Source organism: Shimia aestuarii, from assembly GCF_022814865.1.
Classification (GTDB): Bacteria; Pseudomonadota; Alphaproteobacteria; order Rhodobacterales; family Rhodobacteraceae; genus Shimia; species Shimia aestuarii_A.
On sequence record NZ_JAKVRD010000006.1, the window covers coordinates 168,765 to 219,750 of the forward strand.

The 50,986-nt window shown below is 61.9% G+C and carries 43 protein-coding genes, 1 tRNA gene and 1 pseudogene (1 of these 45 running past the window's edge); 21 read left to right on the top strand and 24 right to left on the bottom strand.

From position 1 onward, the window contains the following. The 6 genes from MK745_RS08470 to typA form a co-directional block, all read left to right on the top strand. Positions 1–235, top strand: partial view of an alpha/beta hydrolase gene (locus MK745_RS08470; RefSeq protein WP_243612852.1) — the final stretch only. Its footprint begins 422 nt before the window's first position; 235 of the gene's 657 nt are visible here — the last part of the coding sequence; its start codon lies off the left edge, out of view; its stop codon occupies positions 233–235. Positions 236–244: 9 nt separating this feature from the next. Next, the gene (locus MK745_RS08475) at positions 245–475 is read left to right on the top strand and encodes a hypothetical protein (RefSeq protein WP_243612853.1); all 231 of its coding nucleotides are present in this window, start codon (positions 245–247) and stop codon (positions 473–475) included. After that, entirely contained in the window at positions 472–1,053 is a 582-nt protein-coding gene (locus tag MK745_RS08480) for an HD domain-containing protein (RefSeq protein ID WP_243612854.1), read from the top strand. Before MK745_RS08475 ends, MK745_RS08480 begins: the two co-directional genes overlap by 4 nt. Positions 1,054–1,169: 116 nt before the next feature. Then, on the top strand, positions 1,170–1,790 hold the full coding sequence (locus tag MK745_RS08485; RefSeq protein ID WP_243612855.1) for a YitT family protein: 621 nt from the start codon (positions 1,170–1,172) through the stop codon (positions 1,788–1,790). A gap of 66 nt (positions 1,791–1,856) precedes the next feature. Further along, entirely contained in the window at positions 1,857–2,192 is a 336-nt protein-coding gene (locus MK745_RS08490) for a DMT family transporter (protein ID WP_243612856.1), read from the top strand. 60 nt (positions 2,193–2,252) lie between these two features. Then, positions 2,253–4,073, top strand: a complete 1,821-nt coding sequence (gene typA / locus MK745_RS08495; protein ID WP_243612857.1) for a translational GTPase TypA — start codon at positions 2,253–2,255, stop codon at positions 4,071–4,073. A 111-nt stretch (positions 4,074–4,184) separates the two neighbouring features. On the opposite strand, the gene MK745_RS08500 is transcribed toward typA, so the two are convergent. The 3 genes from MK745_RS08500 to recA all read right to left on the bottom strand — a co-directional run bounded on the left by MK745_RS08500 (position 4,185) and on the right by recA (position 8,466). Next, positions 4,185–4,472 carry a DUF1330 domain-containing protein gene (locus MK745_RS08500; RefSeq protein ID WP_243612858.1) on the bottom strand — a complete coding sequence of 96 codons (288 nt, stop codon included), beginning with the start codon at positions 4,470–4,472 and terminating at the stop codon, positions 4,185–4,187. 78 nt (positions 4,473–4,550) lie between these two features. Beyond that, positions 4,551–7,223: an alanine--tRNA ligase gene (alaS, locus tag MK745_RS08505; RefSeq protein ID WP_243612859.1), complete on the bottom strand. Its 2,673-nt coding sequence runs from the start codon at positions 7,221–7,223 to the stop codon at positions 4,551–4,553. A gap of 160 nt (positions 7,224–7,383) precedes the next feature. Beyond that, complete coding sequence (gene recA / locus MK745_RS08510; protein WP_243612860.1) at positions 7,384–8,466, bottom strand: recombinase RecA; 1,083 nt, start codon at positions 8,464–8,466, stop codon at positions 7,384–7,386. Between the two features lie 194 nt (positions 8,467–8,660). Here recA and MK745_RS08515 point away from each other — a divergent pair, with 194 nt between their 5' ends. Further along, a complete protein-coding gene (locus tag MK745_RS08515) occupies positions 8,661–9,257 on the top strand; it encodes a gamma-glutamyl kinase (RefSeq protein ID WP_243612861.1) in 597 nt (198 codons plus the stop codon). On the opposite strand, the gene MK745_RS08520 is transcribed toward MK745_RS08515, so the two are convergent. The 3 genes from MK745_RS08520 to guaB form a co-directional block, all read right to left on the bottom strand. Then, positions 9,239–11,611, bottom strand: coding sequence for a hybrid sensor histidine kinase/response regulator (locus MK745_RS08520; RefSeq protein ID WP_243612862.1), 2,373 nt, complete (start codon positions 11,609–11,611; stop codon positions 9,239–9,241). The two genes, MK745_RS08515 and MK745_RS08520, sit on opposite strands and share 19 nt — an antisense overlap. 99 nt (positions 11,612–11,710) lie before the next feature. Continuing rightward, positions 11,711–12,871 (bottom strand): RsmB/NOP family class I SAM-dependent RNA methyltransferase, encoded by a 1,161-nt coding sequence (locus MK745_RS08525; RefSeq protein ID WP_243612863.1) that lies wholly within the window; start codon positions 12,869–12,871, stop codon positions 11,711–11,713. After that, positions 12,871–14,319 (bottom strand): IMP dehydrogenase, encoded by a 1,449-nt coding sequence (gene guaB / locus MK745_RS08530; RefSeq protein ID WP_243612864.1) that lies wholly within the window; start codon positions 14,317–14,319, stop codon positions 12,871–12,873. The genes MK745_RS08525 and guaB overlap by 1 nt, the downstream gene beginning before the upstream one ends. Positions 14,320–14,565: 246 nt before the next feature. Between guaB and MK745_RS08535 the strand changes: the two genes are divergently transcribed. Further along, positions 14,566–16,617, top strand: coding sequence for an ASKHA domain-containing protein (locus MK745_RS08535; RefSeq protein ID WP_243612898.1), 2,052 nt, complete (start codon positions 14,566–14,568; stop codon positions 16,615–16,617). Between the two features lie 106 nt (positions 16,618–16,723). Next, positions 16,724–16,797, top strand: a tRNA-Gly gene (locus MK745_RS08540). An 8-nt stretch (positions 16,798–16,805) separates the two neighbouring features. Here the strand turns inward: MK745_RS08540 and pgi are convergent. Genes pgi through zwf form a run of 3 tightly spaced genes read right to left on the bottom strand, consistent with a single transcriptional unit; the run spans position 16,806 to position 20,560 of the window. After that, entirely contained in the window at positions 16,806–18,428 is a 1,623-nt protein-coding gene (pgi, locus tag MK745_RS08545) for a glucose-6-phosphate isomerase (RefSeq protein WP_243612865.1), read from the bottom strand. 18 nt (positions 18,429–18,446) lie between these two features. Further along, positions 18,447–19,118, bottom strand: coding sequence for a 6-phosphogluconolactonase (gene pgl / locus MK745_RS08550; RefSeq protein ID WP_243612866.1), 672 nt, complete (start codon positions 19,116–19,118; stop codon positions 18,447–18,449). Next, positions 19,115–20,560, bottom strand: a complete 1,446-nt coding sequence (gene zwf / locus MK745_RS08555) for a glucose-6-phosphate dehydrogenase (RefSeq protein WP_243612867.1) — start codon at positions 20,558–20,560, stop codon at positions 19,115–19,117. Before zwf ends, pgl begins: the two co-directional genes overlap by 4 nt. Here zwf and MK745_RS08560 point away from each other — a divergent pair. The 4 genes from MK745_RS08560 to MK745_RS08575 all read left to right on the top strand — a co-directional run bounded on the left by MK745_RS08560 (position 20,559) and on the right by MK745_RS08575 (position 25,297). Next, entirely contained in the window at positions 20,559–20,711 is a 153-nt protein-coding gene (locus tag MK745_RS08560; RefSeq protein WP_243612868.1) for a hypothetical protein, read from the top strand. The two genes, zwf and MK745_RS08560, sit on opposite strands and share 2 nt — an antisense overlap. Before the next feature lie 19 nt (positions 20,712–20,730). Then, positions 20,731–21,672 (top strand): radical SAM protein, encoded by a 942-nt coding sequence (locus tag MK745_RS08565; protein WP_243612869.1) that lies wholly within the window; start codon positions 20,731–20,733, stop codon positions 21,670–21,672. A 99-nt stretch (positions 21,673–21,771) separates the two neighbouring features. Next, positions 21,772–24,504: a DNA gyrase subunit A gene (gyrA, locus tag MK745_RS08570; RefSeq protein ID WP_243612870.1), complete on the top strand. Its 2,733-nt coding sequence runs from the start codon at positions 21,772–21,774 to the stop codon at positions 24,502–24,504. A 259-nt stretch (positions 24,505–24,763) separates the two neighbouring features. Beyond that, positions 24,764–25,297: a hypothetical protein gene (locus MK745_RS08575; RefSeq protein WP_243612871.1), complete on the top strand. Its 534-nt coding sequence runs from the start codon at positions 24,764–24,766 to the stop codon at positions 25,295–25,297. A 5-nt stretch (positions 25,298–25,302) separates the two neighbouring features. Here the strand turns inward: MK745_RS08575 and MK745_RS08580 are convergent, their stop codons facing one another. The 3 genes from MK745_RS08580 to MK745_RS08590 all read right to left on the bottom strand — a co-directional run bounded on the left by MK745_RS08580 (position 25,303) and on the right by MK745_RS08590 (position 28,764). Further along, positions 25,303–26,778 (bottom strand): carboxypeptidase M32, encoded by a 1,476-nt coding sequence (locus MK745_RS08580; RefSeq protein ID WP_243612872.1) that lies wholly within the window; start codon positions 26,776–26,778, stop codon positions 25,303–25,305. A 3-nt stretch (positions 26,779–26,781) separates the two neighbouring features. Next, a complete protein-coding gene (ctaA, locus tag MK745_RS08585; RefSeq protein WP_243612873.1) occupies positions 26,782–27,930 on the bottom strand; it encodes a heme A synthase in 1,149 nt (382 codons plus the stop codon). Between the two features lie 87 nt (positions 27,931–28,017). Then, positions 28,018–28,764, bottom strand: a complete 747-nt coding sequence (locus tag MK745_RS08590; RefSeq protein WP_243612899.1) for an RNA methyltransferase — start codon at positions 28,762–28,764, stop codon at positions 28,018–28,020. A 204-nt stretch (positions 28,765–28,968) separates the two neighbouring features. On the opposite strand from MK745_RS08590, the gene MK745_RS08595 reads away from it, so the two are divergent. From MK745_RS08595 to MK745_RS08610, 4 genes are read left to right on the top strand one after another with little or no spacing between them, the layout of a single operon-like run. After that, positions 28,969–29,589 carry a thiamine phosphate synthase gene (locus tag MK745_RS08595; RefSeq protein ID WP_243612874.1) on the top strand — a complete coding sequence of 207 codons (621 nt, stop codon included), beginning with the start codon at positions 28,969–28,971 and terminating at the stop codon, positions 29,587–29,589. A 23-nt stretch (positions 29,590–29,612) separates the two neighbouring features. Further along, positions 29,613–30,506: a PfkB family carbohydrate kinase gene (locus MK745_RS08600; protein ID WP_243612875.1), complete on the top strand. Its 894-nt coding sequence runs from the start codon at positions 29,613–29,615 to the stop codon at positions 30,504–30,506. Further along, a complete protein-coding gene (locus tag MK745_RS08605; RefSeq protein WP_243612876.1) occupies positions 30,503–31,444 on the top strand; it encodes a pseudouridine-5'-phosphate glycosidase in 942 nt (313 codons plus the stop codon). Before MK745_RS08600 ends, MK745_RS08605 begins: the two co-directional genes overlap by 4 nt. Positions 31,445–31,496: 52 nt before the next feature. After that, positions 31,497–32,195, top strand: coding sequence for a DUF502 domain-containing protein (locus tag MK745_RS08610; RefSeq protein WP_243612877.1), 699 nt, complete (start codon positions 31,497–31,499; stop codon positions 32,193–32,195). On the opposite strand, the gene MK745_RS08615 is transcribed toward MK745_RS08610, so the two are convergent. Next, positions 32,188–33,228 carry a patatin-like phospholipase family protein gene (locus MK745_RS08615; protein ID WP_243612878.1) on the bottom strand — a complete coding sequence of 347 codons (1,041 nt, stop codon included), beginning with the start codon at positions 33,226–33,228 and terminating at the stop codon, positions 32,188–32,190. The two genes, MK745_RS08610 and MK745_RS08615, sit on opposite strands and share 8 nt — an antisense overlap. Positions 33,229–33,291: 63 nt before the next feature. Further along, positions 33,292–34,065: a 3-hydroxybutyrate dehydrogenase gene (locus MK745_RS08620; RefSeq protein WP_243612879.1), complete on the bottom strand. Its 774-nt coding sequence runs from the start codon at positions 34,063–34,065 to the stop codon at positions 33,292–33,294. 321 nt (positions 34,066–34,386) lie between these two features. On the opposite strand from MK745_RS08620, the gene MK745_RS08625 reads away from it, so the two are divergent. Beyond that, the gene (locus MK745_RS08625; RefSeq protein WP_431978964.1) at positions 34,387–36,201 is read left to right on the top strand and encodes an extracellular solute-binding protein; all 1,815 of its coding nucleotides are present in this window, start codon (positions 34,387–34,389) and stop codon (positions 36,199–36,201) included. Here the strand turns inward: MK745_RS08625 and MK745_RS08630 are convergent. The 3 genes from MK745_RS08630 to MK745_RS08640 form a co-directional block, all read right to left on the bottom strand. After that, positions 36,198–37,550, bottom strand: coding sequence for a cytochrome P450 (locus MK745_RS08630; RefSeq protein WP_243612881.1), 1,353 nt, complete (start codon positions 37,548–37,550; stop codon positions 36,198–36,200). The genes MK745_RS08625 and MK745_RS08630 overlap by 4 nt on opposite strands. Then, positions 37,547–38,764, bottom strand: coding sequence for a hypothetical protein (locus MK745_RS08635; RefSeq protein WP_243612882.1), 1,218 nt, complete (start codon positions 38,762–38,764; stop codon positions 37,547–37,549). Before MK745_RS08635 ends, MK745_RS08630 begins: the two co-directional genes overlap by 4 nt. Before the next feature lie 71 nt (positions 38,765–38,835). Next, a complete protein-coding gene (locus MK745_RS08640; RefSeq protein WP_243612883.1) occupies positions 38,836–39,591 on the bottom strand; it encodes a cytochrome c biogenesis CcdA family protein in 756 nt (251 codons plus the stop codon). Positions 39,592–39,684: 93 nt separating this feature from the next. Here MK745_RS08640 and MK745_RS08645 point away from each other — a divergent pair, with 93 nt between their 5' ends. Continuing rightward, a complete protein-coding gene (locus MK745_RS08645; protein WP_243612884.1) occupies positions 39,685–39,909 on the top strand; it encodes a sulfurtransferase TusA family protein in 225 nt (74 codons plus the stop codon). A 173-nt stretch (positions 39,910–40,082) separates the two neighbouring features. Here MK745_RS08645 and MK745_RS08650 read toward each other — a convergent pair whose 3' ends face one another. The 7 genes from MK745_RS08650 to purC all read right to left on the bottom strand — a co-directional run bounded on the left by MK745_RS08650 (position 40,083) and on the right by purC (position 49,448). Beyond that, positions 40,083–42,869, bottom strand: coding sequence for an Rne/Rng family ribonuclease (locus MK745_RS08650; protein ID WP_243612885.1), 2,787 nt, complete (start codon positions 42,867–42,869; stop codon positions 40,083–40,085). A 624-nt stretch (positions 42,870–43,493) separates the two neighbouring features. Next, positions 43,494–44,828, bottom strand: coding sequence for a sigma-54-dependent transcriptional regulator (locus MK745_RS08655; RefSeq protein WP_243612886.1), 1,335 nt, complete (start codon positions 44,826–44,828; stop codon positions 43,494–43,496). 8 nt (positions 44,829–44,836) lie between these two features. After that, on the bottom strand, positions 44,837–46,594 hold the full coding sequence (locus MK745_RS08660) for a sensor histidine kinase (RefSeq protein WP_411028143.1): 1,758 nt from the start codon (positions 46,592–46,594) through the stop codon (positions 44,837–44,839). Positions 46,595–46,631: 37 nt separating this feature from the next. After that, the gene (gene purQ / locus MK745_RS08665) at positions 46,632–47,300 is read right to left on the bottom strand and encodes a phosphoribosylformylglycinamidine synthase subunit PurQ (protein ID WP_243612888.1); all 669 of its coding nucleotides are present in this window, start codon (positions 47,298–47,300) and stop codon (positions 46,632–46,634) included. 12 nt (positions 47,301–47,312) lie between these two features. Continuing rightward, the gene (locus tag MK745_RS08670) at positions 47,313–48,356 is read right to left on the bottom strand and encodes an alcohol dehydrogenase catalytic domain-containing protein (protein WP_243612889.1); all 1,044 of its coding nucleotides are present in this window, start codon (positions 48,354–48,356) and stop codon (positions 47,313–47,315) included. A 3-nt stretch (positions 48,357–48,359) separates the two neighbouring features. Beyond that, positions 48,360–48,590 carry a phosphoribosylformylglycinamidine synthase subunit PurS gene (gene purS, locus MK745_RS08675; protein ID WP_243612890.1) on the bottom strand — a complete coding sequence of 77 codons (231 nt, stop codon included), beginning with the start codon at positions 48,588–48,590 and terminating at the stop codon, positions 48,360–48,362. 93 nt (positions 48,591–48,683) lie between these two features. Then, positions 48,684–49,448: a phosphoribosylaminoimidazolesuccinocarboxamide synthase gene (gene purC, locus MK745_RS08680; protein WP_243612891.1), complete on the bottom strand. Its 765-nt coding sequence runs from the start codon at positions 49,446–49,448 to the stop codon at positions 48,684–48,686. 159 nt (positions 49,449–49,607) lie between these two features. Between purC and MK745_RS08685 the strand changes: the two genes are divergently transcribed. Continuing rightward, the gene (locus MK745_RS08685; protein ID WP_243612892.1) at positions 49,608–49,922 is read left to right on the top strand and encodes a DUF1476 domain-containing protein; all 315 of its coding nucleotides are present in this window, start codon (positions 49,608–49,610) and stop codon (positions 49,920–49,922) included. 138 nt (positions 49,923–50,060) lie between these two features. Beyond that, positions 50,061–50,986, top strand: a pseudogene (locus MK745_RS08690) (YbhN family protein); the annotation flags it as partial.

Below are 50,986 nucleotides of genomic sequence, written 5' to 3' on the forward strand. Positions count from 1 at the left end.
CCTCGCGCCCTGCCCGTCCTCGGGCCTTATCATCAACGGCACCGCCGACCGCGTTGCGCCCCCGGCGGATACGGAATCTCTGGTGAGCAAGCTGCACGAGCAGAAAGGCATCACGATCACCCACGAACAGATCGACGGCGCCGGACATTTCTTTGAAACCGAAGACTACATGGACACGATGGTGGGCAATGTGACGGACTACGTCAAACGCCGCCTGACCGAAACCTCGCGCTAAGGGAGCGGCATGGCCTATTACGACGATATCGCCAACCGCCTTGCCCTCGACGTGATCGAAGCGCAGAAAGCCACAGGCGATCTGCAACTCATTCAGGACATCACCAATACCATCGAGGCCACGTCCTCGACCCTGCATGAGGCCTTCATGACGGCGGTGCGCGTCCACACCGCCGAGGAACGCGCCCGCAAACAGCTTGAGGACCGGCTCAAGGCCAAGGGATTCGAGCTCAAGCGATGAGCGACCGGCTCGACGCACAGCTTGCCTTCCTCGACGAGGCCGACCGACTGAAATCCGTGCTGCGCGCCTCAACGCTTCTGGACCGGTCGCGTAAGGAAAACTCTGCCGAGCATAGCTGGCATATCGCGCTCTATGCGATGATCCTTGCCGAACATGCCAACCGCCCCGTCAATATCGACCGGGTGATCCGCATGCTTCTTTTGCATGATCTGGTCGAGATCGACGCCGGCGACACCCCCATTCATGGCGCCCATGACGCGGCAGCGAAAGAGGCCGAGGAAATCGCCGCGGCGGACCGCCTCTTTGCGCTCTTGCCCGAGGATCAGGGCGCGGAGTTGCGCGCGCTCTGGAATGAGTTCGAGGCAGGCGAAAGCGACGACGCGATCTTTGCCCGTGCGATCGACCGGGCGCAGCCCTGCCATGGCAATCTGATGACCGGCGGCGGATCGTGGATCGAATATGACGTGACCGAAGAGCAACTCGAGGCCCGCGTCGGCACCAAGGTCAAGCGCGGCGCGCCTGCACTTTGGGATCATATCCAGCGCCGTGTGCGGGCATGGTTTGCGGACAAAAGGTAGAAATACCTCACCTTTTCAACTGCCTAATGATCACTCCTAAAGCGCGACACTTGGCAGCAGCCGTGTGACGCCGCGCCTTCTGGACAAACCTGGCCCGCGCGGTAAGAACCGGGCGCATGGCATTTCTTCTCGAAACACCCCCCGCCGATCGGCATTCGAAGTTCGAAGACCTTCAGGGCCTCGCCACCGGCACGCTTCTCATGGCGCTCTCGGTGCAGTTCCTGCAAGCCTCCGACCTCATCACCGGACAGGTCGCGGGCCTCTCGCTCCTCGTCTCTTATTGGGGCGGCTGGAGTTTCGGTGTGGTGTTCTTCCTCATCAACCTGCCCTTCTACGCGGTGGCGATTTACCGGATGGGCCTTGTCTTCACGCTCAAAACCTTTGCCGCGGTCGCGATCCTCACCGGCTGGACCTTCCTGTTGCCGCAGGGCATGAGCTTTGCCTTTCTGCATCCGCTGGCTGGTGCGGTCCTCGGTGGGGTGAGCGCGGGTGCAGGCCTTCTCATCCTGTTTCGCCACGGCGCCACGCTCGGCGGGGTCGGGATCGTTGCCGTCTGGCTTCAGGACACGCGCGGTATCAAGGCGGGCAAGGTGCAGCTTGGCTTTGACGTTTGCGTCTTTGCCCTCGCCCTTGCCCTCTTTCCGGTGGTGACGGTGTTCTATGCGCTCATCGGCGCCGCAGTCACCAATCTCGTGATCCTCACCAACCACCGCCGCGACCGCTATATCGCGCGCTAGAGCCTGCGGATTGCGCCAAAGGCCGCGACAGGCTAGGACCGTCTCAGCCCCGACAGGAGACGCGCCATGGCCAAGGTCTATGCCATTCTCATGCTCGCCGTTCTAAGCGAGACCATCGCCACCTCGGCGCTTCATGCAAGCCAGCAGTTTACCCGGCTTTGGCCCTCGGTGATCGTTGTCATCGGATACGCGATTTCCTTCTACCTCCTGAGCCTCACACTCAAGACACTGCCGGTCGGCATCATGTATGCGATCTGGTGCGGCCTCGGCATCGTCTTTGTCGCCATTATCGGCTATTTTGCCTTTCAACAACGACTCGACCTGCCCGCGATCCTCGGCATCGGGCTGATCCTGTGCGGCATTGTGGTCATTAACCTGTTTTCCGAAAGCGCAGGCCATTAAGGGGCTAGCCTTTTCCGTGTCCGCGCTATAGGCGAAGCTCGAACAGGAAAGGCATATCTGATGGACCTTCGTAATATTGCGATTATCGCGCACGTTGACCACGGCAAGACGACCCTTGTCGATGAGCTTCTGAAACAGTCCGGCGCGTTTCGCGAAAACCAGGAAGTGGCCGAACGGGCCATGGACAGCAATGATCTCGAGCGCGAACGCGGGATCACCATTTTCGCCAAGCCGACCTCGGTCGAGTGGAAAGACACGCGGATCAACATCGTCGACACCCCCGGCCACGCCGATTTCGGCGGCGAAGTCGAGCGCATCCTGTCGATGGTTGATGGCGTTGTCCTGCTCGTCGATGCCGCCGAAGGCCCGATGCCGCAGACCAAATTCGTGACCTCCAAGGCGCTGGCGCTTGGCCTGCGCCCGATTGTGGTCCTCAACAAGGTCGACAAACCCGACGCCGAACCCGACCGCGCGCTGGACGAGTGTTTTGACCTCTTCGCCTCGCTCGATGCCAACGAAGATCAGCTCGACTTCCCGCATATGTATGCCTCGGGCCGCAATGGCTGGGCCGATGCCGAGCTGGACGGGCCGCGCAAAGACCTGCACGCACTGTTCAACCTCATCGTGAACCACGTGCCCGCGCCGAAACAGGTCGCGCACCAAAAAGACGATTTCCGTATGCTGGCGACGACGCTTGGCTCGGATCCCTTCGTGGGCCGCATCCTGACCGGCCGCGTCGAGAGCGGCACGCTCAAGGTTGGCGCGACGGTGCAGGCGATCTCGCGCATTGGCCAGAAGATCGAGCAATTCCGCGTCACCAAGATCCAAGCCTTCCGTGGCCTTGCCCAACAAGACATCGAAGAAGCTCAGGCCGGCGACATCGTGTCCATCGCGGGCATGTCCAAGGCAACCGTGGCCGATACGATCTGTGCGCTGGCCGTTGATACGCCGCTTGAGGCACAGCCGATCGACCCGCCGACGATCACCGTCACCTTCGGCATCAACGACAGCCCCCTTGCGGGCCGTGATGGCAAAAAGGTTCAGAGCCGCGTGATCCGCGACCGCCTCTACAAAGAGGCCGAATCCAACGTCGCAATCAAGATCGCCGACACGCCGGGCGGCGAGGCTTTCGAGGTTTCGGGCCGTGGCGAACTCCAGATGGGCGTTCTGATCGAGAACATGCGCCGCGAAGGCTTTGAGCTTTCGATTTCGCGCCCGCAGGTCATCATGCGCGAAGAAGACGGCCAGAAGATGGAGCCGGTCGAAGAAGCCACCATCGACGTGGACGACGAATATTCCGGCGCAGTGATCGAAAAACTCACCGGCGCGCGCAAAGGCGAGCTTGTCGAGATGCGCCCTGCAGGCGCAGGCAAGACCCGCATCATCGCCCATGTGCCGTCGCGCGGGTTGATCGGCTATCACGGCGAATTCCTCACCGATACGCGCGGCACCGGTGTTCTCAACCGCGTGTTCCACGGCTGGACCCCCTATAAGGGCGCGATCCCGGGCCGTCGCGCTGGCGTGCTGATCTCGATGGAAGATGGCGAGGCCGTGGCCTACGCACTCTGGAACCTCGAAGATCGCGGCAAGATGATGATCGGCGCACAAGAGAAGGTCTATCAGGGCATGATCATCGGCGAACATAGCCGTGAAAATGACCTCGAGGTGAACCCGCTCAAGGGCAAGAAGCTCACCAACGTGCGCGCCTCTGGCACGGACGAAGCGGTGCGCCTGACGACGCCGATGACGCTTAGCCTCGAAGAGGCCATCGCCTATATCAACGATGACGAGCTTGTCGAAGTCACCCCAAATAGCATCCGCCTGCGCAAACGCTATCTCGACCCGCACGAGCGCAAGCGCATGTCGAAGGCGCAGGGATAAGAAAATCTTCTAGAAGAGTCTGCCTCTGGCCTCTTTTCTAGAAAAAGCGACACCATGAAAAAGCCCCGGATCATTGATCCGGGGCTTTATTTTTGCCGTGTAAGGCGTTGTTTATTCGTTTATTTCCACAACCATGAGCTCACGCTCAGAAGCATCGCGCGCATGGCTCAACGCTTGTTGGTAGTCGTCGCTATTGTAGCAGTCGACTGCCGCCTCGACGCTCGGGAACCGCGCCACAACATTGCGCGGCCGTTCCTGTCCCTCAAGCTGTACGAAACGGCCACCGCGGGCAATGAAATGCCCGCCATGTTTGGCAATCGCCGGTCCGGCCAATTCGGCATATTTGCCATAGGCCTCGGCGTCGGTCACGGTCACATGGGCGATCCAGAGTGCGGGCATCGGGTATCCTCCGAGTTAGAGATTTTCCGACAGTGTAAATCCCCTGCCGGAAAACCCAAGCCCTTATTGACCAAATGGTCAGCCAGCGATCACCGCTTCAGCAGCGGCAATGGCCGCGTCTGAATTGGTGGAATCCTTGGCGCCGCCCTGCGCCATGTCGGGACGGCCACCGCCGCCCTTGCCGCCAAGCGCCTCTACCGCCGCCTTGACGAGATCGACCGCCGAGACGGTATCGGTCAGATCATCGGTCACGCCCGCAGCCACGGCGACCTTGCCGCCATCATCGGCAATAAGCAGCACCGCGCCGCTCTCAAGGCGGGTCTTGTGCTCGTCGATGAGCGGGCGCAGGTCTTTGCCGGACACGCCGGTCAGAAGCTGTGCGAAATATTTGACGCCGTTCACGTCCTTCGCCTCTGCGCCGCCGCCCTGCCCCGCGCCACCGGCCATCGCCAGCTCGCGGCGCAACTGCGCGACCTCGTTTTGAAGCGACTTGCGTTCATCCAGAAGCGCCTTCAGTCGATCCGCGACATCCGCCGGCTGCGCCTTGAGCGTCGCCGCAACCTCGGCCATGCGGTTGGCCTGATCCTCAAGATAGGCAAAGGCCGCCTCGCCCGTCAGCGCCTCGATCCGGCGCACACCCGCCGAAGACGCGCTATCGCCCAGAAGGACAAACACGCCGATATCGCCGGTCTGTTTCACATGCGTGCCGCCGCAAAGCTCGATCGAATAAGTGTTGCCGTCAAAGCCCTTGCCGGTATTGGCGCGCCCCATGGACACGACCCGCACCTCGTCGCCGTATTTCTCGCCAAAGAGCGCCTGCGCCCCGATCTCGCGCGCGTCATCCGGCGTCATGATCCGGGTTTCCACCGCGCTGTTCTGGCGGATATAGGCGTTCACATCGGTCGCAACCTTGTGAATTTCCTCGGCCGAAAGCGCCTTGGCATGGCTGAAATCAAAGCGCAGGCGGTCGGCCGCATTGAGCGAGCCGCGCTGTGCCACGTGATCGCCAAGCGTCTCGCGCAGCGCCTCATGCAACAGGTGCGTCGCCGAGTGGTTCGCCCGGATCGCGCCACGGCGGCTATGGTCAACCTCCATCAGCACCGGATCGCCCTTGGAGATCGTGCCGCGCGCGACAGTGACCTTATGCGCCAGAAGCTTGCCATCCGCGAATTTCTGCGTGTCCGCAACATTGGCAACCTCGTCGCGGTTCTCAAGCCGACTCACGATGCCGGTATCGCCAACTTGGCCCCCGGATTCGCCATAAAACGGCGTCTGGTTCATCACCAGCCAGCCCTCGGCGCCCTCGGCAAGCGTATCCACCCGCGCGCCATCGGCGATGATCGCGACGACCTGCCCCTCGGCGCTCTCGGTGTCATACCCGAGGAATTCGCTCGAACCCTGCTCTTCGGCAATGTCGAACCAGATCGCATTGTCCGCCGCATCGCCCGATCCGGACCAGGCGGCGCGCGCCTTAGCCTTTTGCTCGGCCATGGCCGCGTCAAACCCGTCTGTATCGACCGCGCGGCCCTTTTCGCGGAGCGCGTCCTGCGTCAGGTCAAGCGGGAAGCCATACGTATCATAGAGCTTGAAGGCCGCCTCGCCCGGCAGCGGCGCATCTTCGGCCAGCCCGTCAAGCTCGTCATCCAGAAGCTTCAAACCGCGATCAAGCGTCTGCTTGAACCGGGTTTCTTCAAGTTTCAGCGTCTCTTCGATCAACGCCTGCGCACGACCAAGCTCCGGATAGGCTTGCCCCATCTGGCTTACGAGCGAGGGCACAAGCTGGTGCATGACCGGGTCTTTCGCACCAAGAAGATGCGCGTGTCGCATGGCGCGCCGCATGATCCGGCGCAGCACATAGCCACGGCCATCATTGGACGGCATCACGCCATCGGCAATCAGGAACGAGGTCGAACGCAGGTGATCCGCGATCACCCGGTGATGCACATTCTTGTCGCCAAACGGATCGGTCGAGGTCACGCCCGCCGACGCCTCGATCAGCGATTTAAACAGGTCGGTGTCATAGTTGTCATGGCTGCCTTGCAGAAGCGCGCCAATCCGTTCCAGCCCCATGCCGGTGTCGATCGACTGCATGTCGAGATCGACCATAGAGCCGTCCTCGAACTGTTCGTTCTGCATGAAAACGATGTTCCAGATTTCGATGAACCGGTCGCCGTCCTCTTCCGGGCTGCCCGGAGGGCCACCCCAGATATGGTCACCGTGGTCATAGAAAATCTCGGTGCAGGGACCGCAAGGACCGGTCGGGCCCATCTGCCAGAAGTTGTCGGAGGTCGCGATGCGGATGATCCGGTCTTCGGGCACACCGACCTTTTTCCAGATTTCAAACGCCTCGTCATCGGTATGGTAGACGGTCGTGTAGAGCTTCTCTTTCGGAATTTCGAATTCCTTGGTGATGAGCTCCCATGCAAACGGGATCGCCTCTTCCTTGAAATAATCACCAAAGGAAAAGTTGCCGAGCATCTCGAAGAACGTGTGGTGACGCGCGGTATAGCCGACATTGTCGAGGTCGTTGTGCTTGCCCCCGGCGCGCACGCATTTCTGCGCCGTGGTGGCGCGCACATAGTCGCGCTTGTCGACCCCGGTAAAGCAGTTCTTGAACTGCACCATGCCCGAGTTCACGAACATCAGCGTCGGGTCATTGCGCGGCACGAGCGGGCTCGACGGCACGACCTCGTGACCCTGCTTGGCAAAATAGTTGAGAAAGGTCGACCGGATGTCGTTCAGGCTTGGCATGTGCGGCGTCTCTCGCGTGTGTTTTCAAGGCGTTTCAAGGGGGTTTACTCCCCTCAAACGCCCCTGTCCACAGCACTTGCACCGCACCAGAGCGGTGCCGCCAAAGAAAAGGCCGCCCCGCTGAACGGGACGGCCCTTGTCAGTGTCGCAGGCGAGAGGCTCAGGCCTCGTCTTCCATCAACGAGTCATTGTCCTCAACCCCTTCGGGCATGTCGAAATCAAGCCCGTGCGCGGCGCGGATCTTGTCTTCGATCTCATAGGCTACTTTCTTGTTTTCCTTGAGGAAACCCTTGGCGTTCTCGCGGCCCTGGCCGATGCGTTCATCGCCATAGCTATACCACGAGCCGGATTTTTCGACGACGCCCGCCTTGACCCCAAGGTCCAAAAGCTCGCCCGTCTTGGAAATCCCTTCGCCATACATGATGTCAAATTCGACCTGCTTGAAAGGCGGTGCGACCTTGTTCTTGACGACCTTGACGCGGGTGGCGTTTCCGACAACCTCGTCGCGGTCCTTGATCGCGCCGATGCGGCGGATGTCGAGGCGCACGGAGGAATAGAACTTGAGCGCGTTGCCGCCCGTCGTGGTTTCCGGGCTGCCGAACATGACGCCGATCTTCATCCGGATCTGGTTGATGAAGATCACCATGCAGTTGGAGCGCGCGATGGAGCCGGTGAGCTTGCGCATGGCCTGGCTCATCAGACGGGCCTGAACCCCGACCGAGCTATCGCCCATATCGCCTTCGAGTTCCGATTTCGGGGTCAGCGCGGCGACCGAGTCGACCACTACCATGTTGACCGCGCCAGAGCGGACCAGCGTGTCGGTGATCTCGAGCGCCTGCTCGCCGGTGTCGGGCTGCGAAATCAGCAACTCGTCAAGATCAACGCCAAGCTTCTTGGCATATTGCGGATCGAGCGCGTGTTCGGCGTCGACAAAGGCGCAGACGCCGCCCTTTTTCTGTTCCTCAGCGATACAATGCAGCGTCAGCGTTGTCTTGCCCGAGCTTTCAGGACCATAAATCTCGATGATGCGGCCCTTGGGCAACCCGCCGATGCCGAGCGCGATATCAAGGCCAAGCGACCCGGTCGACGTTGCCTCGATTTCCTGCGCCGGATTGTCGGCGCCGAGCTTCATGATGGAGCCCTTGCCGAACTGGCGTTCGATCTGGGCCAGGGCGCTGTCGAGCGCCTTTTGTTTATCTGCGGATTTCTTGCTGCTCATCTCGAAAAGTTCTGCCGTTGCCATTGCGTCGCTTCCTTATTCCATAGACCGCCGAGGGCGGCAATGATCGCGTTTGTTCTCGCCTTGTTCTCACATTGTATGAGATCAAAAGGAGAACATTTCAATAGAAATTTATGCAAAACAACTTTTGCCGGAACCGGTTAAGGGGTAGTTTACAAGCAGAAAAAACGAATAATTGAGTGATTTGAGGCGTATAGATGCTTGTCTTTTGGAACGAGAAACTCGTCTTCCTGTCGGTTCCCAAGACGGGAACAACAGCGATTGAAAAGGCGCTTGCGCCGCGGGCGGCGATGGTGATCTCGAATCCCCCCGAACTCAAGCACGCGCCGGTCTATCGCTATAACCGGTTTTTCCGCCCCATGTTCGAGAAGGCCTGTCGCGAGGAAAACATGGAAACCATGGCGGTGATGCGCGAACCGATAAGCTGGCTCGGGAGCTGGTATCGTTATCGCCAACGCGATTTTCTCAAGGGGAAGGCCAATTCGACCTTCGGCAAGAGCTTTGACGAGTTCGTCGATGCCTATTGCAAGGGCGACAAGCCCCCTTTCGCCAATGTCGGCAGCCAGGCGAAATTCCTCGAACCGCGCCCCAATGGCACCAAGGTCACGCATCTGTTCCGCTACGAGGATCAGGACCGGATCATCGGGTTCCTCGAAGATCGCCTCAACACCAAGATCTCGCTCGGACAGGAAAACGTCTCGCCGCGCATGGCGCTTGAGATTTCGCCCAAGGTAGAGGCCAAGCTGCGCCGAAAATGCGCCGAGGAATTCGAACTTTACGAGAGTATTTCCTGAGTCTCCGGCATCGGCTCGGGCGGCGCGGGTCGTGGCAGGTCCGGTGGCGTGTCCGGCACCGGCTCGGGCAACTGCGCCAGCACCAGGCTCGTAAGGTCGGTGAGCGAGAACGGCTTGGGCAGAAAGACCGACTGCGAGATTCGCGCCTGCTTGTCGGCAAAGCTCTCCTCGGCATATCCCGACATGAAAACGACCTTCACGTGTGGCCGCGATTTGCGCGCCTTGGCGACCCAGCTTGGCCCGTCCATGCCCGGCATGACCACGTCCGACACAAACAGATCGATCACCAGATCGGGATCGTCGAGCAACTCCAGCGCCTCTTCGCCCGACCCGGCCTCGAGCACGGTAAGCCCGCGCAGGCGCAAGGCACGCGAGGCAAAGCTGCGCACCGGGGCCTCGTCCTCGACCAATAGCACAACCCCACCCTTCGGCGCTGCGATCCGGGTATCCTGCCCACTTGGTTTTTGCGGGATGGCAGCATCGTAGAGGTCATGTTTGGGGAAGATCAGGGTAAAGCACGTCCCCGCCCCCGCCTCGCTATCAACAAAGATGTAGCCGCCGGTCTGTTTCACGATGCCATAGGCCGTCGACAGACCAAGCCCAGTCCCCTCGCCCGTGCGCTTTGTGGTAAAGAAGGGTTCGAACACCTTCTGTAGCTTGTCGGGCGGGATGCCGACGCCCTCATCCTTGACCCGGACACAGACATAGTCCCCCGGCGGCACCGTGGCACGGTCGCGTTCGAGCGGATCGCGCAGGCGCAGCCGTTCGGTCTGGATCGTGACCTCGCCGCCGTCGGGCATGGCGTCGCGCGCGTTGACCACGAGGTTCATCAACACCTGCTCAAGCTGGCGCTTGTCGGCACGCACGGCTTCAAGCTTTGGGTCGTGAATGAGGCTAAGGCGGACCTTCTCGCCCACGAGCCGATTGAGCAGATGCGTCAGATCGGCCAGCGTGTCGCGCAGGTCAAGCACCTCGGGGCGCAGGTTCTGCTTTCTCGAAAAGGCCAGAAGCTGCCCGACGAGCGCCGCCGCACGGTTGGTGTTCTGGTTGATCTGCATAAGGTCGCCGTAGTCCGGGTCGCCCTGATCGTGTCGCAGCAAGAGAAGATCGCAATGCCCCGAAATCGCGGTCAGCAGATTGTTGAAATCATGCGCAACCCCCCCGGCAAGCTGTCCGATGGCCTGCATTTTCTGGCTCTGGACGAATTGCGCCTCGAGTGATTTCAGCTCGGTCGCGTCGCTTAGGACGGCGATGAGCACGATCTCCCCCTCTTCGACCGCGCGGCTCAGGTTGACCTGAACAAAGACCTCGCGGTCCTTGCGCGTCAGGCGCAGGAATTCCGAATGATGCTTGCCATGGCCCGCCGCCGCCTCGGCGAGCCAGTCCTGGATCGACCGACCAAGCCCCTCCATCAGGGTTGAAATCTCCGTGTCGCGACCGGCCGGAAGGTGCACCAAGTCGCGCGCCGCGCGGTTGGCGCTGCGCACCCGACCATCAACAGCGATCTTCAACAGCGCCACAGGAAGGCCCTCGAACTGCGCCTCGCCGCCCGCCGGGGTTGGCGCGTCGGTCGGCAAGAGATAGATCTCGCGACGTCCGGCCCCGATGGAGAATTCGGCCACGAGGCAATGCTGGCCGCCGCGTTCTGTCACCACGGTATTGATCTCGCCGACCCGCGGACCGTCGTCGCCAAAAACATCGCGCAGCGCGGTGCGCCGTCCGCCGATCACATCGCGCGCCGCGGCATTCATGAACAGGATCGCACCCTTGGCGCTTACGGTGAGCATCGGCAGGCGCGGCACCCCGGCGCTTTCCCGCTCGGCAAGCGATACCTCGCGCGCGATCTGCCATTGAAAATACCCCTTGGGAAGACGTGTGACATGAAGGTCAAGCCGCCCATCACGGCGCGGGATCGCCTCTTGCGCGCTGCCGTCCTGCGCGGCGCGTTGCAACAGTGTGGTGACAAGTGCCTCGGCATCGGCCACCTCACGCTCTAGGCAAGCCGCGAGCGTCCCGGCCCCATTGGCCGAGGTCGTACCAGCGCGGTTCGCGGCGAGGACTTCACCGCTGCGATTGCTTAGGTATTGTTGGTGCGGGCCAAGCGCCACCATCGCGCCAAGCGCCTCGGACAGAAGCCGCGCCGTGCGACGACGCCACCGCCCCACGACCCAACTCAGCCCACCAGCGCAAAGGATGACAAGACCACCGACCGCCAAGATCAACCGCAACTCGTCATGGACGAGGAGCGCTGCACAGAGAAACAGCGCCGCCGCCAGGCCCCAGAGCAATCCCGAACGCACTTCACGACGCACGACCTGCGTCTCGCAACCAGAGTCCAGTGCCGTAAGCGCCACCGCGGCCCTCCTATGCCAATCCTTGCCCAAGCATCAGGCGAAAAGATTAACACCGGATTAAGCTGAAAACTACTTAAAGTTGAAATTTATGATCGACAATCACGCCCGGCACAACTGCGCAACAAAGAAGCCATCACAGCCATCGGCCAGCGTCCAGTGTCGCGAGAGGTCAAGCTGCCAATCCGGGTGGTCCGCTAGGAAGGCATCGACCTGCGCGCTATTTTCTTCAGGCAAGAGCGAACAGGTCGCATAGACGAGCCGCCCCCCCTCGGACACCAGCCCCGCCGCCTCCCGAAGGATCGTCGCCTGCACCGGCAAAAGCGCCGCGAGATCGGCTTCGGAAAACCGCCATTTCGCATCCGGCGTACGTCGCCATGTGCCACTCCCGGAACACGGCACATCGCAGAACACGAGGTCATAAGGCGCCTTGGCCCGCACATCCGGCGCCTCAAGACAGGCCACAGTCACCCCGGCCCGTTTGGCGCGGTCCGGTAGGTCGCGCATCCGCCGCGGCTCAATATCATGGGCAAAGAACGTGCCCTGACAGCGCCCTGCCATGGCGAGCGTCTTGCCCCCGCCCCCGGCGCAATAGTCGAGCACGCGCGCACCATCCGACAGGGAAAGCGCGGCAATCGCCGCTTGGCTCGACGCGTCCTGCAATTCCACCAGACCGTCGCGATAGGCCGCGCTTTGCGCCACGCGCCGCGCGCCTTCCGTGACTTCGAGCGCGGTTTCGGCCAGCGGCGAGGTGACGGTCTCGATCCCGTCTTTCTGCAATGCTATGGCGGCTTTTTGCGGTGTCGTCTTGCGCAGGTTCACGCGCAGAAAGACCGGGGCACGATGGCGCATGGCCTCCGCATTGGCTGCGAAATCCTCTCCGAGCGCCGCTTCCAAGCGCGGGATGATCCAGTCCGGCAAATCGACCGCCACAGGCCGGGATGCAGCCAGCGCGGCACGCTCGTCCTCGCTTAGGGGGGCAGGCCCATAGGGGCGACCGTCAAACAGCGGTTCGAGATCGGCCCCGTCCTGCGCCAACAGCCCAAGCATCAAGGCCCGGCCTGTTTCGGCAAGGCCTTCAGGCATCACAGAGCGCCGCCGCCGCAACACGTCATAGACATGATCGCGCACCGCCGCCCGGTCCTTGGACCCGGCAAAGCGCGACGCGCGCGCCCAACGGGTCAGAACCTGCTCGGCAGGGGCCCCTGCGAGGATCTCGTCAAGGCACTCTGCCGCCGTCTGAACCCGTGCCGCCGGTGTCATCAGCCGATCCGGTAGTTCGGGCTCTCGCGGGTGATCTGCACGTCATGCACGTGGCTTTCCTTGAGGCCCGCGCCGGTGATCTTCACGAACTGAGCGTTCTTGCGCATGTCTTCCACGGTGGCGTTGCCGGTATAGCCCATCGCTGCGCGCAGACCGCCGACAAGTTGGTGGATGACCGCACCCGCCGCGCCTTTATAGGGCACCTGCCCTTCGATTCCTTCCGGCACAAGCTTGTCGCTCGCCGCGTCTTTCTGAAAGTAGCGATCCGCCGAGCCGCGCGCCATGGCGCCAAGGCTGCCCATGCCGCGATAGGATTTGAACGAGCGGCCCTGATAAAGGATGACCTCGCCCGGGCTTTCGTCGGTGCCCGCGATCATCGAGCCGACCATCGCACAGGACGCGCCCGCCGCGATGGCCTTGGCAAAATCGCCCGAGAACTTGATACCGCCGTCGGCGATCACCGGCGTGTCACCGGCCGCCCCGGCGCAATCCATGATCGCAGTCAGCTGTGGCACGCCAACGCCCGCCACCATCCGCGTGGTACAGATCGAGCCCGGCCCAATGCCGACCTTGACCGCATCCGCACCCGCATCAATGAGCGCCTTGGTGGCCTCTGCGGTCGCCACGTTGCCCGCGATCACCTGCACGGCATTCGATTGCGCCTTGATCCGTTTCACCGCTTCGATAACGCCCGCAGAATGGCCATGCGCCGTGTCGACGACAACGATATCCACGCCCGCATCGACGAGCTGCTCGGAGCGTGCGAACCCGCTATCGCCAACCGACGAGGCCGCGGCGACACGCAAGCGTCCAAGATCATCCTTACAGGCTGTGGGGTTCAGAACCGCCTGTTCCGTGTCCTTGAGCGTCAATAGCCCGGTGAGCTTGCCCTTGCCGTCGGTGACCAGGAGTTTCTCGATCCGACGCGCACGCATCAGGCTCTTAGCCTCTTCGCGGTCCGCCGGTTCCTGAAGCATGGCGAGGTTTTCGGAGGTCATCACCGCGCTGACCGGCATTTCATCCGACGTCGCAAACCGCATGTCGCGGTTGGTCACGATGCCGACCACATGGCCCTTTTCGTCGACCACCGGGAAACCGGTAAAGTTATACCGCTCCACCAAGGCCTTGGCGTCACCAATGGTCTGATCGCGGCGCAGGGTCACGGGGTTGTAGACGATGCCGGACTCAAACCGTTTGACCCGCCGCACTTCGCGCGCCTGCGTCTCGGCGTCGAGGTTCTTGTGGATCACCCCCATGCCGCCCGCCTGTGCCATGGCAATCGCCATGCGCGACTCGGTCACCGTATCCATGGCCGAACTCAGAAGCGGGATATTGAGCGCGATGCTCTTGGTTACGCGCGTCCGCGTATCCGCCGTCGTCGGCAGCACTTCGGACGCCGCCGGAACAAGAAGCACATCGTCAAAGGTAAGGGCCTCACGAATCTTCATCACACATCTCCTAGGATGACCTCGTTTGGCGCTTCCCTATTACATGGCTGGACCCCGTGCGAAACCCCCAATTTCACCACGCGCCGCAATCCAGCAGGTTCTGACGCCCCGCGCAGCTGCCACATTGTGCACCGAACAGGCAGACGTGCCGCAAGCGGACAAGATCATGCCGCACCTTGCCTTTCCCGTCGCGCCACGCCAGTTATTCTGACATGCGCGCGAACAAGGAAAACAGGTAGCATGACGATGAGCGACCAGAGCAGCGATCCCCTCGTGATCTTCACCCCCTCGGGCAAACGCGGACATTTCCCGGTCGGCACGCCCGTATTGACCGCTGCGCGACAGCTCGGGGTCGATCTCGATTCCGTGTGTGGCGGACGCGGCATCTGCTCCAAATGCCAGATCACCCCCTCCTATGGCGAGTTCTCCAAACATGGCGTGACCGTCAAGGACGATGCGCTTTCGGAATGGAACGCCGTCGAACAACGCTATGACGACAAACGCGGCCTCGCCAAGGGCCGGCGTCTGGGATGTCAGGCGACGGTGCAAGGCGACGTGGTGATTGACGTGCCCCCCGAAAGCCAGGTGCACCGCCAGGTCGTGCGCAAGGCCGCCTCTGCGCGCGAAATCATCATGGATCCCGCGACGCATCTCTATTTTGTCGAGGTTGATGAGCCCGACATGCACGAGCCCACCGGCGATTTCGAACGGCTCGAGCGTGCGCTGCGCGAACAATGGCAGATCGAAGAGATCTCCGCTGACCTCACCCTGCTCTCGCGTCTGCAAGAAGTGCTGCGCCGGGGCAAATGGTCGGCGACCGTCGCGCTGCATCAATCCCATAAGGACGAGATCCCGAAACTGGTCGAGATATGGCCCGGTCTGACCGAAGACCGTATCTATGGCCTCGCCATCGACCTCGGTTCGACCACCATCGCCGCGCATCTCTGTGATCTGCGCAACGGCGAGGTCAAGGTCTCCTCCGGCGTCATGAACCCGCAGATTCGCTTTGGCGAAGACCTGATGAGCCGGGTTTCCTACGCGATGATGAACCCCGGCGGCGAGGTCGAGATGACCACCGCCGTGCGCACCGCGATCAATGGCCTCACGGAATCCATCGCCACCGAGGCCGGTATCCGACCGTTCCAGATCCTTGAAACGGTCTTTGTCTGCAACCCGGTGATGCATCACCTTCTCATGGGGATGAACCCGGTCGAGCTTGGCCAGGCGCCCTTTGCGCTGGTGACCTCGGAATCGATGTCCCTGCCCGCCCGCGACCTTGACCTCACCGCGATGAACCCCAACGCACAGGTCTATGTCCTGCCCTGCATCGCGGGCCATGTCGGGGCCGACGCCGCCGCCGTGACGCTTGCCGAAGCGCCGGACAAATCCGAAGACCTCGTGCTTGTCGTCGATGTCGGCACCAACGCGGAAATTCAGCTTGGCAACAAGAGCCGCGTCCTTGCCTGCTCCTCGCCCACTGGCCCGGCTTTCGAGGGCGCACAAATCTCCTCAGGCCAGCGCGCCGCCCCCGGCGCCATCGAGCGGATTGAAATCAACCCCGAGACCAAGGAACCCCGCTTCCGCGTCATCGGCTCTGACCTCTGGTCGGACGAGGACGGCTTTGACCTCGCCATCGCCACCACCGGCATCACCGGAATCTGTGGCTCTGGCATCATCGAGGCCGTCGCGGAAATGCGTATGGCCGGGCTTCTCGACTCGCGCGGCCTCATCGGCTCTGCCGCGCAGACCGGCACCGAGCGATCCGTCCCCGAGGGGCGCACCCATGCCTACCTGATCCATGACGGCACCGCCGAAGGCGGCCCCAAGATCATGGTGACCCAAGGCGATATCCGCGCCATTCAACTTGCCAAATCCGCGCTTTACGCAGGTGCGCGCCTCCTGATGGACGAGATGGGCGTGGATAAGGTCGACCGCGTGGTCCTCGCCGGCGCGTTCGGCGCACATATCTCGACCAAACACGCCATGGTGCTTGGCATGATCCCCGATGCGCCGCTCGACAAGGTGACCTCGGCGGGCAACGCTGCGGGCACCGGCGCGCGGATCGCGCTCTGCAATGTCGGCGCGCGGCGCGAGATCGAGACCACGGTGCGCAAGATCACCAAGGTCGAGACCGCGATCGAGCCGAAATTCCAAGAGCATTTCGTCAACGCCAACGCCATCCCGCATGCCACCGATCCCTTCCCGGAGCTGGCCAAGGTGGTGACCCTCGCCGATCTCGACTTCAATACGGGCGGCGGCGGTGAAGGCGGCGGGCGTCGTCGGCGGCGCCGGGGCTAAGGCGCACCACCGCGATACGGACGCAATACCGACGTGATACCGACGTTGGTTTTTCGTCCATTTCGCTTGACGCGCCCCGGCGGTTTGACTACCTCAGCGGTCGAGCGCGGGTATGGTGAAAAGGTATCACGCGAGCTTCCCAAGCTTAAGTTACGGGTTCGATTCCCGTTACCCGCTCCATCGCCTCCCTAGCCCTTTCGACAGGTCCGGATATAGTCCAACAGCGCCGCTGTGGACCCGCTCGCCCCTTGCGGCAGCGCCCCACCTTCAACCGCCGGGATCAGCATGCCTGCAAGCTCTTTGCCAAGCTCGACACCCCATTGATCATAGGGGTTGAGACCAAGGATCACGCCCTCGACAAACACCCGATGCTCATAAAGCGCGATGATCTGGCCAAGGACAAACGGGGTCAGTTTCGGATAGAGCAACGTGGTCGAGGGACGGTTGCCTGAAAAGACCTTGTGCGGCGCGAGCTCATCCGCCTCACCTTCACTCTTTCCCTTATCCATCAACTGTTTGCGCGCCACTTCTAAACTCCGCCCCTGCAACAGGGCCTCGGACTGCGCAAGGCAATTTGCCACCAGCGCATCATGATGCGCCTGTAGCTCCGGTTCGTGCCCCTCGGCCCCAAGCAGGAACTCGCAAGGCACAATATCGCGGCCTTGATGGATCAATTGGAAAAAGGCGTGCTGTCCGTTCGTGCCCGGCTCACCCCAGACGACCGGCCCACCGCCATGCGGCAATGGGGTGCCATCCGTCCCGACGCTCTTGCCGTTCGATTCCATCTCAAGCTGTTGAAGATAGGCCGGAAGCCGCGCCAACCGTTGCTCATAGGGAATCACGGCCCGGGTCGCATAGCCACAGAATTTCTGATGCCAAAGCCCCACCAGCGCGAGCAGGACCGGCAGGTTCTCCGCCAAGGGCGCAGAGGCGAAATGCGCATCCATCGCAGCCCCCCCCTTGAGGAATGCCTCCCAATCCTCTTCCCCCACCGCCAACATCACAGCAAGCCCGATCGGGCTCCAGACCGAATAGCGCCCACCGATGTATTCGCCAAAGCCAAAGACGTTTTCATCTTTGATTCCAAAGCGTTTCGTCTCGTCCAATGCAGTCGAAAGCGCCACGAACCGATCCAGCGGCGCGTCACAGCCAGCCGCCATCCAGCGCAGCGCCGTACGCGCATTCATCATCGTCTCGAGCGTCGTAAAGGTCTTGGAGGCGACAATCACAAGGGTTGTTTCGGGATCAAGCGGTTGCAATGTGTCATGGATATCGGCGCCATCCACGTTCGACACGAAATGACACCGCGGCCCATCTGCATAGGGCGCAAGCGCCTGCGCCACCATGGCCGGGCCAAGGTCTGAGCCACCGATACCGATATTGACCACATCGGTGATCCGCCTGCCTCCTCCGGGCCACTCCCCGCTCCGCACGGCGTTCACGAACCGGACAAGCCGGTCATGCGTAGCCCGCGCCTCGGCGATGACATCGTGATCCTCAAGCAGGATCGCGCCGTCCGGTGCACCTGTCGCCATGGCCCGCAACGCGGTGTGCAACACTGCCCGATCCTCCGTGCGGTTGATGCGGACACCGCTCATCATCGCCTCACGCCGCGCCACCACACCTGCCTCTTCCGCGAGCTTCAGGAGCGTTGCAAGACATTCTACATCAAGGTTCGTCTTGGAGAAATCAAAGTGCAGCCCGTCCACATCAAGGGAGAACGCCTCTGCCCGCGTCGGGTCTGCGAACAACACTTCAGAGATCGAGCGTGTCTTGACCTTGCCGTGCAATGCTTGAAGTTTTGCCCACATATCTTTGTTTTACAAACCTTATTCTGACCAGTGTATCTTCGCATCCTGCAAGATGACCCGGATCGGGGCCTCTTGCGGCGGCAAATGCCGTGCCGCCTCGATCGCGTTGCGTTTTTGTGCCCCGGTGATCAAGACATGTTTGGAAAGCGCCCCATCAAGAATCCGCGCCGAAAGCGACAAGCGCGTTTCCTCAAGGTCTGCGCGCCGGATCGGCACAAGGATCGGCGCCTTGGCCGCAAGCGCCTCTTCCAGCCCGTCCGCGCCGGGAAAAAGCGATGCCGTATGCATATCATCCCCCATCCCCAGAATGGCGACGGCAAGCGGCAGTTCCGGCGCGATCATTGATTCCAACTCGGCCAGAACCTCTTCTGGTTCATGCGCCGGGGTATAGAGCGGCAGGAACCGGGCCTTCGCCGCACGATCCACAAGAAGCCGATCCTTGATCAGCCGCGCATTGGAGCGCGGGCTGTCTTCCTCCACCCAACGCTCATCCGTCGGCACCACGTCGACCCGCGCCCAGTCGATATCCGCCGCACAGAGCGCATCAAAAACAGGCCCCGGCGTCGTCCCGCCCGGCACAGCAAGGCAGACCCGCTTTTCATGGTGAAGCGCCTCGGCAAGTTCATCTGCGATCTGGTTGGCAACGTCGATCGCCATCATATCGCGGTCGGAATAGGGTGTGATCTTCATGGATGGATCCCCCGCCATTCGCGCCGGTCCCGCCGCGTGAGTTGCACCGCGCCATCCGGCCCTGTGGTAAAGGCGTCATAGGGTTTCGGCACGTCGCCGCGCGATTCCCAGCCGCGGATGATCGGATCGGTCCAGGCCCAAGCCGCTTCAACCTCGTCATTGCGCATGAAGAGCGTCTGATTGCCCCGGATCACATCAAGGATCAGCCGTTCATAGGCATCCGGCGCATCGGCCCCATCTCCAAGCGCCTCGGCAAAGCTCATGTCGAGCGGTACGTCAATCAGGCGCATGCCCCCCGGCCCCGGCTCTTTGATGGTCACATCAAGGGTGATACCCTCATTCGGCTGAAGCTGGATCGTAAGCTCGTTATTGTGCCGCCCGGCATCGGGGCCAAATATCGAATGCGGCGCGTCTTTGAACACCACGGTGATTTCGGAAGAGCGCGTCTTGAGGCGCTTGCCCGTGCGCAGGTAGAACGGCGTCCCCGCCCATCGCCAATTGCTCACATGGCATTTCAGGGCGATGAAACTCTCGGTCTTGGAGCGTTCATTCTCAACATCTTCGCGGTAGCCCGGCACGCCATCGGCAGCCGTATACTGCCCGCGCACGATATGGTGTGGCTCTACCGGGTCGAGCGCGCGGATCACCTTGAGCTTTTCGTCGCGCACGGCGTCGGGGTCGAATTTCGCAGGCGGCTCCATCGCGATGAGACAGAGAAGCTGCATCATGTGGTTCTGCATCATATCGCGCATCGCGCCCGCGTTCTCGTAATAGGCCGCGCGGCCACCAACCCCGACCGTCTCGGCCACGGTGATCTGGATATGGTCGATATATTGCGCGTTCCAAAGCGGCTCGAAAAGCATATTGCCAAATCGCACCGCCATCAGGTTCTGGACCGTTTCCTTACCGAGGTAGTGGTCGATCCGGTAGATCTGGCTTTCGCCGAAATGCCGGGTCAGCACCGCGTTGAGCGCCCGCGCTGTCTCGAGGTCATGGCCAAAGGGCTTCTCGACCACGATCCGTGAATGCTCATCCGCAAGCCCATGCGTCTTGAGATTGGCGGCGAGGTCGGCAAAAAGGCTCGGCCCCACCGAGAAATAAAAGGCCCGCACACGCCCCGGCACCATCTTTTCCTTAAGTGGCTGCCAGCCTGTCTCTCCGCGCGCATCAAGCGCGACATAGTCGATCCGATCAAGGAACCCCTCGAGCGTTCGACCGCCGCGCGCAACGCCCGCCTCCTTGAGTGCGACGCGCACCACCTCGAGATACTCCTCGCGGCTCAACGCGCTCCGCGACGCACCAATCAGGCGCGATTCGCCCGGCATCTGCCCGGCACAAAAGCGTTTGAACAGCGCCGGAAGGATCTTGCGCCGCGCCAAATCGCCTGTGCCACCAAAGATGACAAGGTCGAAAACCTCTACCGGGACAGTGCGTGGGGCCATGAATCCATTTCATCCTGTGCAGTCCGCAGCAACGCTCAGGCGCGGCTTTGGCGTGTTCTTCAACTCTAACAGCCTTATGCTGCATCACAACTATGTCACCGATGGGGAAACCTGTTTCAACGCCAATGCTTGGTTGCTAGCACTATTGTGAGTGAGGAAAGGTAGGCACGATGAAAGACCAAGCAAACCTCGGAAAATTCGCGGATCCCCATGTCACGGCGGATGGAGACACCCGCGCACATGTCCCCCTAAGCCGCCCCGAGACGCTCTGGTTCAATACCGGCACGCTCTGCAATATCGAATGCGAGAACTGCTATATTCTCTCGTCACCGACCAATGACGCGCTGGTGTATCTGCGCAGCGACGAGATGCGCCCCTATCTTGACGAACTGGAAGAGCGCGACTGGAAAGTGCGCGAAATCGGGTTTACGGGCGGCGAGCCCTTCATGAACCCCGACATGATCGACATGGCGCGCATGGCGCTCGAACGAGGCTATGAGGTGTTGATCCTGACCAATGCCATGCTGCCGATGATGCGCCCGCATGTGAAAGCGGGCCTTCTCGAGCTGCACAAAGATTTCGGCGACAAGCTCACGCTGCGAATTTCGCTGGATCACTGGAGCGAGGAAAACCACGACGCGGTGCGCGGCGTTGGCGGGTTCAAGCGCACGCTTGAGGGCATGTACTGGCTGCGCGACAACGGGCTGCGCATGACCGTGGCGGGCCGCACGATCTGGGAAGAAAGTGAGGCCGAGTCGCGGGCTGCCTATGGCCGTCTTTTTGCAGAGCACGGTTTCGCAATTGACGCGATGCACCCCGGTGAAACGGTGCTTTTCCCGGAAATGGATGAAAGCGTCGAGGTGCCCGAGATTACCACAGCCTGCTGGGACATCCTTGGCAAAGCGCCGGAAGACGTCATGTGCGCCTCGTCACGTATGGTCGTCAAACGCAAGGGCGCGGCGTCCCCTGCGGTCATTGCCTGCACGCTCCTGCCTTATGAGCCAGAGTTCGAAATGGGACGGACGCTTGAAGAGGCCGAAGCACCCGTGCAACTCAACCACCCCCATTGCGCCAAATTCTGCGTCCTTGGCGGCGCCAGCTGTTCCGCCTGACGCTGCGCTGTTTGTCCGGCTGTCGCTTGCCCCGAAATCTGGTGGCTGCTATAAGCATGACAACAATATGAAGAGCGCCAGACAGAAGCGAGCCGTTACGTGAGCGATACACCGGAAACCCCTGAAAACGAAGAAGAAACCGGCCACGCGTATATGCCGCATGATGGCCCCTCGATCACGATCGAGGAGGAAATGCGCAGTTCGTATCTCGACTACGCCATGAGCGTGATCGTGAGCCGTGCGATTCCCGACCTCCGCGACGGTCTGAAACCGGTGCACCGGCGCATCCTTTACGCCATGCACGAGACCAATAACGCGCATGACAAACCCTATCGCAAATCGGCCCGCCCGGTCGGCGATGTCATGGGTAAATACCACCCCCATGGCGACAGCGCGATCTACGACGCCCTTGTGCGCATGGCGCAGGATTTCTCCATGTCGCTGCCGCTTCTCGACGGTCAGGGCAACTTCGGCTCCATGGACGGCGATAACGCCGCTGCCATGCGCTATACCGAGGTCCGCATGGACAAGCCCTCGGCCTTTCTACTGGCCGATATCGACAAGGACACCGTCGATTTTCAGGACAACTATGACGGCAAGGACCGTGAACCGACGGTCCTTCCGGCGCGTTTCCCCAATATGCTCGTCAATGGCGCGGGCGGTATCGCCGTCGGCATGGCAACGAATATCCCGCCGCATAACCTTGGCGAAGTCTGTGACGCAACGCTGGCCCTGATCGAAGAGCCGGACCTGACGAGCGAAGACCTGATCGAGTATATTCCGGGGCCAGATTTCCCAACCGGAGGGATTCTCCTTGGCCGCTCCGGTGCGCGTAAGGCGTACCTCGAGGGGCGCGGAAGCGTCATCATCCGCTCCAAGACCCATGTCGAGGAAATCCGCAAGGATCGCTACGCCATCGTCATCGACGAGATCCCCTATCAGGTCAACAAGGCCGCGATGATCGAAAAGATCGCCGAACAGGTGCGCGACAAAAAGATCGAGGGCGTCGCCCATGTGCAGGATGAATCCGACCGTGTCGGCGTGCGCGTGGTGGTCGAACTCAAACGCGATGCCACGCCGGATGTGGTCCTGAACCAGTTGTTCCGCTTCACGCCGATGCAGACCTCCTTTGGCTGCAACATGCTGGCGCTCAACGGTGGCCGCCCGGAACAGCTCACGCTGCGCCGATTCCTTACCTCCTTCATCGACTTCCGCGAGGATGTCGTCGCCCGGCGCACCGCCTATGACCTGCGCAAGGCGCGCGAACGCAGCCATGTGCTCTGTGGTCTCGCCGTCGCGGTTTCCAATGTCGACGAGGTCGTTGCCACGATCCGTTCTTCGGCGGACGCCGCAGAAGCGCGCCAAAAGCTGATGACCCGGCGCTGGCCGGCGGCAGATATCGCCGCCTATATCCGTCTCATCGACGATCCGACCCATACGATGAACGACGACGGCACCTATAACCTCTCCGAGACGCAGGCCCGCGCGATCCTCGAACTGCGCCTGCAACGCCTGACCCAGATCGGCGTCAAGGAAGTCACGGACGAACTTGAAGAACTGGCAGGTAAGATCAAGGAATACCTTGAGATTCTCGGTTCTCGCGAACGTATCATGGGGCTGATTGCCGATGAACTTCGTGAGGTGAAAACTCAATTCGCCGTGCCGCGTCGCACCGAGATCGTCGACTGGTCTGGCGACATGGAAGACGAAGACCTGATCGAGCGCGAGGATATGGTCGTGACCGTGACCTCCGGCGGCTATATCAAGCGCACCCCGCTCGCCGATTTCCGCGCCCAGAAACGCGGCGGCAAGGGTCTCTCGGGCGGCACGCTCAAGGATGATGATGTTGTAACGACGCTTTTCGTCGCCAACACCCATACCCAGCTCCTCTTCTTCACCACCGAGGGCATGGTCTACAAGCTCAAGACCTGGCGCCTGCCGCTCGGCGGGCGAACCTCCAAGGGCAAGGCGATCGTCAATATCCTGCCGATCCCACAGGGCGTCTCCATCGCGGCGATCATGCCCGTGGATGTTCCGGAAGAAGACTGGTCTGACCTGCAAATCGTGTTCGCCACCTCGGCGGGCAACGTGCGCCGAAACGCACTGTCGGATTTCACCAACGTCATGCGCAACGGCAAGATCGCGATGAAGCTCCCCGAGGGGATCGAGCTCGTGAACGCGCGTATCTGTAGCGAAGACGATGATGTGATGCTGGTGACGCAATCGGGCCGCGCAATCCGCTTCCCGACAACCGAAGTGCGCGTCTTCAAGGGCCGCGATTCGACCGGTGTACGCGGGATTCGCCTTGCCGAAGAGGATCGCGTGGTTTCCATGTCGGTGATCCGTCACTTCGAGGCGAGCGCGGATGAACGCGCCGCCTACCTCAAGATGCGCCGCGCCGTGGCCGGTGTGACAGAGGACGAAGGCGACGAGGATGATATCTCCGTCGAGGGCGCGATCAGCCCGGAACGCTATGCCGAAATGTCTGCCGCAGAGAACCTGATCCTGACCATCACATCCGGCGGCGCGGGCAAGCTCTCGTCGAGCCATGACTACCCGGTTCGCGGCCGTGGTGGCCAAGGTGTGGCGGCGATGGATAAGGCGATGCGCGGCGGCGTCCTCGTGGCGTCCTTCCCGGTCGAGCTTGTCGACCAGATCATGCTTGCAACCTCCACCGGCCAATCGATCCGCGTTCCTGTCGAAGGCATCTCCTTCCGCTCGCGCTCGGCTGGCGGCGTGCGCGTCTTCAACACCAGCAAGGGCGAAGAAGTCGTCTCGGTGGCTTGGATCGCGGAACAGGGCGACGATGAGGACGGCGACGCAGAAGGCTGATCGTCGCATCCGACCGACAGAGACATTGGAGAAAGCGGGCACATCGTTGTGGCCGCTTTTTTCGTTTTCCGGAGAATTTACAGAGATCTTTTCGCATTTTGGCCCCATTCCGCCCACATTTGCGTGATGGAACAGAGGGTGGAGTTCCACGCCCTCTCGCACCGGGGCTTGTCTCGCACCAAAGGATCGGCCGGAAAGACAGACTATGCACATGCGCGCCCAGGCGAATAAACCCTCGTTTCAGATCAAGGATCGCTTGATGCGTGTGCTGGTGGCCTCTTATCTGATGGCGGCGAGCGTCGGCATTGCCCCCGGCCCCGACCTTGTGCCGATCTTTGCGCAATTCATGCCCCTCACATGGGCGACGATGGCCGGCACGGCGATGCTGTTCCTTCTCGCCTATGCGATGATGGCGGGGATATGGCTCCGGATCACCATTCTGGCACTTGCGATCATCCATGTCGGCTCAAGCTTCATGGAGAATTTCATCTTCGCCCAATCCCCCGATCTCGGCACCATGTGGCAGGATGTGGTGGTGCTCTGCGCATTGATGCAAAGTCTGATCCACCTCACCAACCGGGAGTTGCGCGCCTCTTCCATTGTGCGCCGCAAGAAACATGTGCGCCGACTCGAGGCGGGCGATCCGCTTGGCCGGCTGCGGCCCGATGGTCTGCCTGAACGTGTGCAGACCCCACCTTTGACCACGCCGCCCAAGCCGAAACCCGAGAAAGCCAAGACACCCGCGCCGCAGAAGACGGCGCAGGACGACGATATCGTCAATATCTTCGCCTGATCCGGTCAGAGGCCGTATAGCGCGGTGAATTTCGTCTCAAGATAAGACAAGAGCGGCTCTGGCGACGGGACCATACCGCTGGCGTCTTCGATGGTTTGCGCCGGGGTCTTCAGCCCACCGTGCCGCTGTACATTCTCGCGCAGCCACGCCGTCGCAGCCAATGTATTCCCCTTGGCCAGACGCGCATCAAGGTCCGGCACGTCCCGCCGCAGCGCCTCATGCAGGCAGCCCGCGTAGACATTGCCAAGGCTGTAGGTCGGGAAATACCCGAAAAGGCCCACCGACCAATGCACATCCTGCAAGACCCCGTTTGAGGGCTTGTCGACGCGATAGCCGAAATCCGCTTCAAACCGGTCATTCCACGCCGCTTCGAGATCGTCCACCTCAAGATCGCCACCCATCAGCGCGCGCTCAAGATCGAAGCGCAGCATGATATGCAGGTTATATTGCACCTCGTCCGCCTCGGTGCGGATATAGCCGCGATGCACCGCGTTGGCCGCCCGACAGAAGGCATCGGCATCCGCAACACCAATATCGCCGAACACCGTGCGCATCTCGTCAAAAAGCCAGCCGGTAAAGGCGCGGCTGCGGCCAAGCTGGTTCTCGTAAATGCGGCTTTGGCTCTCATGTACCCCCATCGAGACCCCCTGCCCAAGCGGCGTCAGCGCATAGGCATCGTCGATCCCCTGCTCATAGCAGGCATGACCGACTTCATGGATCGTCGAATAGAAACAGTTGAACGGATCGTCCGCGCTGGTGCGGGTGGTGATGCGCACGTCATGGCCAGAGCCGGAAGAGAACGGATGCACCGCCTTGTCGATCCGCCCCATGTTCAGGTCATAACCGAATTGCTCGGCAAGGCGGCGGGTCAACGCCATCTGGGCGTCTTCTGGAAAAGCACCGCGAAGCTTTGGTCCCGGCCCCTTCTCGAGCACCGCCGCCCGCAATGCAACGAGACGCGGGCGCATGGCGTCGAACATTGCCTGCAACGTGGCCGCCTTCATCTCCGGCTCATAGTCGTCGATCATCGCGTCATAGACATCGCCACCATCTGCGAGCGCCTGCCCTTCCTCACGCTTGAGCCGCACAACCTCTTTCAGAACCGGCAGGAACGCCGCCACATCCTCGGCGGCGCGCGCTTCGGCCCATTGCCCCTGTGCCCGACTCGTGACCCGCGCGATCTCAGTCGCGAGCGCCGCCGGCACCTTGCGCGCGCGGTCATAGGATTTGCGGATATGGCGCATCTGCGCCTGACCAACCGCATCAAGCGTTGCGTCTTCGATCTGACCGAGCCACGCGCCAAGGCGCGGATCGGTGCGCCGGGCGTGCAACACGCTCTGCATCGCCGCCATTTCTTCGGCCCGCTGCCCGGCCGAGCCGCGCGCCATCATGGTTTCCTGATCCCAACCGAGCCGACCGGCCACCTGCCCCAACGCCTCGGTCTGCTGTTGGAACGCCATCAACTCATCATATGCAGTCATCGGTTAGCCTTCTCGGATCGAACGTGTGACGGGATAATGCGACAGGAACCGCGCCCGCAGGATCAGCACCCAGACCACGACCGCCATCACCTGATGCACAATCGCGATATGGACCGGCGCCGCATAAAGCACCGTCGCAATCCCAAGCACGACTTGCACAAGGATCGCCGCAATGACCGTATTGAAGGCAAATTGCGTCCCCGCATGGGCCGAGGCCCGCCCCCGACGCCAGACGACCACTGCAAAGATCAGGAACAGATAGCCCCAGATACGGTGAATAAATTGCACAAGGCCCGGATTTTCAAAGAAGTTCTTCCAAAGCGGCTCGATCATGAAGGGTTTGGGCGGAATGACCTGCCCGCCCATGAGCGGCCAATCGGTATAGGACCGCCCCGCGTCGATCCCGGCAACCAGCGCGCCAAGGATGATCTGCACGAAGGCCGCATGCAAAAGACCGGTGGAGAGCGAGAACAGCTTCGCCTCCTTGCCCCGCCGCGCCTGCATCAGGTCGCGCTCTTCGCGCCCAAGCAGGAAGACATACCATGCAATGAAGCCGAGGATGATGAACGCAAGGCCAAGATGCGTCGCAAGCCGATAGGATGCGACCGAGGTCATGCCCTCGCCCGATGTCACGCCCGAGGCAACCATCCACCAACCCACGGCCCCCTGTAGCCCGCCAAGCGCCCCAATGAGGAACAAACGCCCGGTCCACCCGGTCGGAATCTTACGCGCAAGGGCAAAGCCCGCAAAGCCAAGAGCCCAGACAAGACCGATCACGCGACCGATCTGACGATGCCCCCACTCCCACCAATAGATTTCTTTGAAATCTGCAAGAGTCATCCACTGATTTTGGATCTGCCACTGATCTATTTGTTTGTATTTATCAAACTCTGCCTGCCACGCGGCCTCGCTCATCGGCGGCATAGCCCCAGTGACGGGGCGCCATTCGGTGATCGAAAGCCCGCTATCGGTCAGCCGCGTGAGCCCCCCGACCGCGATCATCACCACGACCATCGCAAACAACACCATCAGCCACGCTCGAATGCCGCGCCGCGCGCCGCGATGGCCTTTGTCGATCACGCCAACCGCTTTTGAGCTAGACGGGCTGCCGCTGTCGTTCACGTCTTCGAAAATGCTGCGTTTCTGGCTCATCCTGGCGTCCTTGTCCCAGTTCTGCTGAGGAGATCACGGGGGGAGATTAGGGCGGCCCCCGCCCGCCTTCAAGGCGTGGCGCGCGGTTTAGTCGCCGCGTTCCTTCCAGCGCACCATTTGCCGCATGATGCCATGCAGCATCTGCACATCCGCCCGGGTGAGGCGCATCCGGCTCCACATGTTGCGCAGGTTGATCTTCATGCCCTCGGCCTTCTCCGGCGGGAAAAAGAACCCAGCAGTCTCGAGCCGGTCTTCGTAATGGGTCTGAAGTGCCGCCATCTCGGCATGGCTGGCCCACTCTGTCTTGGCCATATCGACGCGCTCCGGTGCGGCATCACTCACGCCGCGCTGCCATTCATAGGCTGTCAGCAGCACACATTGCGCAAGGTTGAGCGAGGCAAACTCCGGGTTCACCGGCACGTTGATGATCGCATTGGCCCGCGCGATATCGTCGTTTTCAAGCCCTGCGCGCTCTGGCCCGAACAATACGGCAACCTTTTCGCCCGCCGCGATCTTCTCATGCGCCATCTGCATCGCGCGTTCCGGCGTTACCACCGGCTTGGTGAGGCCCCGCGCCCGCGCCGTCGTGGCAAAGACATAGTGGCAATCCTCAAGCGCCTCATCCGTTGACGCACAGAGCCGCGCCTCGTCAAGAAGCCGCCCCGCGCCCGAGGCCATGGCGATCGCCTTCTGGTTCGGCCAGCCATCGCGCGGCGCCACGACGCGCATCCGGTCGAGGCCGAAATTCCACATCGCCCGCGCCGCGCCGCCGATATTCTCGCCCATCTGGGGGCGCACGAGCACGAAGGCAGGCTGGGGTGTCGGGCTGGGCATCGTCATCTCCATGAAAAATCCCTCCGCTCTTAGCCCTGCCCCGTTTGAGAGACAACCCGCCCGCTCTTCCTCTTGCCGCAAATATCCCCGCCGGAGGCCTCCAATCTCTTGCACAAAGCCCCCCAAGATGCGCTCCAAAGACATAGCCAAGCTTCGTTTTCCACGGTATAGCAACGGGATGACTACCAAGAACGGAGCCCGAAGATGGCCGAAACCGAGCTTCCCCAAATCTACCTCATCACGCCGCCCGAATTCGAACTCGGCCGGTTCCCGGATCAGCTTGCCCGCACCCTCGATTCCACCGAGATCGCCTGCGTCCGCTTGGCGCTTGCGACGCGTGATGAAGATCGGATTTCCCGTGCCGCCGACGCCCTGCGCGAAGTCACCCATGCCCGCGACGTGGCACTGGTGATTGCCGAGCATGTGATGCTTGCAGAACGGCTCGGTCTTGACGGGGTACACCTGACGGATGCGGCCCGTTCTGTGCGCAAAGTGCGCAAGGATCTCGGCGATGATGCCATCGTCGGCGCCTTCTGTGGCACCTCGCGTCATGACGGCATGAACGCGGGCGAAGCGGGGGCGGATTACGTCTCTTTCGGACCCGTCGGCGCAACGCCGCTCGGCGACGGAAGTCGCGCCGAGCATGAACTGTTCGAATGGTGGTCGATGATGATCGAACTGCCCGTGGTCGCAGAAGGCGCGCTTGATCTCGAGATGATCCGCACCCTCGCGCCGGTGACGGATTTCTTCGGCATTGGCGAGGAAATCTGGCGCGCGGATGACCCGGTGGCCCAGCTTACCGCCTTTCGCGACGCGTTCTGCTAATCTCCAAGAAGGGCGCGCGCGACATGGCCCATGACCCGGATATCCTCTGCATCGGCTCCGTCCTCTGGGACGTGATCGGACGCACGCAAGTGCATATGCGCAAAGGCGGCGACGTGCCGGGCCGTATTATCCGTCTGCCTGGCGGCGTGGCAATGAACATCGCCATGACCCTGTCGCGCTTTGGACTGCGCCCCGGTCTGCTGACGGCAATTGGCCGCGACCGCGAGGGCGAAGAGCTTCTGGCGGCGGCGCGGGGCATGAACATGGTGACGGATCATGTCTATCGCTCCGATGACTTGCCGACGGATCAATATATGGCCATCGAGGGCGCCAACGGCCTCGTCGCCGCGATTGCCGATGCCCATTCCCTCGAGGCCGCAGGTGACAGGATCCTGCGCCCGCTCGCCAACGGCATGCTTGCCAGCCCCGAGGCCCCCTATCCCGGCTTGATCGCGCTTGATGGCAACCTGACGCTGGCGCTTCTTGAGAAGATCGCCACCGATCCGCTTTTTGCCCGCGCCGACCTGCGCGTCGCACCCGCGAGCCCCGGCAAGGCAACCCGCCTCCTGCCTTTCCTGACCCACGGGCGCGGCATGCTCTATGTCAATCTCGAAGAGGCGGGCCTGCTCTGCGAAGCGGCGTTCGAAACCTCCGAGGAGGCCGCCAAAGCTCTCGTGCGCCGCGGTGCGGAACGGGCCCTTGTGACGGACGGTGGGAACCCCGCCTCTGACGCCACGGCGCAAGGCGTGGTGAGCCAAACCCCGCAGGAAGTGCTTGTGACCCGCGTCACTGGCGCAGGTGATACCTTCATGGCCGCCCATATCGCCGCCGAAGCCTCGGGCAGCGACCGCGCCCAAGCGCTCGACCGCGCCCTCACGGCAGCGGCGCATTACGTGTCTGGAGGCGACGCCAAATGATCCCTCTCACCTTCTCCGCCGACGTATCCGAGGCCCGCGCGACCGGTGCACCGATCGTCGCGCTTGAAAGCACCATCATCACCCACGGCATGCCCTGGCCTCAGAACCTCGAAATGGCCCAAAGCGTCGAGGCCGAAATCCGTGCCCATGGCGCAACCCCGGCGACAATCGCCGTGATCGACGGCACGCTGCATATCGGCCTCGAGGCGGATGCGCTTGAAACCCTCGCCCGCACCGAACACGCCGCCAAACTCTCACGCGCCGATCTCGCCGTTTGCATAGCCGAGGGCGGCACGGGCGCGACCACCGTCGCCGCGACCATGATCGCCGCGCATCATGCCGGGATAGACGTTTTCGCCACCGGTGGCATCGGCGGTGTACATCAGGGCGCAGAGACAAGTTTCGACATTTCCGCTGATCTCTCGGAACTCGCCCAAACCCCCGTCAGCGTGGTGTGCGCCGGGGCCAAGGCCATTCTCGACCTGCCAAAGACGCTCGAAGTGCTGGAAACAAACGGCGTGCCGGTGATCGCCTATGGGCAGGACAGCTTTCCCGCCTTCTGGTCCGCCACCTCGCCGCTGCCTGCGCCTTTGCGCATGGATGACCCGGCGACGATGGCCCGCGCGCACCTCATGCGCGCCGCCCTTGGCCTTCCCGGCGGGCAGTTGATCGCCAACCCGATCCCGCAGGCGGATGAAATCCCTGCCGAGACCATGGCCCCCCTGATCGCCAAGGCGAATGCCGAGGCCGCCGCCCAAGGCATCACCGGCAAGGCCGTGACGCCCTTCCTGCTCTCGCGCCTATTCGACCTCACCGAAGGACGCTCTCTCGAGGCCAATATCGCGCTCGTGCTGAACAACGCCCGGCTTGCGGCGATAATCGCCCGCGAAATCACCACTCTGCGGAAAAGAGCAGCACCAGAAGCGCTCAGCCGTTGATCCTGCCCGCAACACCGCCTAATTATGCGGGGCAATAGCGCTGGAACCGCCCATGACGACCCCCTTTGACGACGATCCACATCCCGTGCGCAAGCCCGGTCCCTTTGCCGGGCTTCGTGCCTCGTTCCTGACCGGCATCGTCGTGATCGCGCCTGTCGGCCTGACGATCTGGCTGATCTGGACGATGATGGGCTGGGTGGATGGTTTCGTCCTGCCTTTGGTGCCGGATCGTTTCAACCCCGAGAAGTATATCGGCATCAACCTGCGCGGTGTCGGGCTGATCATCTTCTTCCTGTTCACGATCATCGTTGGCTGGATCGCCAAGGGGCTGATCGGACGTTCGCTGATCCGTTTTGCAGAAAGCCTTGTCGACCGCATGCCGGTCGTGCGCTCGATCTATTCCGGCGCCAAGCAGATCGCCGAAACGGTCTTTGCCCAGTCTGAGCGCAATTTTGAGAAGGCCTGCCTGATCGAATACCCCCGCCGCGGCATCTGGGCCATCGGCTTTATCTCGACCGAGGCCAAGGGCGAAATCGCGCGCCACGCGCATGGCGATGGCCAGATGGTGAGCGTCTTTGTCCCGACAACGCCGAACCCGACCTCTGGCTTCCTCTTGTTCTTCCCGCGCCATGACGTGATCGAACTTGATATGTCGGTTGAGGACGCGGCCAAGCTGGTGATCTCGGCAGGGCTGGTCTATCCCAACCCCAAAGACCCGAGCAAACCCGCCGAGGGCAAAAAGTCTAAGTGAACATTTCCTGAAGGTTCACCGACCCGCGCGCACCAAGGTCATCCTTGTGCGCCGCAAGGAATACCGTCGCCGCTGCCTTGCCCGCCTCTTTCAATTCCGAAAGGATATAGGGCGTCGGCATGGATTTCGTTGCCACCGACAGATCATTCATCAGCGCATCATCCGAGATCATGTGCAGCTTGACGTTCTTCATCTCGCCCTCGGCAATCGCCCCTGAGGCGATCAGGCGCTGCACAAAGGAGATTGACCGCAATTCGCCCAAGAGCGCCGCGTTGAAACTGATCTCGTTGATCCGGCTTTGAATCTGCTGCGGCGTGACGGGCTTCTCCGTGCGCTCAAGCGGATTGATATTAATGATGACGATATCCTCCGGCAGCGCTTTGTCATAAAGCGGGTAAAGCGCCGGATTGCCGGTATAGCCGCCATCCCAATAGGCCTCTGGCTCTCCCGTCTCTGCATCGGGGATTTCGACCGCCTGAAACATTGTCGGCAAGCAGGCCGAAGCCAGGATCGCGTCGGTAGTGATCTCATCGCCCGTAAAGACCCGCGCCTTGCCGCTACGCACGTTGGTTGCGCAGATAAAAAGCCGCGGCCCCTGATCTGCACAGACCTCGTCATAGTCAAAGGCATCGACCACCGGGCGCAGCGGATTGCTATAAAACGGCCCATAGGCATAGGGCGAGACAAGCCGCGCCATGGTCTCTGCCACGGAATATTGAAGCGAGTATTCCAAGGCCCGTGCCACATTGGCCACGCCGGGTCCGAAATTCGTCATCCAGTTGACGAGGCGCATATCGCCGATCGCCCCCATCCGCGCCCAAAGCGCCTCGAGATTGGCAATCGCGCCCTCTGGCCCACCCTCCAGGAGACCGGACTTCACCGCCGCGCCATTGAGCGCACCTGCCGATGTGCCCGACATGCCCGCGATCTCGATATCCGGGTCGCGCAGGAGCACGTCCAACACGCCCCAGGTAAAGGCCCCATGCGCGCCGCCCCCCTGAAGGGCGAGGTTGATGCGTTTCTTTGCTGTCACGGCATCCTCTCGGCCAACCGGGCCGCCCGCCACGGACGGCCCAACCCTTGCAGATAGGTGGGCTTAGAGCGCGGTCCAGCCGCCATCGACGCTGATCGTCGTGCCGGTGATCTGCGCCGCCGCGTCCGAGCAGAGAAAGACGGTCGTGCCGCCAAGCTGTTCAACGGTGGCGAATTCCTTCGACGGCTGGCGCGTGAGCATCACGTTCTTCACCACCTCTTCGCGCGTCATGTCATATTCGCGCATCGTGTCGGGGATCTGCGCCTCGACAAGCGGCGTCAATACATAGCCCGGACAGATCGCATTACAGGTGATCGGCTCCTGCGCGGTCTCAAGCGCGACGGTCTTGCTCATCCCGACAACGCCATGTTTGGCCGCGATATAGGCCGCCTTGTAGGGCGATGCCGTCAGCCCATGCGCCGAGGCGATGTTGACGATCCGACCCCAGCCCCGCTTGCGCATATGCGGCAGCGCCGCAGCCATGGTGTGAAAGTTCGAGTTCATGTTGATCGCAATGATCGCGTCCCATTTCTCGACCGGGAATTCGTCAATCGGGCTCACATGCTGGATCCCTGCATTGTTGACGAGGATATCGCACCCCCCCGCGGTCTCGATCAGGGCGCGGCACTCGTCGCCCTTGGACATGTCGGCCTTGATGTAGCGCGCGGTGATGCCGAATTCTTTGCCGATCGCGTCGGCCAGCGCGTGATCTTCGTCCGAATCGGTGAAGGAGTTCAGAACCACATCCGCCCCGGCCCGTGCCAGTTCGCGCGCGATTCCAAGGCCGATCCCGGAATTGGAGCCGGTGATGATTGCGGTTTTTCCTGCGAGTGTCATGTCATGCCTCATTCGTCTTGCGTTCGCGCACACCCTAGCATGCTGCGCTCGCAAAATAAGGGGAATAGCGGCGCTTGCGTATTCTTACGGAGGTCTGCGCGAGGACTGAGCCACAGAGGCAAACTCAGGCCAAAAAAAACCCCGGCACAAGGCCGGGGTATAGTCATTGAGGCAGGTTTCATACAGGCAAGAAACCTATCGAGCAGTGCCCCCTTTATAAGCAATCTCACGCCGACCTCCAAGCCAAAAGTTTGAAATCACTGGAATCCCCGGGTAGCTTGAAGCTCAATAAAAACAAAGCCGAGCGGGATTGTTCCGGATATGGAGCCAGTGAGTTTCCTTCGAAAGCGGTGCAAAACCGCCGCCATAGCCCTTCTTTGCTTGAGTCACGGCCTATACGCCGAACCAAGCCACGGCATCGCCATGTACGGAGACCCGGCCCTGCCGCCCGGTTTCGCGTCTCTCCCCTATGCCAATCCAGACGCCCCCAAGGGTGGCAGAATCGTCACGGGGAACACCGGTGGATTCGATTCGCTCAACCCGTTCGTGCGCAAAGGCACCGCCCCCTGGCAGCTCCGATTCTTTACCCACGAATCGCTGATGGGGCGAAGCTGGGACGAACCGTTCACGCTTTATGGTCTGCTTGCCGAAACCGTCGAGACCGCGCCAGACCGCTCTTGGGTCGAGTTCACCTTGCGCGAAGAGGCGCGTTTCTCTGACGGAAGCCCCGTCACCGTCGAGGATGTGATCTGGTCTTTCGAGACGCTCGGCACCCGCGGCCACCCCCGTTACCTCTCGTTCTGGACCAAGATCGACAGCATTGAAGCCACCGGCCCCCGCTCCGTCCGCATTGCCTTCAATACCGAAGACCGCGAACTTGCCCTGATCGCGGGCCTGCGCCCGATCCTCAAAAAGGACCAGTGGCAGGACAAGGACATCACCGAAGCCGCGCTCGACGAGGTGCCGATCGGCTCCGCCCCCTATACGGTGACGGACTTCGAAGCCGGCCGCCACGTGACCCTTACCCGTGATCCCGACTATTGGGGCAACGCCTTGCCACTCCAACGCGGTATCGCCAACTTCGACGAGATCCGTATCGACTTCTACGGCGATGGCGACGTCCTCTTCGAAGCGTTCAAAGCGGGCGAGATCGACTACTTCCGCGAGTTCAACGCCGAGGCCTGGGCCAATCACTATGATTTTCCCGCCGTCGCCTCGGGCGAGATTGTGAAATCGGAAATCCCGCATGGCAAACCTTCGGGTATCACCGGCCTCGTGATGAACACCCGCCGCGCGCCGTTCGATGATATCCGCGTGCGCGATGCGCTCCTGCACGCCTTCAATTTCGAGTTTATCTCCGACACGCTGACCGGCGGACGCCAGCCGCGTATCACCTCCTATTTCTCCGGCTCTGCTCTGGCCATGCAGGATGGCCCCGCAAGCACCGAGGTCGCCGCACTCCTTGCGCCCCATGCCGAGAGCCTCGCGCCCGACGTCCTCGAGGCCTACACCCTACCCGCCTCCAAGGGCGGCACGCGCAACCGGGGCAACATGCGCAAGGCTATGCAACTGCTCTCCGAGGCAGGCTACGAAGTGCGCAACGGCGTGATGACCGACGCGAGCGGCACGCCGCTCCGCTTTGAAATCCTCCTGCGTCAAGGCGACAAACAGGACAAAGCGATCACGGATATTTACCGCAAGTCCCTCGAAAAGCTCGGGATTTTCGTTGATGTGATGGAAGTCGACAACGCGCAGTATATCCAACGGATCAATAGCTTCGACTATGACATGACCGACTATCGCCGCGCGATGTCCCTGTCGCCCGGCAATGAACAGGCGCTCTACTGGGGCAGCGACGCCGCCGCGCAAGAAGGCTCGCGCAACGTCCCCGGCATCCGTTCCGCCGGGATCGACGCAATGGTCGCCGCGCTCACCAACGCGAAATCGCCCGAAGAGTTCCAGACCGCCGCCCGCGCCCTCGACCGCGCCCTGACAACGGGCCGCTACGTCATCCCGATCTGGACTTACGCCGTGGGTCGCATCGCGCACAAAAGCCGCCTGCACTACCCCGAGCGCCTGCCGCTCTATGGCGACGGCGTGGAATGGCTTCCGGGTGTCTGGTGGTCCGAAGATTAACGGGGTGTGAGCCGGAGCCAGATCCCGTCTTTTGACCGCACCGTGAGATAGGCCACCGGCACAGGCTCCGGCCCCACCGCCTCAATGCGGAACTGCTTGAGGATCATCGAGAGCAACAACGGCCCCTCAACCATGGCAAACCCCGCCCCGGTGCAGACGCGCGGCCCCTCCGAGAACGGCATATAAGCCTCCCGCGCGCATTGTCGGCCATTCTCCGTCTCCCACCGCGTCGGATCAAACCCGTCCGGGTTGTCCCAGAGCCGCTGATGGCGATGCAAATGCCACGGCGACAGGACCATCTGGCTCCCGACCGGAATATTACGGTCCCGGAACCGCTCCGGGCAGGTGCTCTCGCGCACCATCATCGGCACCGGCGGATAAAGCCGCAGAGACTCGCGGAACACGTCCCGGCTCACCTTGAGCCGTTTCATCACTTTGAAATCGCATTCCCCGAGCACCTGCGCCTCTTGTGCCACCTTCTCCTGCCACTCCGGGAAGATCGCCATGAGATACAGCGTCCAAGCCAGCGCCGAGGCGCTCGTCTCATGCCCCGCAAGGAAGAAGATCGCCACCTGATCGACCATATCCGCCGCCGAAAGCGTCTCGCCCGTCTCCGGGTCGCGCGTGGTCATGATCTTGGTGGCAAGGTCATCCGGCGCCGTGCCCGCCTCGATCTCCGCCATCCGCTCATCCGTGAGCTGCTTGATGAGCCCCCGGATCATCTTGGCCGATGCCTTGGTGCTGCGCCGATGAAACCGCGGCATCCATTTCGGCAATTTCAAGAACGCCCCGATATTGAGGATCGGCTGGCTGCGCTGGTAGTCGCGAAACTCCTCGAACACCTGCCCCGCAACCTCATGTTCGATCGGGATCGAGAACAACGTGCGAAAGATCACATCCGCCGCCGCATGGCTCGCTTCTGCTTCGATCTCGACCGGCGCGTCGGCCATCCGTTGAAGCCGCGCCACCGTCGCCGCACCCGCGTCCCACATCGCCGGGAACGTATCGCGCAACCGCCCACCCTCAAAGGCCGGGTCAATGATCCGCCGCTGCTGCTTCCAAACCTCCCCGTTGGTGAGGAACACCGAATTGCCAAGCAAGGGCCGCAGCCCCTCGCTGATCCGCCCGCTTTTCGGGAAATCGTCCGGCCGTTCCTTGAGCACCGTTTTGATAAGCCGCGCATCGTTCAGCAGGTAAGAGCGAAAGAACGGCGTGCGAAACTCCGCCATCCACGCGCGGAAAAGCCGCTCGGGCTGCGACGACAGAAGATCGGCCCGAAACAGCATCATGTATTTCAAGAGCGAGACTTTCGCGGGCCGCGATGGCGGTTTTGGTGGCATCCGTGTCATGGGCGCACTCCCCGGAACTTGTTCACCGGGCGTTCAATCCGGCTCTTGGATGGGGCGCGTTCCTCAAATCGATCTGCCAACGTCATTGGCCCCGCTGTAATGCGGAAATAGTCATAGTCTCCGGGCTGATCGAAGGCACAGAGATACTGAAAATGAAGCCGAAAAAACCGCCAGCGCAGCGCCTTCCAGCGTTCTGGACTAAGGGTTTGGGTAAAGGCCGCCGAAAGGACGAGCGGCCAGCGTTTGCCCGAGCGCGGCGCCACGCCGGTGACGCTCACCGGATCACAAAGCGCAAAGGCACATCCATCGCCCGGCGCCGTCACATCCACCCATGTCAGCTCATCGCGCGTGCAGAGATAGGCCAAATCCGTGCGCAACCGGTGCGCCTTGGGCAGGAAGGACACCATCGGCACCACTTGACCGAGTGACAAGAGCCCAAGCGCGGGACCGTTTTCCGGCACCCGCCCGTCGCGGATCATATCGGCCAAGATCGACACCGCGAGATGCGCCCCCGAGGAATGGCCAACGACAAGCACCTCGTCATAACCCTTCCCAAGCGCCTGCGTGATGCGGTCGGCAAATTCCGCCATCCGCGCCTCAAGCTCGGGCGGATGCGCCCCCTGCCAACGCGCCGAATAGGCATAATCATGCATCAGGTAATAGGCGAAGAACTTGTTGTCCCTCCGCCGAAACCACTCGAGCAAGAGAGGCACAATCAAAAGCCCCGCCCAACCGGCCCATGCGGGCGCCACTATGGTGATCGCCCGCCCAAGACCGTAAGCCGCCATGAGCGCCAGCCCAAGCTGCACCAGAAGGAACACCACCGGATAGAGCGCCGCGATCACCGGTCCCTTACGAAGCCGCATCAGCCGCCAGAGCGCGCCCGTGCCGATATAGGTCCAAGCTGTGCGCGCCAATTGCAGGTAGGTGCCGGGGATAGAGTTCGACATGCTGTCGCGCACGATGTCGGACCAGACGAGCACCTCGACATCCGTCTGTGCGGCCGCGCCGTCCATCTCGCCCGCGACATGCCAACCATAAGGCCCACCCGTCGTCTTCGCCGACAGCGTGATCTCATAGCCGGAAATCACCGCCTGCGCCGCGCCTTCCTTGCGATAAAGCTCACGGTAGCGACGCGGGTGAATGGGATCGTAGCCGGGAATATAGAATACCCGACGGCGCTGCACCTGTCTGTGATGGCTCTCTTGGCCCATGGCTCACCTCGTTGGCCGGACTGTAGCCCTGCTTTTCGGCGCAAGTAAGACCAAACAAGGCCGCCTTTGGATCAGCCGAGTGTCGCCAGCGCCGGGAAGGTCTCCAAGAGCCAGTAGCTCAGGCTCGAGAAGGCACCAGTGACAAGCATCACCCCGACTAGAAGCAAAAGAACGCCCATGATCTTCTCAATAAGCCCCATATGCCGCTTGAGCCGGTTCATCACCCCCATCGCCCGCGTCAGGAAGATCGCCGCAAGCAGAAACGGAATGCCAAGCCCCGCCGCGTAAACCCCGAGGAGAAGCGTGCCGCGCGCGACCGAGGCCTCTCCCGCCGCCAGCGACAGGATCGCCCCAAGCTGCGGCCCGATACAGGGCGTCCAGCCAAAGGCAAAGGCAAGGCCAAGCACATAAGCCCCAAAGGCCGATCCACCCCCCTCGCCCGCATCGATCCGCGCCTCGCGATCCAGAAAGGGAATGCGGAAGACATTGAGGAAATGCAGGCCGAAGATGATCACCACGACGCCGGAAATCCGCGCGAAAAGAACCTGGTTCTGTAAGAAAAACGCGCCAAAGGCCGAGGCGGTGAAGCCGAGGAAAAGAAACACCGTCGACAGACCCAGCACAAAGAACAGGGCCGCAAAGATAACCTGCCGCCGCGCCGCACGCTCCTGTCCTGTCATATCGGCCATAGAGACCCCGCTCATATAGGCAAGGTAAGGCGGTACGATCGGCAGCACACAGGGGCTCAGGAACGAGATGACCCCGGCAAAAAGCGCGACGAACATTGCAGGCAGAAGTCCTGCGTCGATGATATCGATTCCAAACATACTTCCCACTTAATCCATCGCTGCGCCGCCGTCACCTGCCCGTCATGTCACATCCTTGTGGACAGCCCGTCGCCTCGCGCATATGTGACTGGCATGACTGAAGAGATCGACGCCATCGGGCTGATCTGCCCCCTGCCCGTCCTGCGATTGCGCAAGCGGATGAAGCCCTTGCCCGCGGGAAGCCGCGTGCGCCTCCTGGCCAGTGACCCCGCCGCCGTGATCGACGTGCCGCATTTCTGCGCCGAGGCGGGCCATCACCTGCTCGAACAGAGCCAAGACGGCGACACCCTCATCTTCGTCATCGAAAAATCTGCCTGACGCAGGCGCGATCTCCCCCTCTTCACCTTTGCGAAAATACTCCCGCCGGAGGCATCTGACCGGGCCACAGACGACACCTTCTGCAAAGGGGCCCGCCCGCGCCACAAGCATCAAAGGAAAAGCCCGGGGGTCGATCCCCCGGGCTTTTCCATCTTGTTTCCTAAGAATAAGGCCTAGCCTTTAGACCACCAGCCACGGCGTTTCGGCTTGGGCTTGGCCGGCGGTGTCGGCTCTTCTGCAACCTCCACCTCATCGGCCTCCAGCGCTTCAGGCGCCTCCACGGCGGCGTCTTCCGGCGCCTCTTCGGCCGGCTCTTCAACCACGGGTTCAACCGGCGCAGCCTCTGCCTCGGCGGGCTCCTCCGCAACCGGCGCGGCCTCTATTGGCTCCTCGGCCATTGGCGCGGCCTCGGTGGCGTTGCTCGGCATCTCCTCGGAGGTGTCGGTGCTGTCGGTCTCGCTTGTGGCGTCCCCGGTGTCTTTGCCGGTCTCTGCATCGGCTTCAGCAGTGTCGCCAGCTTCCTGCGATCCATTCTCTTCGCCGTTCTGATCGTCAGACTTGCGACGGCTGCGGCTGCGCGAACGGCGGCGACGGCGCTTCTTCGGCTTCTGTTCGCCCTCGTCTGTCGACGGGGTTTCCACAGTCTCCTGCGCGACCTCTGCCTCTTCCTCGCTGTCAATCTCGCTCATCAATGCGGCATCGGCAGACACCACAGGCGCGCTTGCCTCGGAGACGGAACGGGTCGCGGTCTTGAACTTCTCAAGCGAGAAATCGGGCGACACAAGATGCGCATCCCCTTCAATCCGCACCGAAAGCCCATAGCGCGCTTCGATCTGCGCCACGTGCTCGCGTTTTTGGTTCATGATATAATTGGCGATATCAACCGGGCATTTGACCAGAACCTCGCGGCTGCGACGGCGTGTGCCCTCTTCCTCAATCTGGCGCAGGATCGACAGCGCAAGGTTGTCGTCCGACCGGATCAGGCCGGTGCCATGGCAATGCGGACAGGGCTGGGTTGTGGCTTCGATCATGCCGGGGCGCAGACGCTGACGGCTCATCTCCATCAGACCAAAGCCCGAAATCCGCCCCACCTGAATGCGGGCGCGATCGGTCTTGAGCTTGTCTTTCATGCGCTTTTCGACGGCGGCGTTGTTCTTGCGCTCGTCCATGTCGATAAAGTCGATGACGATCAGGCCCGCAAGGTCACGCAGGCGCAGCTGACGTGCGACTTCTTCCGCCGCTTCAAGGTTGGTCTTGAGCGCGGTTTCCTCGATCGAGCCTTCCTTGGTCGCCCGGCCAGAGTTCACGTCGATGGCAACAAGCGCCTCGGTGACACCGATGACGATATAGCCGCCCGACTTGAGCTGTACGGTCGGGTTGAACATCGAGCTGAGATAGCTCTCGACCTGATAGCGCGCGAAAAGCGGCAGCGCGTCATGGTAGTTCTTCACGTTCTTGGCGTGGGACGGCATGATCATCTTCATGAAGTCCTTGGCGATGCGGTAGCCGCGCTCGCCCTCGACCAGAACCTCGTCGATCTCGCGGCTATAAAGATCGCGGATCGAGCGTTTGATAAGGTCGCCTTCCTCGTAGATCTTCGCAGGTGCGATCGACTTGAGCGTCAGCTCGCGGATCTGCTCCCACATGCGCTGAAGATATTCGTAGTCGCGCTTGATCTCGGTTTTGGTGCGCTTGGCGCCCGCGGTGCGCACGATCAGACCCGCGCCCTTCGGCACGTCCAGCTCGCCCGCGATCTCCTTGAGCTTCTTGCGATCCGCCGCGTTGGTGATCTTGCGGGAAATCCCGCCGCCGCGCGCCGTGTTCGGCATGAGCACACAGTAGCGGCCCGCCAGCGAAAGATAGGTCGTCAGCGCAGCACCCTTGTTGCCACGCTCTTCCTTGACCACCTGCACCAGCATGATCTGGCGCACCTTGATGACCTCTTGGATCTTATAACGACGCGGGCGCGGTTTGCGCGGCGGACGCAGTTCCTCGTGGTCATCATCATCGGCGACGGACTCGATGGTTTCGTCCTTCTCGGCCGCGTCCGACTTGCGCGACTTCGACCGAGAGCTGGTCTTGCGCGACGTGGTTTTCTTCTTCGGCTTCTTGTCTTCGCCCTCGTCCTCAGACACGGCGTCCGGTGCAGTCTCGCCAGCGTCTTCCGCCTGGGCGGCTTCTGCCGGGGTGTCCTCTGCCGGGGCTTCTGCTGCGCGCTCGGTGTCCTCACCAGTCTCAGGATCGCGCGTCGCAAGTGCGTCTTCGCCTTCGGTCGACATCGCCATGGTCTTGCCAGTGTCGTTGTCGTCCTCAGCATCCCCGTCGGCAGTGCCCTCGTCGGACGCTTCCTCAACAGGAGCGTCTTCCGCGGCCGCCTCGACGGTCTCTTCCAAAGCGTCTTCGGTGGCCTCGACCGCCTCTTCGGGCTCCTCGACCGGCGTGTCTTTCACGAAATCGACCGGCGCGTGCCCTTCGAGCGTGTCTTCGCCCGCATCTTCGCCAAGGTCAATGGTCTCCATCCCTTCGATGGTCTCGGTCGTGTCAGCCGCCACCTCGGGCTTGGCCGTCTCGTCCTTATCCTTCGACCGCGACCGCGACCGGCTGCGCGACCGCGAGGAGCGCGAGGGTTTCTTGGTCTCTTCTTCCTCGTCGCGGGCCTTCATGGCTTCTGCATAGGCGTGCTCTTCTTCGAGAAGCGCCTCACGATCCGCGACCGGGATCTGGTAGTAATCGGGATGAATCTCGGAGAACGCGAGGAACCCGTGCCGGTTTCCGCCGTAATCCACGAAGGCCGCCTGAAGCGACGGCTCAACCCGTGTTACTTTTGCGAGATAGATGTTTCCTGCAAGCTGGCGCTTGTTTTCGGATTCAAAGTCGAACTCCTCAACCTTGTTTCCGTCGACCACCACGACGCGGGTTTCCTCCGCGTGGGTGGCATCGATGAGCATTTTCTTTGCCATGTAAGATGTCTTTCGGCACCAGACAGCGCGCCACCTCCCCTTCGGGAAAGGTGTCGGTCGGTCGGGTGATATCTTGAGGCGAGCGGTTCGGCGCAGGCGGCGGTCGCAAGCGCACCATGGGCAAAAGCCCCTGTGCCTGCGTTTCTTCGTGCCTGTGCGCGTTGCATCGCGTTTCTTCTCCGGCGCATGAGACGGACCGTGCCATCCTTGCGCCCATTTGTATCCCGCGAGCCCTGTCGAGGGTGTCGGGACGGTTCGTGCCGAGGTTTTGTCATTCCATGCGGCGGTATCGGTCTGTGCTGCAAGAGGTGCTTTGCCGATCGTCGTCCTATGCGTCGACCCCAGAAGCTCCAACTCCCGCATACAGCGAATCTTTGTCACGCGGTTTCCGAATGCGCCCATAGGCGACAAGACGGACCTGCGTCCCTATATCAGTAGTGATGCATGGGCGGTTAGACAACACGCAAATTGATCGAAAGGTCATTTTCGCCCCTCCAAAGGGCAAATCATGTCCCCAAAAGGCACATTTAGACCAAACTTCCACCAAAGCGGGCCCCGTCTCGCGCGGCCCACGTCAAAGGGTGTCCTTGCAAAAAGCCTGTCAAACGGCGCCTCTCTTTGCCCCTAGAGGTAGTCCGCCCGCTGCAATCCGTACTTGGCCATCTTCTCGTTGAGCGTCCGGCGCGGCAGGCACAATTCCTCCATCACCGCCGCGATCGAGCCCTTGTGGCGGCGCATCGTGTTGTCGATGAGCATCCGCTCGAACGCTTCGACATATTCCTTGAGCGGCTTGCCCTCGGTGGTCATCAGCGGCTGCATTTCCTCGTGATCGTTCATCAGAAGCGAGGCAATCGTGCCCTCGCCCCGCCGGCTCTGAAGCACAGCGCGTTCGGCAAGATTGATGAGCTGACGCACGTTCCCCGGCCACGGCGCTTGCAAAAGCTGCGCCGCCTCCTGCGCGCTGACCTTCGGCGCGTCACACCCGTAGTCATCCGCAAACTGCTCTGAGAGCCGCGTGAACAGAGTCAGGATATCCTCGCCCCGTTGCCGCAGCGGCGGCACGGTGATCTTCAAGGCGGCAAGGCGATAGAACAGATCAGGTCGAAGCGCATCTTCGCAGGTCCGGTCCTGCTCTTGCATGTTGGAAATGGCGATGATCCGGGTTTCGGCAGGCGCGCCTTGTTCGTTGATCACATTGAGTAATTTCGCCTGAAGTGCGTCCGAGAGCGTCTCCACATCTTCCAACACAAGCGTCCCGCCGCGTGCTTCCTCAACCGCGGGCAACTGGCTGTCTTCTGGCTGCATCGGCCCGAAAAGCCGCCGCGACAAGGCCTCTTCCTCATAGGCGCCACAGCTTATCAGGACGAATTTCTTCCCGGCCCGGCTGCCCACCGCATGAAGCGCGTGCGCCACCAGCGTCTTGCCGGTGCCGGTCTCCCCATCAATGAGCACATGGCCATCCGCCTGCCCAAGGTCGAGGATATCCTCCTTGAGACGCTCCATCACCGGGCTGGCGCCAATGAGTTTCTTCATCAACTGCCCGCCATCGGACAATTCCCGGCGCAGCGCGCGGGCATCAAGCGTCATCCGCCGCGCATTGGTCGCTTTCTTGGCAAGCTGGCTCATCCGGTCGGGGTTGAACGGTTTCTCAAGGAAATCATACGCCCCCACGCGCATCGCCTCGACGGCCATCGGCACGTCGCCATGGCCGGTGATCATGATCACTGGAAGCGCCGAGTCCGCGCCCATGAGCTTTTTCAGGAACTGCATCCCGTCCATGCCCGGCATACGAATATCCGAAATGACAATCCCCGGATACTCTGGCCCAAGCGCCTTGAGCGCGTCTTCCGCGCTGGCGAATGTCTCGGTGTCATACCCCGAAAGCGCAAGCCATTGGCTGATTGACTGGCGCATATCCTGTTCATCATCGACGATCGCGATCTTCATACCCTGGGCCATTGTTATTGTTACTCCGCTGCCTCGATATCTTCACTCAAGATAGGAAGCTGCACTTCGAATACAGCCCCCCCATCCTGACCATTGCGCGCCGAAAGCCGACCGCCGAGGTCGCTGACGATCCCCGAGGAGATCGCGAGCCCGAGACCGACGCCATCGCCGGGCTGCTTGGTGGTAAAGAACGGTTCGAACAGATCATCGAGGTTCTCAATCCCCGGACCATTGTCGCGCACCGTGAGTGTCGCTGTCTCGCCCGCGGCGAGGATGATCTCGATTTCCGGATCGGTGACGCTTTCCGTCGCATCAAGCGCGTTGCGCAACAGGTTGATGATCACCTGTTCAAGCCGCACCCGATCCCCCATCACCCGCACATCGTCATCCGGCACGATCCGGCTGATACGCACATGGCGTTGTTTGAGCTGCGGCTCCATCATCGACAGGGCCGAGGCCAGTGCCTCGTTGAGCGCCACAGGCGCGAAATCATCGCCGCCTTTGCGCGCATAGGACTTGAGCTGCTTGGTGATCGAGCCCATCCGCTCAATCAGATCGTCGATCCTCTGGAACGACGAAAGCGCCTCTTCCGGCCGGTTGCGACGCACAAGAAGACGCGCGCCCGCAAGATAGGTCTTCATCGCCGCGAGCGGCTGATTCAACTCATGGCTGACCGCCGCCGACATCTCGCCAAGCGCCGCAAGCTTCGAGCTTTGCGCCAGCGATTGTTCGGCCACGGCAAGGCTCTCCTGCATCCGCTCCCGCTCGGCGATTTCCCGCTGAAGCCGCAGGTTCAGCGCCCGCAGGCCTGCCGATTCCTGTTGGAAAATCGCCATGCGAAGCGCGGTCTTGCGGCTCAGGAGATAGAAGGCCAGCGCCACAAGGATCGCAAACCCCATGATCTCGAGCGCCAGAACCGCGTTCACCTTCTCGCGCACGCTGGTGTAGGTCGTGAAAGACGTCATCCGCCAGCCGCGGAAGGGAATCCGCGCATCCTCGCGCATCACGCCCTCGCCCTGGATATAGGCATCCGCCGGGATTTGCGTCCAATCCGTGGTCGCCTGAAGGGCGCGCTCAATGGCCCCCTCTGCGGGCTGTCGCGCCAAGGCCTCCGCCTCCGTCAGCCCACGCCAGCGTGGTTCGGTCGCAAGGATAATGACGCCCTCGCTATTGGTCACGAAAAGAGCGTCCGAAATACCGGCCCAGGCGCGCTCGAACTGTTGCAGGTCGACCAGAACGGCAATCACGCCAAGCGCCTGCCCCTGCGCCTCAATCCGGCGCGCATAAGTGAACTGAAACGCGCCGCTTTGCCCACGTTCCAAGGAGAAAACCGTTACGTTCGACCGCATCGCCGTCAAATAGAATTCTGCGTCACGGTAGTTGCGACCGATCTCCGTGCGCTCGGTCGAGGCCACAGCCCGCCCATCCGCGTCCAGCATCACGAAAGACGCGGCCCCGATCTCTTCCACATAGGAAATAAGCCGCGCCGTCGACTGCGAGAAATCGCCCGTATCGAGCGCAGTGATAAGCGCCGGATCCTTGGCAAGAAGCTGCGGCACGATGGCGTTGCGGCGCAGCTCGGCCATGAGGTTGCCCGAGTAGAGCGCAAGGCGCAATTCAGCCCGGTTGCGGGTATTGGCTGTGAACCGATCTGTCAGAAAGGAGTTGGTGATCCAGATGGTCACGGACGCCGCGACCAACAGCACCACAAGCGCCACGCGCGCGCGCCATCCCGGCGCACGTCCCGGCTCGTTCGAAGGGGGCGGCATGGCATCCATGACGCCCAGATTACGACGCCCCGCTTGGGGCCTCAAGTCACGCCGTGGCGAGTTGGTCCATGAGCGAGCGGAACATTGCCACCCCATCGGTGCCGCCATGGCCATCATCCGCCGCCCGTTCCGGGTGCGGCATCATGCCAAGAACGCGACGGTTCTTGGAAATCACGCCCGCGATATCGGCGACCGACCCGTTGGGGTTGTCGGTATAGGTAAAGGCGATGCGCCCCTCATCCTTCAACTGCGCAAGCTTTTCGTCGGTGACGAAATAATTGCCGTCATGGTGTGCAATCGGAATATCGATCTCTTGGCCGACCTCATAGCCCGCCGTGAAGGGCGTTTCCGCGTTCTCGACCCGAAGGCCCACGGTCTTGCAGATATACTTCAGCCCCGCATTGCGGCGCAGCGCGCCCGGCAGGATCCCGGTCTCTGTCAGGATCTGGAACCCGTTACACACGCCAAGCGCATAGCCGCCGCGCTCGGTATGAGCGATGAGCGATTTGCAGATCGGCGAATTGGCCGCGATCGCGCCACAGCGCAGATAGTCGCCAAAGGAAAAGCCGCCCGGCACCCCCACGATATCAAGCCCCTCGGGAAGCTCCGTGTCCTTGTGCCAGACCATAGTGACATCCGCACCCGCGCGCTCAAGCGCCACGGCAAGGTCACGGTCACAGTTGGAACCGGGAAAAACGATAACGGCAGCACGCATCTTGGCTTACTCCTAGGTCTCGAAATCAGTGATCACCGCCACGCCCGGAGGCGCGGGGCGGTCAAACGCGGCAAGCTCATCGCTCGCCTGTGAAAGGGCAATCCGGCGGGTCACAAGCGGCGCAAGGTCCACATGTCCCCCGGACAGAAGGTTAAGAAGCGATGGATAGCGCCAACTTGGCATGCCGCGCGTCCCCATCACGTTAAGCTGCCCGGAATAAAGCACATCCATCGGCAGGGTCATACTGGCATGATCGCCCGCAGGCATGCCGATCTGCACCATCCGGCCAAGCTTGCGCAAGCTGCGCATCGCGGTTTTCGTCGTCGCTTCGACGCCAAGCGCCTCGACGGCCACATGCGCGCCGCCGCCGGTGATCTCGCGGATCGCCTCGGCCGCATCGCCCGTCGCGGCGTTGACAACCGCATCCGCGCCCATCTCGCGCGCATACGTCAGCTTGTCCTCGACCACATCAACCACCACGACCCGCGCGCCAAGCGCCCGGCCCAGCATCAGCGCCGAAATCCCGACACCACCACCGCCGATCACGGCCAGCCATTCGCCCGGCTTCAACTCGGCCCGCCCGACAAGCGCCTGCCACGCCGTGGTGACACGGCATCCCAAGGCGGCCGCGATCTCCGGCGCCATCGTCTCGGGCAGCGCGGTCAGGTTCGCATCCGCGTGGGCCACGGCCACATATTCCGCGAACGCCCCATCGCAGGTAAAGCCCGGCAAGACCTGATCGGCACAGATCGTCTGATGCCCCGCCGCGCAATCCGGGCATTGCCCACAGGCAAGGATAAACGGCGCAATGACCCGGTCGCCCACGGCCCACCGCGTCACGCCCGCACCCACCGCGACAACCTCGCCGCAATATTCATGCCCCGGCACCATCGGCAGCCGCACATCCGGGTCCGCGCCCGTCCAGCTATGCCAGTCCGACCGGCACACGCCACAGGCCAACACGCGCAGCACGACACCCCCCGCCATCGGCGTCGGGTCCGGCAATGTGGTCACCTCGAGAGGGGCTCGGAACCCTGTGAGATGGGCCGCGCGCATGGCTTAGCCAAGCTCGATCTTGTAGCTTTCGATCACCGTATTCGCGAGGAGCTTTTCGCACATCTCGGTCACGGTCGCCTCGGTGGTGCCCTCGGCCAGGTCCAGCTCGATCACCTTGCCCTGGCGCACCCCCTCGACCCCGTCAAAGCCGAGCGAACCAAGCGCGTGACGCACCGCTTCGCCCTGCGGATCGAGAACCCCGTTTTTCAGCATCACATAGACACGCGCTTTCATCTGTCTTCTCTCCGGTCTGGCCAATCCCGAAGCCCCGGCTTCATCTTGGCAATAATACTCAAAATCCCCCGCCCGAACCTCGGGCGCACGGGCTTAGTTGACGAGCGTCGGCTTCGATCCGCTGCCGCCGGTGCCCTTGGGCATAACACCAAGGCGCCGCGCCACTTCTGCATAGGCATCGGTCAGATTGCCAAGATCGCGGCGGAACACGTCCTTGTCGAGCTTACGGCCCGTCTCCATGTCCCAAAGCCGGCAGCTATCGGGGCTGATCTCATCGGCCACCACGAGGCGTTGAAAATCACCCTCATAGATGCGGCCAATCTCGATCTTAAAGTCGATGAGCTTGATGCCGACGCCATACATCACGCCCGACATATAGTCATTGACGCGCAGGGCGAGGCCGAGAATGTCGTCCATGTCCTGCTGACTGGCCCAGCCAAAGGCCGCGATATGCTCTTCCGAGACCAGCGGATCGCCAAGCGCATCATCCTTGTAGCAATATTCGACGATCGGGCGCGGCAGTTGCGTGCCCTCCTCGATCCCGAGGCGCTTGGAAAGCGACCCGGCGGCGAAATTGCGCACGATCACCTCAAGCGGGATGATCTCGCAGGAACGCACAAGCTGTTCGCGCATGTTGAGGCGCTTGAGGAAGTGGGTCGGTACACCGATCTGGTTGAGACCGGTCATGAAATACTCGCTCAGGCGGTTGTTGAGCGCGCCCTTGCCGTCGATCACGTCCTTCTTTTCCGCGTTGAACGCGGTGGCGTCATCCTTGAAGTACTGAATGATCGTACCCGGCTCCGGCCCCTCGAAAAGAACCTTGGCCTTGCCCTCGTAAATCTTCTTGCCACGCGCCATCTGGGATCGCTTTCTGTTGCTGCGGGGCCGACTCCCCACTTGTCAGCGCCCTCTTAATCCATGGCTGTCATTGTCGCAAGCACAGCCAACCTCTTGCAGCGATACACAGACCTGTGCAAGAAGGACGCAACGCCAACATTTGCAAAGGGATTGATGCGGATGAGCACCTTTGACGACCGTGAAAACGCCTTCGAAAACAAATATGCCCATGACGAAGAGATGAAATTCAAGGCAGAAGCACGCTGCAACAAGCTGCTTGGCCTCTGGGCTGCCGAAATGCTCGGCAAATCGGGTGAAGAGGCCGAAACCTATGCCCGCGACGTGATCATCGCGGATTTCGAAGAAGCCGGCCATGAAGACGTGGTGCGCAAGGTTGCGGGCGACCTTGAGGGCAAGGCCGACGCCGACACCATCCGCGCCAAGCGCGAAGAGCTGCTGCTCGTCGCCAAGGACCAGGTGATGAAAGAGGTCTGAGCCTCTCTCACATCACCCCACCTTCTAGAAACGCGCTCCTTCGCTTGGGGCGCGTTTTTTCGTGACAAATTGATGCGTTAAGTGGCGCTTCATGGCTCTCCCCTAGCCTCCTTTCTGGGAGTCACCGGGGAGAATCCATTGCATCGAGATCAGACACGCGCCATCGCGCGCCCAGCCCTGCGCAAACTGCTGCGCCCCTTTCTGAGTGCGGGCCTTCTGCTCGCCTGTGCCGCGCTGCTGTCGGCCCGCCTCGAAGGGCTCGATCTGGCCGCACTGCGCCGGGCTTTTGGCGGGGTCACGCTGGACCAATGGGGCCTTGCCGCGCTTGCCACGGGGCTGAGCTTTCTTGCTGTGGCGCGCTACGATGTCATCGCGCATCGCCATTTCGCGACCCATTGCCCGGCCCCCCGCGCCGCGCTCGCCGGGGCCAGCGCCATCGCCTTGGGCCAAACCCTTGGCGCGGGCGTCGTGGTGGGTGCCTTGGTGCGTTGGCGCATGGTGCCGGGATTGTCGCTGCCGCTGGCCGCGCGCCTGTCGCTTTTTGTCGCGCTGAGCTTCCTTGCCGCGCTCCTCGTCACGATCGCACTTGTCCGCCTCACCGTCCCCACCGCGCCATTACCCGCCGGGGTGGCTGTTCTGATCCTAGTGGCGGCTCTGGCGCTTGTCGGAACCGCCTTCTTCGCCCCGACGCTTTGGATCGGACGTCACCGCCTGACGTTGCCAAGCCTGCCTGCGCTCTGGGCGCTCTGGCTGTTCTGCTGCCTCGATACCGGCCTCGCCGCGTTTGCCCTCCATTGCCTTCTACCGGCGGAGGTCGCGCTTTCCTTTGCCGCCTTCTTCCCGGCTTTCCTGCTCGCCCTCGGTGCGGCGATCCTGTCCGGCACGCCCGGCGGCGTCGGCCCGTTCGAACTCGCGCTCTTGGCGCTCCTGCCTGCGACACCCGAGGCCGACCTGATCGCCGCGATCCTCGCCTTTCGCATCCTGTACTACGCCTGTCCGGCCCTAATCGCGGCGGCGCTTCTTTTCCGCCGCCCCGATGCGGCCCCCGACGCCCCACTTACCAC

What these genes read in the sequence shown, in the direction of transcription:
- MK745_RS08475 (WP_243612853.1), top strand. Translation starts at nt 245, where the DNA reads ATGGCCTATTACGACGATATCGCCAACCGCCTTGCCCTCGACGTGATC.
- MK745_RS08480 (WP_243612854.1), top strand. Translation starts at nt 472, where the DNA reads ATGAGCGACCGGCTCGACGCACAGCTTGCCTTCCTCGACGAGGCCGAC.
- MK745_RS08485 (WP_243612855.1), top strand. Translation starts at nt 1,170, where the DNA reads ATGGCATTTCTTCTCGAAACACCCCCCGCCGATCGGCATTCGAAGTTC.
- MK745_RS08490 (WP_243612856.1), top strand. Translation starts at nt 1,857, where the DNA reads ATGGCCAAGGTCTATGCCATTCTCATGCTCGCCGTTCTAAGCGAGACC.
- typA (WP_243612857.1), top strand. Translation starts at nt 2,253, where the DNA reads ATGGACCTTCGTAATATTGCGATTATCGCGCACGTTGACCACGGCAAG.
- MK745_RS08500 (WP_243612858.1), bottom strand. Translation starts at nt 4,472, where the DNA reads ATGCCCGCACTCTGGATCGCCCATGTGACCGTGACCGACGCCGAGGCC.
- alaS (WP_243612859.1), bottom strand. Translation starts at nt 7,223, where the DNA reads ATGCCAAGCCTGAACGACATCCGGTCGACCTTTCTCAACTATTTTGCC.
- recA (WP_243612860.1), bottom strand. Translation starts at nt 8,466, where the DNA reads ATGGCAACGGCAGAACTTTTCGAGATGAGCAGCAAGAAATCCGCAGAT.
- MK745_RS08515 (WP_243612861.1), top strand. Translation starts at nt 8,661, where the DNA reads ATGCTTGTCTTTTGGAACGAGAAACTCGTCTTCCTGTCGGTTCCCAAG.
- MK745_RS08525 (WP_243612863.1), bottom strand. Translation starts at nt 12,871, where the DNA reads ATGACACCGGCGGCACGGGTTCAGACGGCGGCAGAGTGCCTTGACGAG.
- guaB (WP_243612864.1), bottom strand. Translation starts at nt 14,319, where the DNA reads ATGAAGATTCGTGAGGCCCTTACCTTTGACGATGTGCTTCTTGTTCCG.
- MK745_RS08535 (WP_243612898.1), top strand. Translation starts at nt 14,566, where the DNA reads ATGAGCGACCAGAGCAGCGATCCCCTCGTGATCTTCACCCCCTCGGGC.
- pgi (WP_243612865.1), bottom strand. Translation starts at nt 18,428, where the DNA reads ATGTGGGCAAAACTTCAAGCATTGCACGGCAAGGTCAAGACACGCTCG.
- pgl (WP_243612866.1), bottom strand. Translation starts at nt 19,118, where the DNA reads ATGAAGATCACACCCTATTCCGACCGCGATATGATGGCGATCGACGTT.
- MK745_RS08560 (WP_243612868.1), top strand. Translation starts at nt 20,559, where the DNA reads ATGAATCCATTTCATCCTGTGCAGTCCGCAGCAACGCTCAGGCGCGGC.
- zwf (WP_243612867.1), bottom strand. Translation starts at nt 20,560, where the DNA reads ATGGCCCCACGCACTGTCCCGGTAGAGGTTTTCGACCTTGTCATCTTT.
- MK745_RS08565 (WP_243612869.1), top strand. Translation starts at nt 20,731, where the DNA reads ATGAAAGACCAAGCAAACCTCGGAAAATTCGCGGATCCCCATGTCACG.
- MK745_RS08575 (WP_243612871.1), top strand. Translation starts at nt 24,764, where the DNA reads ATGCGTGTGCTGGTGGCCTCTTATCTGATGGCGGCGAGCGTCGGCATT.
- MK745_RS08580 (WP_243612872.1), bottom strand. Translation starts at nt 26,778, where the DNA reads ATGACTGCATATGATGAGTTGATGGCGTTCCAACAGCAGACCGAGGCG.
- ctaA (WP_243612873.1), bottom strand. Translation starts at nt 27,930, where the DNA reads ATGAGCCAGAAACGCAGCATTTTCGAAGACGTGAACGACAGCGGCAGC.
- MK745_RS08590 (WP_243612899.1), bottom strand. Translation starts at nt 28,764, where the DNA reads ATGCCCAGCCCGACACCCCAGCCTGCCTTCGTGCTCGTGCGCCCCCAG.
- MK745_RS08595 (WP_243612874.1), top strand. Translation starts at nt 28,969, where the DNA reads ATGGCCGAAACCGAGCTTCCCCAAATCTACCTCATCACGCCGCCCGAA.
- MK745_RS08600 (WP_243612875.1), top strand. Translation starts at nt 29,613, where the DNA reads ATGGCCCATGACCCGGATATCCTCTGCATCGGCTCCGTCCTCTGGGAC.
- MK745_RS08605 (WP_243612876.1), top strand. Translation starts at nt 30,503, where the DNA reads ATGATCCCTCTCACCTTCTCCGCCGACGTATCCGAGGCCCGCGCGACC.
- MK745_RS08610 (WP_243612877.1), top strand. Translation starts at nt 31,497, where the DNA reads ATGACGACCCCCTTTGACGACGATCCACATCCCGTGCGCAAGCCCGGT.
- MK745_RS08620 (WP_243612879.1), bottom strand. Translation starts at nt 34,065, where the DNA reads ATGACACTCGCAGGAAAAACCGCAATCATCACCGGCTCCAATTCCGGG.
- MK745_RS08625 (WP_431978964.1), top strand. Translation starts at nt 34,387, where the DNA reads ATGGAGCCAGTGAGTTTCCTTCGAAAGCGGTGCAAAACCGCCGCCATA.
- MK745_RS08630 (WP_243612881.1), bottom strand. Translation starts at nt 37,550, where the DNA reads ATGACACGGATGCCACCAAAACCGCCATCGCGGCCCGCGAAAGTCTCG.
- MK745_RS08635 (WP_243612882.1), bottom strand. Translation starts at nt 38,764, where the DNA reads ATGGGCCAAGAGAGCCATCACAGACAGGTGCAGCGCCGTCGGGTATTC.
- MK745_RS08640 (WP_243612883.1), bottom strand. Translation starts at nt 39,591, where the DNA reads ATGTTTGGAATCGATATCATCGACGCAGGACTTCTGCCTGCAATGTTC.
- MK745_RS08645 (WP_243612884.1), top strand. Translation starts at nt 39,685, where the DNA reads ATGACTGAAGAGATCGACGCCATCGGGCTGATCTGCCCCCTGCCCGTC.
- MK745_RS08650 (WP_243612885.1), bottom strand. Translation starts at nt 42,869, where the DNA reads ATGGCAAAGAAAATGCTCATCGATGCCACCCACGCGGAGGAAACCCGC.
- MK745_RS08655 (WP_243612886.1), bottom strand. Translation starts at nt 44,828, where the DNA reads ATGGCCCAGGGTATGAAGATCGCGATCGTCGATGATGAACAGGATATG.
- MK745_RS08660 (WP_411028143.1), bottom strand. Translation starts at nt 46,594, where the DNA reads ATGGATGCCATGCCGCCCCCTTCGAACGAGCCGGGACGTGCGCCGGGA.
- purQ (WP_243612888.1), bottom strand. Translation starts at nt 47,300, where the DNA reads ATGCGTGCTGCCGTTATCGTTTTTCCCGGTTCCAACTGTGACCGTGAC.
- MK745_RS08670 (WP_243612889.1), bottom strand. Translation starts at nt 48,356, where the DNA reads ATGCGCGCGGCCCATCTCACAGGGTTCCGAGCCCCTCTCGAGGTGACC.
- purS (WP_243612890.1), bottom strand. Translation starts at nt 48,590, where the DNA reads ATGAAAGCGCGTGTCTATGTGATGCTGAAAAACGGGGTTCTCGATCCG.
- purC (WP_243612891.1), bottom strand. Translation starts at nt 49,448, where the DNA reads ATGGCGCGTGGCAAGAAGATTTACGAGGGCAAGGCCAAGGTTCTTTTC.
- MK745_RS08685 (WP_243612892.1), top strand. Translation starts at nt 49,608, where the DNA reads ATGAGCACCTTTGACGACCGTGAAAACGCCTTCGAAAACAAATATGCC.